This is a genomic window from Nocardiopsis sp. CNZ308 (genome assembly GCF_004217075.1).
Genome location: NZ_SHKJ01000001.1, coordinates 6200648 through 6257074 on the forward strand (window position 1 = coordinate 6200648; position 56427 = coordinate 6257074).

50 protein-coding genes and 1 pseudogene (2 of these 51 only partly in view) are annotated in these 56427 nt (G+C 73.6%); 28 read left to right on the forward strand and 23 right to left on the reverse strand.

Features of this window, described 5'->3' with window-relative positions:
- Positions 1–178: the beginning of an SIS domain-containing protein gene (locus EV372_RS26765; RefSeq protein ID WP_130398330.1), read on the reverse strand. 710 nt of this gene lie to the left of the window's left edge; only the first 178 of its 888 coding nucleotides appear in the window; the start codon lies at positions 176–178; its stop codon lies beyond the left edge, outside the window.
- Positions 179–457: 279 nt separating this feature from the next.
- Between EV372_RS26765 and EV372_RS26770 the strand changes: the two genes are divergently transcribed.
- Positions 458–1243, forward strand: a complete 786-nt coding sequence (locus EV372_RS26770; RefSeq protein ID WP_130399140.1) for a DeoR/GlpR family DNA-binding transcription regulator — start codon at positions 458–460, stop codon at positions 1241–1243.
- Positions 1244–1266: 23 nt separating this feature from the next.
- Here EV372_RS26770 and EV372_RS26775 read toward each other — a convergent pair whose 3' ends face one another.
- Entirely contained in the window at positions 1267–2850 is a 1584-nt protein-coding gene (locus EV372_RS26775) for a beta-N-acetylhexosaminidase (RefSeq protein WP_130398331.1), read from the reverse strand.
- 263 nt (positions 2851–3113) lie between these two features.
- Between EV372_RS26775 and EV372_RS26780 the strand changes: the two genes are divergently transcribed.
- Both EV372_RS26780 and EV372_RS26785 read left to right on the forward strand, forming a co-directional pair.
- Positions 3114–5099, forward strand: a complete 1986-nt coding sequence (locus EV372_RS26780; RefSeq protein ID WP_130398332.1) for an ABC transporter permease — start codon at positions 3114–3116, stop codon at positions 5097–5099.
- Between the two features lie 37 nt (positions 5100–5136).
- Entirely contained in the window at positions 5137–6387 is a 1251-nt protein-coding gene (locus tag EV372_RS26785; RefSeq protein WP_130398333.1) for a sugar ABC transporter substrate-binding protein, read from the forward strand.
- Between the two features lie 30 nt (positions 6388–6417).
- Here the strand turns inward: EV372_RS26785 and EV372_RS26790 are convergent, their stop codons facing one another.
- Positions 6418–7257 carry a helix-turn-helix transcriptional regulator gene (locus EV372_RS26790; protein ID WP_130398334.1) on the reverse strand — a complete coding sequence of 280 codons (840 nt, stop codon included), beginning with the start codon at positions 7255–7257 and terminating at the stop codon, positions 6418–6420.
- Positions 7258–7511: 254 nt separating this feature from the next.
- Here EV372_RS26790 and EV372_RS26795 point away from each other — a divergent pair.
- Positions 7512–8046: pseudogene (locus EV372_RS26795) on the forward strand (Rossmann-fold NAD(P)-binding domain-containing protein); the annotation flags it as partial.
- A gap of 150 nt (positions 8047–8196) precedes the next feature.
- On the opposite strand, the gene EV372_RS26800 reads toward EV372_RS26795, so the two are convergent.
- Complete coding sequence (locus EV372_RS26800; protein ID WP_130398335.1) at positions 8197–8862, reverse strand: hypothetical protein; 666 nt, start codon at positions 8860–8862, stop codon at positions 8197–8199.
- A gap of 680 nt (positions 8863–9542) precedes the next feature.
- On the opposite strand from EV372_RS26800, the gene EV372_RS26805 reads away from it, so the two are divergent.
- Positions 9543–11123: an MDR family MFS transporter gene (locus EV372_RS26805; protein WP_253797453.1), complete on the forward strand. Its 1581-nt coding sequence runs from the start codon at positions 9543–9545 to the stop codon at positions 11121–11123.
- 78 nt (positions 11124–11201) lie between these two features.
- Here EV372_RS26805 and EV372_RS26810 read toward each other — a convergent pair whose 3' ends face one another.
- Together EV372_RS26810 and EV372_RS26815 are read right to left on the reverse strand one after the other, a co-directional pair.
- Complete coding sequence (locus tag EV372_RS26810; protein ID WP_130398337.1) at positions 11202–12578, reverse strand: sodium/glutamate symporter; 1377 nt, start codon at positions 12576–12578, stop codon at positions 11202–11204.
- A 98-nt stretch (positions 12579–12676) separates the two neighbouring features.
- Positions 12677–13810 carry an NAD(P)/FAD-dependent oxidoreductase gene (locus EV372_RS26815; protein WP_130398338.1) on the reverse strand — a complete coding sequence of 378 codons (1134 nt, stop codon included), beginning with the start codon at positions 13808–13810 and terminating at the stop codon, positions 12677–12679.
- 72 nt (positions 13811–13882) lie between these two features.
- On the opposite strand from EV372_RS26815, the gene EV372_RS26820 reads away from it, so the two are divergent.
- Both EV372_RS26820 and EV372_RS26825 read left to right on the forward strand, forming a co-directional pair.
- Positions 13883–14815 (forward strand): MurR/RpiR family transcriptional regulator, encoded by a 933-nt coding sequence (locus EV372_RS26820; RefSeq protein ID WP_253793669.1) that lies wholly within the window; start codon positions 13883–13885, stop codon positions 14813–14815.
- A gap of 88 nt (positions 14816–14903) precedes the next feature.
- Positions 14904–15707, forward strand: a complete 804-nt coding sequence (locus tag EV372_RS26825; protein ID WP_130398339.1) for an SAM-dependent methyltransferase — start codon at positions 14904–14906, stop codon at positions 15705–15707.
- Positions 15708–16926: 1219 nt separating this feature from the next.
- Here EV372_RS26825 and EV372_RS26835 read toward each other — a convergent pair.
- From EV372_RS26835 to EV372_RS26850, 4 genes are all read right to left on the reverse strand, one after another.
- Complete coding sequence (locus EV372_RS26835; protein ID WP_130398341.1) at positions 16927–18435, reverse strand: rhamnulokinase; 1509 nt, start codon at positions 18433–18435, stop codon at positions 16927–16929.
- Positions 18432–20528, reverse strand: a complete 2097-nt coding sequence (locus EV372_RS26840) for a bifunctional aldolase/short-chain dehydrogenase (protein WP_130398342.1) — start codon at positions 20526–20528, stop codon at positions 18432–18434. Before EV372_RS26840 ends, EV372_RS26835 begins: the two co-directional genes overlap by 4 nt.
- Positions 20516–21694, reverse strand: a complete 1179-nt coding sequence (rhaI, locus tag EV372_RS26845; protein WP_130398343.1) for an L-rhamnose isomerase — start codon at positions 21692–21694, stop codon at positions 20516–20518. The genes EV372_RS26840 and rhaI overlap by 13 nt, the downstream gene beginning before the upstream one ends.
- A gap of 268 nt (positions 21695–21962) precedes the next feature.
- The gene (locus EV372_RS26850) at positions 21963–22559 is read right to left on the reverse strand and encodes a LysE/ArgO family amino acid transporter (RefSeq protein WP_130399142.1); all 597 of its coding nucleotides are present in this window, start codon (positions 22557–22559) and stop codon (positions 21963–21965) included.
- A gap of 96 nt (positions 22560–22655) precedes the next feature.
- On the opposite strand from EV372_RS26850, the gene EV372_RS26855 reads away from it, so the two are divergent.
- Together EV372_RS26855 and EV372_RS26860 are read left to right on the forward strand one after the other, a co-directional pair.
- Positions 22656–23552, forward strand: coding sequence for a LysR family transcriptional regulator ArgP (locus EV372_RS26855; RefSeq protein ID WP_130398344.1), 897 nt, complete (start codon positions 22656–22658; stop codon positions 23550–23552).
- Between the two features lie 226 nt (positions 23553–23778).
- Positions 23779–24645, forward strand: coding sequence for an LLM class F420-dependent oxidoreductase (locus tag EV372_RS26860; protein WP_130398345.1), 867 nt, complete (start codon positions 23779–23781; stop codon positions 24643–24645).
- Positions 24646–24777: 132 nt separating this feature from the next.
- Here EV372_RS26860 and EV372_RS26865 read toward each other — a convergent pair whose 3' ends face one another.
- The gene (locus EV372_RS26865) at positions 24778–25686 is read right to left on the reverse strand and encodes a serine hydrolase (protein ID WP_130398346.1); all 909 of its coding nucleotides are present in this window, start codon (positions 25684–25686) and stop codon (positions 24778–24780) included.
- On the reverse strand, positions 25683–26627 hold the full coding sequence (locus tag EV372_RS26870) for a LysR family transcriptional regulator (RefSeq protein WP_130398347.1): 945 nt from the start codon (positions 26625–26627) through the stop codon (positions 25683–25685). The genes EV372_RS26865 and EV372_RS26870 overlap by 4 nt, the downstream gene beginning before the upstream one ends.
- 209 nt (positions 26628–26836) lie before the next feature.
- Here EV372_RS26870 and bla (EV372_RS26875) point away from each other — a divergent pair, with 209 nt between their 5' ends.
- The 4 genes from bla (EV372_RS26875) (at position 26837) to EV372_RS26890 (ending at position 30645) form a co-directional block, all read left to right on the forward strand.
- Positions 26837–27754, forward strand: a complete 918-nt coding sequence (gene bla, locus EV372_RS26875) for a class A beta-lactamase (RefSeq protein WP_130398348.1) — start codon at positions 26837–26839, stop codon at positions 27752–27754.
- A 62-nt stretch (positions 27755–27816) separates the two neighbouring features.
- Entirely contained in the window at positions 27817–28770 is a 954-nt protein-coding gene (gene bla / locus EV372_RS26880) for a class A beta-lactamase (protein ID WP_130398349.1), read from the forward strand.
- Between the two features lie 349 nt (positions 28771–29119).
- Positions 29120–29470: a DUF3817 domain-containing protein gene (locus tag EV372_RS26885; protein WP_130398350.1), complete on the forward strand. Its 351-nt coding sequence runs from the start codon at positions 29120–29122 to the stop codon at positions 29468–29470.
- Between the two features lie 143 nt (positions 29471–29613).
- The gene (locus EV372_RS26890; protein ID WP_130398351.1) at positions 29614–30645 is read left to right on the forward strand and encodes a phosphatidylinositol-specific phospholipase C domain-containing protein; all 1032 of its coding nucleotides are present in this window, start codon (positions 29614–29616) and stop codon (positions 30643–30645) included.
- Between the two features lie 24 nt (positions 30646–30669).
- Here EV372_RS26890 and EV372_RS26895 read toward each other — a convergent pair whose 3' ends face one another.
- Positions 30670–31146, reverse strand: a complete 477-nt coding sequence (locus tag EV372_RS26895; RefSeq protein ID WP_130398352.1) for a hypothetical protein — start codon at positions 31144–31146, stop codon at positions 30670–30672.
- 443 nt (positions 31147–31589) lie between these two features.
- Between EV372_RS26895 and EV372_RS26900 the strand changes: the two genes are divergently transcribed.
- The 5 genes from EV372_RS26900 (at position 31590) to EV372_RS26920 (ending at position 35413) form a co-directional block, all read left to right on the forward strand.
- Complete coding sequence (locus tag EV372_RS26900; RefSeq protein WP_130398353.1) at positions 31590–32396, forward strand: peptidoglycan recognition protein family protein; 807 nt, start codon at positions 31590–31592, stop codon at positions 32394–32396.
- A 65-nt stretch (positions 32397–32461) separates the two neighbouring features.
- Entirely contained in the window at positions 32462–32908 is a 447-nt protein-coding gene (locus EV372_RS26905; protein ID WP_130398354.1) for a MarR family winged helix-turn-helix transcriptional regulator, read from the forward strand.
- Positions 32909–33031: 123 nt separating this feature from the next.
- Positions 33032–33541, forward strand: coding sequence for a hypothetical protein (locus EV372_RS26910; RefSeq protein WP_130398355.1), 510 nt, complete (start codon positions 33032–33034; stop codon positions 33539–33541).
- 157 nt (positions 33542–33698) lie between these two features.
- Positions 33699–34784 (forward strand): S-(hydroxymethyl)mycothiol dehydrogenase, encoded by a 1086-nt coding sequence (locus tag EV372_RS26915; protein ID WP_130398356.1) that lies wholly within the window; start codon positions 33699–33701, stop codon positions 34782–34784.
- Complete coding sequence (locus EV372_RS26920; RefSeq protein ID WP_130398357.1) at positions 34781–35413, forward strand: MBL fold metallo-hydrolase; 633 nt, start codon at positions 34781–34783, stop codon at positions 35411–35413. Before EV372_RS26915 ends, EV372_RS26920 begins: the two co-directional genes overlap by 4 nt.
- 78 nt (positions 35414–35491) lie before the next feature.
- Here EV372_RS26920 and EV372_RS26925 read toward each other — a convergent pair whose 3' ends face one another.
- Entirely contained in the window at positions 35492–36565 is a 1074-nt protein-coding gene (locus tag EV372_RS26925) for a hypothetical protein (RefSeq protein ID WP_130398358.1), read from the reverse strand.
- A gap of 582 nt (positions 36566–37147) precedes the next feature.
- On the opposite strand from EV372_RS26925, the gene EV372_RS26930 reads away from it, so the two are divergent.
- Together EV372_RS26930 and EV372_RS26935 are read left to right on the forward strand one after the other, a co-directional pair.
- Positions 37148–38521 carry a multidrug effflux MFS transporter gene (locus tag EV372_RS26930; RefSeq protein WP_130398359.1) on the forward strand — a complete coding sequence of 458 codons (1374 nt, stop codon included), beginning with the start codon at positions 37148–37150 and terminating at the stop codon, positions 38519–38521.
- Positions 38522–38796: 275 nt separating this feature from the next.
- Positions 38797–39006 carry a hypothetical protein gene (locus EV372_RS26935; protein WP_019610677.1) on the forward strand — a complete coding sequence of 70 codons (210 nt, stop codon included), beginning with the start codon at positions 38797–38799 and terminating at the stop codon, positions 39004–39006.
- 39 nt (positions 39007–39045) lie between these two features.
- On the opposite strand, the gene EV372_RS26940 is transcribed toward EV372_RS26935, so the two are convergent.
- The 4 genes from EV372_RS26940 to EV372_RS26955 all read right to left on the reverse strand — a co-directional run bounded on the left by EV372_RS26940 (position 39046) and on the right by EV372_RS26955 (position 43085).
- Positions 39046–39765 carry a DNA alkylation repair protein gene (locus tag EV372_RS26940; RefSeq protein ID WP_130398360.1) on the reverse strand — a complete coding sequence of 240 codons (720 nt, stop codon included), beginning with the start codon at positions 39763–39765 and terminating at the stop codon, positions 39046–39048.
- 94 nt (positions 39766–39859) lie between these two features.
- Complete coding sequence (locus EV372_RS26945; protein WP_130398361.1) at positions 39860–40717, reverse strand: SigB/SigF/SigG family RNA polymerase sigma factor; 858 nt, start codon at positions 40715–40717, stop codon at positions 39860–39862.
- 508 nt (positions 40718–41225) lie between these two features.
- Positions 41226–42152 (reverse strand): cation diffusion facilitator family transporter, encoded by a 927-nt coding sequence (locus EV372_RS26950; RefSeq protein ID WP_130398362.1) that lies wholly within the window; start codon positions 42150–42152, stop codon positions 41226–41228.
- Positions 42153–42341: 189 nt separating this feature from the next.
- Positions 42342–43085: a TetR/AcrR family transcriptional regulator gene (locus EV372_RS26955; protein ID WP_130398363.1), complete on the reverse strand. Its 744-nt coding sequence runs from the start codon at positions 43083–43085 to the stop codon at positions 42342–42344.
- A gap of 80 nt (positions 43086–43165) precedes the next feature.
- Between EV372_RS26955 and EV372_RS26960 the strand changes: the two genes are divergently transcribed.
- On the forward strand, positions 43166–45070 hold the full coding sequence (locus EV372_RS26960; protein ID WP_130398364.1) for a CPBP family glutamic-type intramembrane protease: 1905 nt from the start codon (positions 43166–43168) through the stop codon (positions 45068–45070).
- Between the two features lie 66 nt (positions 45071–45136).
- Here the strand turns inward: EV372_RS26960 and EV372_RS26965 are convergent, their stop codons facing one another.
- A complete protein-coding gene (locus tag EV372_RS26965) occupies positions 45137–46666 on the reverse strand; it encodes an acyl-CoA synthetase (protein ID WP_130398365.1) in 1530 nt (509 codons plus the stop codon).
- Positions 46667–46922: 256 nt separating this feature from the next.
- The gene (locus tag EV372_RS26970; protein WP_130398366.1) at positions 46923–47750 is read right to left on the reverse strand and encodes an alpha/beta fold hydrolase; all 828 of its coding nucleotides are present in this window, start codon (positions 47748–47750) and stop codon (positions 46923–46925) included.
- A gap of 290 nt (positions 47751–48040) precedes the next feature.
- Between EV372_RS26970 and EV372_RS26975 the strand changes: the two genes are divergently transcribed.
- The 5 genes from EV372_RS26975 to EV372_RS26995 all read left to right on the forward strand — a co-directional run bounded on the left by EV372_RS26975 (position 48041) and on the right by EV372_RS26995 (position 52560).
- Positions 48041–48961, forward strand: a complete 921-nt coding sequence (locus EV372_RS26975; RefSeq protein ID WP_197044327.1) for a ketopantoate reductase family protein — start codon at positions 48041–48043, stop codon at positions 48959–48961.
- 430 nt (positions 48962–49391) lie between these two features.
- Entirely contained in the window at positions 49392–49811 is a 420-nt protein-coding gene (locus EV372_RS26980) for a spore-associated protein A (protein WP_130398367.1), read from the forward strand.
- Positions 49812–49861: 50 nt separating this feature from the next.
- Positions 49862–50275, forward strand: a complete 414-nt coding sequence (locus EV372_RS26985; protein ID WP_130398368.1) for a spore-associated protein A — start codon at positions 49862–49864, stop codon at positions 50273–50275.
- A gap of 52 nt (positions 50276–50327) precedes the next feature.
- Entirely contained in the window at positions 50328–50744 is a 417-nt protein-coding gene (locus EV372_RS26990) for a spore-associated protein A (RefSeq protein ID WP_130399144.1), read from the forward strand.
- 283 nt (positions 50745–51027) lie between these two features.
- Positions 51028–52560 (forward strand): AfsR/SARP family transcriptional regulator, encoded by a 1533-nt coding sequence (locus tag EV372_RS26995; protein ID WP_130398369.1) that lies wholly within the window; start codon positions 51028–51030, stop codon positions 52558–52560.
- A gap of 64 nt (positions 52561–52624) precedes the next feature.
- Here the strand turns inward: EV372_RS26995 and EV372_RS27000 are convergent, their stop codons facing one another.
- Positions 52625–53482: an SDR family oxidoreductase gene (locus EV372_RS27000; RefSeq protein WP_130398370.1), complete on the reverse strand. Its 858-nt coding sequence runs from the start codon at positions 53480–53482 to the stop codon at positions 52625–52627.
- A 112-nt stretch (positions 53483–53594) separates the two neighbouring features.
- On the opposite strand from EV372_RS27000, the gene EV372_RS27005 reads away from it, so the two are divergent.
- Positions 53595–54029: a winged helix-turn-helix transcriptional regulator gene (locus EV372_RS27005; RefSeq protein WP_130398371.1), complete on the forward strand. Its 435-nt coding sequence runs from the start codon at positions 53595–53597 to the stop codon at positions 54027–54029.
- Positions 54030–54120: 91 nt separating this feature from the next.
- Here EV372_RS27005 and EV372_RS27010 read toward each other — a convergent pair whose 3' ends face one another.
- A complete protein-coding gene (locus EV372_RS27010) occupies positions 54121–54888 on the reverse strand; it encodes an SDR family oxidoreductase (protein ID WP_130398372.1) in 768 nt (255 codons plus the stop codon).
- 129 nt (positions 54889–55017) lie between these two features.
- Here EV372_RS27010 and EV372_RS27015 point away from each other — a divergent pair, with 129 nt between their 5' ends.
- Positions 55018–55854, forward strand: a complete 837-nt coding sequence (locus EV372_RS27015) for a helix-turn-helix transcriptional regulator (protein ID WP_130398373.1) — start codon at positions 55018–55020, stop codon at positions 55852–55854.
- A 131-nt stretch (positions 55855–55985) separates the two neighbouring features.
- On the opposite strand, the gene EV372_RS27020 is transcribed toward EV372_RS27015, so the two are convergent.
- Positions 55986–56427: the 3' end of an MDR family MFS transporter gene (locus EV372_RS27020; protein ID WP_130398374.1), read on the reverse strand. 1049 nt of this gene lie beyond the right edge of the window; the window shows 442 of its 1491 coding nt (coding positions 1050–1491); its start codon lies beyond the right edge, outside the window; it ends in the stop codon at positions 55986–55988.

Consider the following 56427-nt stretch of genomic DNA (forward strand, 5'->3'; position numbering starts at 1 on the left):
CGGCCCGCTCGCGCAGGGCGGCGTAGGACATCGCGACGAACCAGGACGTGCCGCAGCCGACGACGGCCGTGCGCTCCCCCGGGCGCGGCAGCGCGGGTTCCGCGGACGCCAGCGCGTCCGCGACGCGCCGCCAGCACTGCGGCTGGCTGGCGATCTCCGCGGTGACATGGGTGTTCAACTATGATCTCCCTTGCTGGCTGCGGGGCCCTTCGCGCCTGCCGCGGGAGCGGCCCGGCGCCCTCGTCCGGACGCCGGATCCCCGCCCCCGCCCGCGGCCCCGTTCGCGGTGTGCCCCGCCGTGCGCCCCGCTCCCGGGTCGGGTGGGAGTGCTCCGACGGCCCGTTCTCCGCGTGCGGTGCGCGACGACGCGCACGAAGCTTCGTTAGTCTGATTGATTTTGATCGATATAGTCGGTTATCAGTCAGATTGGATCAACAGTTTGTCCTTGGGGGACGTCATGGACCGCCACCAGCGTTTGACGGCTGTGCTCGAACTGCTCTCCGAGCGCGGGTCCCTCTCCGTGGACGAGGCGGTGGAGGAGCTGGGGGTCTCCCCGGCCACCGTCCGGCGCGACCTGGACCACCTGGAGCAGCAGCAGCTCCTGACCCGCACGCGCGGCGGCGCCCTCGCCTCCTCCGTCTCCTACGACCTGCCGCTGAGCTACAAGGCCGCCCGGCACGCCGAGGAGAAGGAGCGCATCGCCCAGGCGATCGCGGACCTGGTCCCCCCGGGGTCGGTCGTCGGCCTCAACGGCGGCACCACGACCACCCAGGTGGCGCGCGCCCTGGCCCTGCACGAGAGCTTCCGGGGCGACGACCCCGGGCGCGGCCTGACCGTGGTGACCAGCGCGCTCAACATCGCCACCGAACTCCTGGTGCGCCCCCACATCAAGGTGGTCGTCGTGGGCGGGGTCGTGCGCCCCCGCTCCTACGAGCTGGTGGGGCCGCTCGCCGAACGGGTCCTGGAGACGCTCTCGCTGAACGTGGCCGTGATCGGGGCCGACGCCGTGGGCGCCGACGTCGGCGCCATGGCCTTCGACGAGGACGAGGCCGCCGCCAACACGCTGCTCGCCCGGCGCGCCGAGCGGGTCATCGTGGCCGCGGACAGCCACAAGATCGGCCAGCGGGCCTTCGCCCGGATCCTGCCGGTCGCCGGGATCGACGTCCTGGTGACCGACAAGGACGCGGACCCCGACGTCGTGGACGGCTTCACCAGGGCCGGGGTCGAGGTCATCCAGGCCTGAACCGCGGCCCGGGCCGGAGGGCCTCACGGGTCGTTCCTTCCGTCCAGCGGCCGGTAGCCGACGCCGAGGGCGTCCAGGCGCTCCAGGTGCGCGCGCAGCCGGGCGAGGAAGTCGGCGCGGTCGTGGCCGCGCTCGTCCGGCTGGCGCCAGACGGCCTCGGCGAAGGCGCACAGGCGGGGGAAGAGCATGTACTCGGTGTGCTCCTCGGTGGCCACGTACTCGGTCCACATCTGGGCCTCGGCGCCGACGACGCGCCGGGCGGCCCGCGCGTCCAGCGCGGCGGGCACCGGTTCGAAGTCGAAGGCGGTGGACAGCGGCACGAAGCCGCCGCCGAAGGCGAGGGGCTCGGCCGCGGTGTCCTCGTCCTGGTAGTAGTCGAGGTACACGTGGCTGGTGGGCGCCATGACCGTCTCGTGGCCGAGCCGCGCCGCGGCCTCGCCCCTCTCCTGCTCGCGCCAGGCCATCACCGTCACGTCCGCGGGGAGCGCTCCCCCGTCCAGGACCTCGTCCCAGCCCACCAGCGTGCGGCCGTGTTCGGCCAGGAACGCGGCGACGTACCCGGTGAACCAGCCCTGGAGCGCCTCCTCGTCCGCGAGCCCCAGCCGGCGGATGTGCTCCTGCACGCGGGGGCTGTCTCGCCACTCGTCCTTGGGGACCTCGTCCCCGCCGCAGTGGACGTACCGGCCGGGGAAGACGTCCATCACGTGCGTCAGGACGTCGCGGCAGAACCGCAGCGCGGCCTCGTCCACGTTGAGCAGGCGGGTGCCCACCCCCCAGCGCTCGCGCACGATCGTCGGGGCGCCGGTGTTGCCGAGTTCGGGGTAGGCGGCGATGGCCGCCTGCATGTGGCCGGGCATGTCGATCTCCGGGACCACCTCGACGCACCGGTCTCGGGCGCGGGCCACGATCTCGCGCAGGTCGGCCTCGGTGTAGTAGCCGCCGTGCGGGGTCTGGTCGTAGACCGGATCGGGGCTCGTGCCGAGGTCGTTGCCGACCACCGTGCGCGCGCGCCACGCCCCGACCTCCGTCAGCCGGGGGTAGCCGGGCACCTCGATCCGCCAGCCCTGGTCGTCGGTCAGGTGCAGGTGCAGGACGTTGAGCTTGTGCAGGGCGAGCAGGTCGATCAGGCGCAGGACGAAGTCCTTGGGCAGGAAGTGCCGGGCCACGTCCAGCATGAGGCCGCGCCAGCGCAGCCGGGGGTGGTCCTCCACGCGCGCGCAGGGGATGCCCGCGCCCCGCGCGGACGCGCCCGCCCGCCACAGCCGGGCGGGCAGGAGCTGGCGCAGGGTCTGCGCGCCGTGGAAGGCCCCGACCGGGTCCGCGCCGACGATCTCGACGCCGTCGGTGTCCACGGTCAGCGTGTAGCCGTGTTCGCGGGCCTGTCGGGGATCGACGCGCACGGTGACGGGGGCCGGACCGCCGTCCGGGCCGCTCCCGGCCCCCGGTCCGGTCAGCGGGGCCAGGACCTCGCGTAACAGCGCGCCCGCCAGCGCGGCGTCCGGTTCGACGCGCAGGGAGAGGCCGCGGTCCAGCCGGAGGGCGCCCGGGCGCGGTTGCGTCCGCGTCGGCACCGGGATGATCGCGGGTCGGCTCGCGTCGTCGGGCATGCTCGTTCCCCCTTCTGGCCGCCTCCGCGGCGGCCGGGGCCGTCGCGACGGCCGCTCGCCTGCTCCGGCGGACGGACGGCGCCCCGTCGGTTCCGGGCTCGGGTCGGTCACACCCAACGATCATTACATGAGCACATGATGATTACTAGTGAACAGAAGGAGGACATAAAGCTTGACACCAATCAACCAGAACGTGACGATGGTCACTCATCGACTACCGGAGGGAGCGCTCACCATGGTTCTCGCGCACACCCGCAACGGACATGGCTGACACCGCGCGGCCCACGGGCGGGGTCGGCGCGGAGCGCGAACGCGCCCCGCTCCCTCCGCCCGGCCGTCGGGGCGGTCCCGACCGCCCCGACGGCCGCTTCGGGGACACCCCGCCCCGGCCCGCCCGCGACCTGTGGCGGCGCACGTCGGCGACGCGCTGGCTGCTGCCCGCCACCGCCCTCATCGGCCTGGTCATCGTCTTCCCCGCGCTCTACATGGTCTGGCTGTCCTTCCTGGCCGTGGACCGGATCGGGCAGATCCAGGGGTTCACGGGGCTGGACAACTACCGGCGGCTGCTGGGGGAGCCCGCGCTGCCCGGGGTGGTGGCCAACACGCTGGCGTGGCTGGTGGTCGTCCTCGGGGTGACGCTCCTGGTGTCGCTGGCCCTGGCCCAGTTCCTCACGAAGGAGTTCCGCGGGCGCCGGCTCGTACGGCTCTCCGTCGTCGTGCCCTGGGCGGCCTCGCTGGTGATGACCGCGACGGTCTGGCGGTTCCTGCTGGAGGGCGGCAACGGCCTGGTCAACCGCCTGCTGATGGACCTGTCGGTCCTCGACTCCCCGCACGAGTGGTACAAGGACCCCGCCACGGCCTTCGCCTCGATCATGGTCGTCGGCGTCGTGACGTCGGTCCCCTTCACGACCTACGTCCTGCTGGCCGGTCTCCAGACGATCCCGACCGAGGTGCACGAGGCGGCCAGGATCGACGGCGCCGGGGCCTGGAACCGGTGGCTGCACGTCACCCTGCCGCTGCTGCGCCCCTCGCTGCTGGTGGCGTTCGTGCTGAACATGCTGCACGTGTTCAACGCGTTCACGCTCATCTGGGTGATCACCGGCTCGATCGCCGGGAACCACGCCGACACCACGGTCACGTGGATGTACAAGATCGCCTTCAAGGAGCAGCTGGACCCGGGCGAGGCCGCCGCGCTCGCGGTGCTCAACGTGGCCTTCCTCGTCGGGCTGATCGCGTTCCTGGCCTGGCTGCTGCGGCCGGGCCGCCGCGACCGGGCGGGCCGCGCCCTGGTCTCGGCGGTGCCCGGCGGCGTCCGCTCGCTCACCGGCCGGGCCGCGCGCTCGTGGTCGTCCCTGCGCGGGCGCGCGGCGAGCGCGTGCGCTCCGCTCCTGCGCCCGGCGGCGGACGCGGGCGGCCGGGTGTGGCGCCGCGCCAGGAACGCCGTCCTGCCCCTGGTCGGGGCGCTGGTCGCCCTGTTCTTCCTCGCCCCCTACGCCGCGATGTTCCTCGGCTCGCTCAAGACCGACGCGGAGCTGTTCGCCGTCCCCGCGACCTACCTGCCCCGGGACTGGGCGTGGTCGAACTACGTCGAGGTGTGGAGCCGGATCCCGCTGGCGGAGTACTTCCGGGTCAGCCTCACCGTCGCCGGGGTCTCGACCCTGGTCGTGCTCGCCGTGGCCGCGCCCGCCGCGTACGCCGTCGCCCGCTCCGGCTTCCGCGGCAGGGGCGCCTTCCTCGGCCTGATCCTCATCACCCAGATGTTCCCGGCGGTGGCGCTCATCATCGGGCTGTACCGGGAGGCGCTCCTCCTCGGCGCGGTGAACTCCTACTGGTTCATCATCGCCGTCAACTCCGCCTTCAACATCGCCTTCGCGGTGTGGATCCTCAACACCCACTTCCGGGCGGTCCCGAGGGAGACCGAGGAGGCCGCCATGATGGACGGCCTCGGCCCCTTCCGGACCATGCTCAGGATCGTCGTCCCGCTGTCGGCGCCGGGGATCATCACGGTGGTCGTCTTCACCTTCATCCAGGTGTGGAACGAGTTCATCGTCGCGCTGACCCTGTTCAACGACCCCTCGCAGGGCAGGGTGCCGCTGACCGTGGGGGTCCAGCAGTTCATCGGCCTGTACGAGACGAACTACCAGTACCTCTTCGCCGCCGGGCTGATGGCCGTCGTCCCCACGGTGGTCCTCTTCGCCCTGATCGAGAAGTACCTGGTCAGCGGCCTGAGCACGGGCAGTGTTCGATAACGCCTCCCCGCCGGGAAGCGGAAGGGAAGGGCAGTCGATGAGGAAACAGGGACCGCGGGCCACCGCCTGCGCCGCCGCGCTGTCGGCGGCCGCGCTGCTCGCCACGGGATGCGGTGGGGGCGGGGGCGGGGACCCGCACACCATCGAGCTGGTCGTGGCGCAGTACACCGAGGGGACGCAGCCCTACTGGACCGACCTGATCGAGTCCTTCGAGGCCGACCACCCCGGCACGAGCGTCCGGCTGCGGGTGATCGGCTGGGACAACCTCCAGAACCAGGTCAACACGATGGTGCAGACCCGGCAGTTCCCCGACATCCTCAACACGAACCTCTTCGCCGACTACGCCGAGGCGGGCCTGCTGCACCCGGCGCGGGACGTGCTGCCCGAGGACAAGTTCACCGACTTCGTCCCGGTCCTGGCCCAGAACGCCTCGCTGGAGGGTGAGCAGTACGCCCTGCCGTTCGTCGCGACGGTGAACGCGATGTACTACAACCGGACCATCCTCGCCGAGGCCGGGCTCAGCGGGCCCCCGCGGACCTGGGACGAGTTCCTGGAGGCGGCGGAGCGGATCAAGGCGCTCCCCGGCGACCACGTCCCCTACGCGCTGGCGCTGGGCTTCGACGGCGGCGACTACGAGTTCGGCACGTGGGCGCGCTCCAACGGCGGCGGCTGGAAGCAGGACGGCGAGTGGACGGTCAACAGCGACCGCAACGTCACCACGCTGGAGTTCCTCCGGGACCTGGTGGTGGAGCACGACGCCACCCAGCCCAACCCCGGGCAGACCAACCGCCCCGACGGCACGTGGCCGCTCTTCGCCCAGGGCAGGGCCGCCATGGTGTACGCGCCGCTGGGCGGCAGCGCGTTCCTGGACCCGGTGCACGAGGCGGGCGTGGACTACGGCACGACGACCCACCCGACCAACGGCGGCGCCGAGCCCTCCGCCCACGGCATCCAGGACTACCTGGTGGCCTTCGACAACCCCGGCAACCAGGAGCTGGTCACCGAGTTCCTGGACTACTTCTACGAACCGGAGAACTACACCGCCTACCTGGAGGTCGAGGGGCTGCTGCCGACCACGGAGTCCGGCGTCGAGGAGTTCCGCGACGACCCCGACGTCGGGCGGTACGTCGAGCAGATCCACGAGGCCCGGCTGGACCCCACCTACGAACCGGTCTGGGCCCAGCTGCGCGGCACGATGGCCGGGGAGCTGGGCACGGCCGTGGCCCCGGACGGGGATCCGCGCGCCGTCCTCGACAGGGGCCAGGACATCGCCGCCTCCGGCCCGTGACGGGCGGGGGGAGGCGTGGCGGCGGGCCGCTCAGCCCAGCGCCTGGGCTCCGATGACCGACAGCAGGTGCAGCCTGTCGTGGCTCTCGCTGCCGGGGACGGCGGTGTAGACGAGCAGTGAGTGGGCCTGTCCGGGGTCGACCAGCCGCTGGCAGTTCAGCTCCAGGGGACCGACCTCGGGGTGCACGAAGTGCTTGACGTGGTGGGGGCGCACACCGATCTCGTGGTCCTCCCACACTCGCCGGAACTCCTCGCTCCGGTCGAGGAGCAGGTCGGCGAGGTAGGCGGCCCGCGAGTCGGGGCCGCGCAGGGTGACGAGCTCGCGCAGGCCCGAGGCGTACATGCGGGTGAGGAACGGGTGCTCCTCGGGCGCGTAGATGCGCCGGGAGCCGGGATCGGTGAACCACCGGTACCCCGCGCTGCGGTCGGGCCCGGTGTACCCGGTCGTGACTCCGGTGAGCGCGACGCCCATCGGGGACTGGCGCAGGGTCTCGCCCAGCTCGGTGACGATCTCCGCGGGCGTGTCGTCCAGGCGGTCGAGGACCCGCAGCAGGCCGGGGCTGACGTGGTCGCTGACCGTGCCGCGCGCGGGCGGGTTGTGTCCGGCCAGGCGGAACAGGTGGTCGCGCTCGTCCAGTGACAGGTGCAGCCCCTGGGCGATGGAGGAGAGCATCTGGCCCGACGGCCGCGGTCCGCGCTCCCGCTCCAGCCGGGAGTAGTAGTCGGTCGACATGTGGCACAGCGCGGCGACCTCCTCGCGCCGCAGGCCGCTGGTCCGGCGGCGCTGCCCGCGCGGCAGTCCGACGTCCTCGGGTTGCAGCGCCTCCCGGCGGGTGCGGAGGAACTCGGCCAGCCCGGTGCGATCGATCACGGCACTCCTTCTTCCCAGTGGTGCTGCTCCGTGTCTACCTTGCGCGCGCGGCGGTAACCACGGCCTCCCGATCCCCCCTTGACCGTCGAGGAGGTGGAAGGGGGCGAGGGGCGGCCCGCCGATCCTGGGATCGGGAGGCCGTGGTTGCCGACCCCGCCTTGGGCGGAGGATCGTTCCTGCGCACCGTGCACCAGGCACGGAGGGAACGGGGACCGCCCGAACGCGCGTCTGTGAGGACACGAGGGAGCAGAGCCATGCCGCGTCGACCCATCGGCATCACCGTGCCGGACCTGAGCGGGAGGCGCGCGCTCGTCACCGGCGCCAGCGACGGGATGGGCCTGGGGATGGCTATGAGGCTGGCCGCCGCGGGCGCCGAGGTGATCATGCCCGTCCGTAATCCGCGCAAGGGCGAGGCGGGGCGCCGTCAACTGGGACGACCTGAACTGGGAGCGTTCCTACGACGGCATGCGCGCCTACGGCCAGTCCAAGATCGCGTTCGGGCTCTTCGGCCTCGAACTGGAGCGGCGCAGCAGGGCTGGCGGATGGGGCATCACCAGCAACCCCTCCCACCCCGGGGTGGCGCCGACCAGCCTCCTGGCCGCCCGCCCCGAACTCGGCCGCGACCGGGACACCCCGGGCGTGCGGTTGATCCGCGCGTTCTCGGCCCGCGGCGTCCTGGCTGGCACCGTCGAGACCGCGAAGCTGCCCGCCCTCATGGCCGCGACCGACCCGGCCGCCAAGCCCGGCGCGCTCTACAGCCCGAGCGGCCCCGCCAACCTCGGCGGCCCGGGAACAGGGGCGGATCGCGCGGGTCCACGGCATCGGCCCGGACACGGCGCTCCTGTCGGGCCCCCGGTCCGGGCCCTCTGTACTACCGGTCCCTGAGCGCCGGTGAGCCCCTGATCCACGCCTGCGTCGACCAGGTCCTCGAAGCCCCCTTCACCGGGACGGCGCCGAGGACCTGACGGAGGCCCGGTCCGCCCGGCGCGCGGTGAGGGCGAGCCCGGCGATGAGCGCCACCTCGCCCAGGTTCCCCACCGCCAGCGGCGCCGCGGGCACGGCCGAGGCCGCGAACATGACCGCGGCGCCCAGCAGCATCCACCCGCTGCGCGCCCGCACCAGCAGCGCCACCCCGACCACGAGCAGCACGACGACGGTCGCCACGGCCGGAACCGGCAGGGCCGACTCCGCGGCCGAGTAGCGCAGCGCGTCGCCCTCGCGGCCGGGCACCAGGGTGAGCCCCACGAGTTCGGTCACGACGCCGTAGACGATGAGGGCGGCCGTCAGCAGCCAGAACCCGGCGCGCACCGCGCGCGGGCGGGCCCAGGCGAGCCCGGCGTCGCGGGCCGCCCCGGCGGCGAAGACGATGAGCAGCGGTGTGACCAGGGCGTGCACGACGAAGCGCGGCAGGTTCAGCGCGAGCAGGAGGTCCCCGGCGCCGATGGTGGAGCCCAGCGCCACGATCCCGTTGTCGTAGACGAGTCCGGCGGCCACGAGCGCCACCGGCCAGGTGTGCGGGGAGTGCCGGGAGAGCGCCGACCGGACCAGCCAGACGGTCAGGCACAGGTGGGCCAGCGCGAAGGCGGCGAAGAGGAGGGAGGTCATACGCGTCCTTCTAGCTCGTTTTTCGAGAAGGCAGTTTTTCGAGGGTTACCTCGGCAGTCTGCCCCATCGGAGGAGCGCCATGCGCGCGGACCGCGCCCCTCTTCGCCCCCTCCCCGGCCGCCGATGATCCGCCCGCGAGGCCGACACCCCGCGGGAACCGGACCGGAGGGCACGGCACGCGGGCGCGGCGGGACGCTGATCAGGAGCGACGGGGGCAGCAGGCCCGGGCGGGGCGCACCGCGGGGCGAGGGAGCGGACGCAGACGCGGCAGGGCCCGGATCGAACCGTGAACGGGACCACGGGGGCGCGGGTCGGGCGCCCCGACGGAGAACGCGGGACTGGCGCGGACCCGGCGGACGGCGCGGAGCGGACACGGGCCGAGGAGGGACGCCCGGCGGACGGCGGACGACCCGGGCATTCCCGGAAGCGGATGTCGGCTTTCCCACGTTTGGTCAGCTTCCGGATCGTGACCCCGGTGATATTCTACAGTGGGTGCAAAAATGCCTCTTCTGCACATTTTTGGCCACCCACGGCAACCGAGCAGTCCCGCGGCCTCCCGCGCCGCCCCGTCTTCCTTTCTCAGAGGTCCATCCGTGCGCACTTCCCGTCCCTTACCCGAGACCGGGCAACCCTCGATCCTGCGTTCCCTGAGCGGCCTGCTCATAGTGCTGGGCGTGACGATGCTCAGCAGCACGATCGTGTCGGTCGCCCTCCCCCAGATCGTCGGGGCGCTGGACGGCAGTCAGTCGCAGTACACGTGGGTGGTGACCGCGACCCTGCTGGCCTCCACCGCCTCCACTCCGGTCTGGGGCAAGCTGGCCGACATCTTCGACAAGAAGAAGCTGCTCCAGCTCTCGATCGGGCTGTTCATCGTCTCGTCGCTGCTGTGCGGGTTCGCGCAGACCACCGGCCAGCTCATCGCGTTCCGAGCCGTGCAGGGCCTGGGCATGGGCGCCTCACAGGTCCTGGTCCAGGTGATCATCGCCGCGATGGTCAGCCCCAAGCAGCGCGGCACCCTCAACGGCTACATCGGCGCGGTGATGGCCGTGGCCACCGTCGGCGGACCGCTGATCGGCGGGCTGCTAGCCGACCTGCCCGGCCTGGGATGGCGCTGGTGCTTCCTCATCGGCGTGCCGTTCATGCTGGTGGCCCTGGTGGCGCTGAGCCGCACGCTCAAGCTGGTGGACGTGCGCCGTCCCGGCACCAAGGTGGACTACGCGGGCGCCACGCTCATCGCCGCGGGCGTCAGCCTCCTGCTGCTGTGGGTGACCTTCGTGGGCAGCGACTTCGCCTGGATCTCCTGGCAGTCCGGGGCCATGGTCGCCGGAAGCCTGCTGCTGCTCGGCCTGGCCGTGTGGGTGGAGGCGCGCGTGTCGGAGCCGGTCGTGCCCCTGCACCTGGTCATGCGGCGCGAGACGGCCATCGCCATCCTGGCCAGCTCCGCGGTCGGCATGGCGATGTTCGGCGGCGCGGTCTTCCTGGGCCAGTACTTCCAGCTGGCGCGCGGCTACTCCCCCACCGAGGCCGGTCTGCTGACCGCCCCGCTCATGCTGGGGACGATGATCTCCTCGACCGTGTCCGGGCGCATGGTCTCGCGTTCGGGGCGGGTCAAGTCCTACGTGGTCACCGGCATGGTCACGCTGACCCTGGGCTTCCTGGTGCTGGCCACCATCGACGCGACCACGCCGCTGCTCATCGTGTGCGGGGGCATGGTGCTGATGGGGCTGGGGGTCGGCATGTCCATGCAGAACCTGGTCCTGGTGGTGCAGAACTCCGTCCCGCTGCGCGAGATCGGCGCGGCCAGCGGCACGGTCGCCTTCTTCCGCACCCTGGGCGGCACCATGGGCGTGTCCGTGCTGGGCGCCTTCCTGGCCAACCGCGTCTCCACGAACATCTCCGACGGCCTGTCCGAGGCCGGGGTGAGCCCCACCGCCGGAGGCGGGGACGCCGGCACCCTGAACCTGGACGCCATGCCGCCGTTCCTGCGCGAGATCGTCGAGGGCGCCTACGGCACGTCCACCGGAGACCTGTTCCTGCTCGCCACGGGCATCGCCCTGGTGGGCCTGGTACTGGCGCTCTTCCTGCCCCGGGTCCGGCTGCGGGACAGCCTGGACCTGCCCGATCCGGCCGCGGAGGCCGCTAAGACCGAGGGGGCCGAGGAGGCCGCGCGGGCCCCCGAGGCCGGTGCCCCGACGGAGCCGACGAGCACGGTCGGCACCGCGGGCGCGGCGCGGACCGGCCGCGAGCCGTCCGCCGACTGACCAACCCCGCACAGGAGAGGCCCTTCCCGGAATCGCCCCCGGGAAGGGCCTCTCGCGTTCGCACCCGGAACCGGCGGCTCAGCCCCCGGCCGCGGCGCCGACGCCCGCTCCGGGCCGCCGCCAGATCCCCAGCACCCGCGCGAGCACGTACACCGCCGCCGCGGCGAGGAGCGCTCCGACGCCCAGCGCCCAGGGCCCGTAGTTCACCGCGATCAGCGGCAGCAGCGCCGTCAGCATCCCGCCTCCGGCGATCGGGCTGAAGAAGGGCGCGCGCAGCGCGTAGGCCCGCGCGGCGTCGGTCCTGAGCTCCGGGTCGGCCGTGCGCAGCAGCATCAGGCCGACCGAGGCCACCGCCGTCAGCGTTCCGAAGTTGACGATGGCGTGCTCGAACCAGGAGTCGCGGAACATCCGCGGACCCGCCCAGTAGAAGAAGCCCACCGTGACCAACGCGGCGACCGCGACCAGCACCAGCAGCGGCACGATGTTGCCGAGCACGACGGGCACCGCGATGGACGCGACGGCCGAGACCACCAGCAGGTCGAGCGCGACCCCCTGGATGGCGCGCAGGCTGCCGGGGTCCACCGCCTCTCCCAGACGGGTGCGCGCGATGACCGCCTGCACGACGCCGCCGCCGATCATCGCCAGCGGGAACAGCGGCATACCGGGGACCACGAGTCCGAGGAAGTACTGGAGCACCCAGCCGATCAGCACCGCCGCGGCGATCAGCGCCCCGTGGAAGGCCAGTCCGTCGACGAGGTCCTTGTTGAGGGTCACGCGCCCCATCGGGGCCCGCGCCTCCTCGGGCAGGACCTCGGCCGCCTCCTCGCCGCGGTCCGCGCTGAGGTGGCGCAGGTGGCCGCGGCGGGCGCCGATGTTGATGAGCACCATGCCCACCACGATCCCGAACACCAGCCCGGCGGTGGCCGCGGCCAGCGCGAGCGCGCCGCCGTCGGTCCAGCCCAGTTCGGCGTAGACCGGCCCCATTCCCGCTGCGGTGCCGTGCCCGCCCGGCCAGCCGACCTCGATGACGGTGCCGAACATCGCGTTCACGTCCCAGAGGGGCATGAGCAGCGCGGCGCACACCAGCACGGGGACGCCGATCATCAGGAAGTCGCCCATGTACCCGAACAGGATCTGCGGCGCGATGAGGTGGTAGCTCCTGCGCGGGTCGGGGATGCGCACGCCGATGAGCATCGGGGCGAAGACCACGGTGATCAGCACCCCGGGCAGCGCGGCCCAGGTGCCGATCATGCTCTCGGGGAACAGCCCCGCGCCGTAGGGCCCCAGCGCGGCCCCCAGGACGCCGCCGATGAGCGCGGCCGGGACGAACAGGCGGCGCAGCGGGGCGATCAGCAGCCGCAGCACGACCCCGGCGAGCACGAGCAGGCCGAGGACGGTGACGGCGAACAGCAGGGTGGTGACGGCGTCGCCGCCGACTTCGTCTGTGGGGAACACGCTGCTCCTTCGTGCGCGCGGATCGGGGGTGGGGTCGGCGGCCGCGTGGGCGGACCGGACCGGGGGGGTCGCGCGCGGTCCCCGGTCCCGCGCCTGGGCTAGAACCTCGCGAACGAGAAGGGGGCGAGGTTGTCGGGGCGCGCGCCGGTGCGCGCCCAGAACGCGAGCGACTCGGCCACTGCCGGTGCGATGGCGAAGCCGTGCCCGGTCCAGCCGGTGCCGACCAGCGCGTTGGCGGTCCCGGGGATCCGGTCGATGACGGGGATCTCGTCGGCGCTGCACGACTCCGGCCGGGAGGCGTCGGCCAGGTCGAGTTCGGCGTCGGCGAGGTCGGCGTAGACCTCCGCGGCGGCCCGCATGTTGCCGCGCACGTTCTCCTCCACGGTCAGGCCCCGGCCGTTCTCGGCGTCCCAGCGGCCGCGCCACCCGCCGCTCACCATGACGGCGCCGTCGGGCAGCGGTTTCAGCGACAGCGAGCGGTGGTCGTGGCCGACGAGGTGGGTCATGGGCGGGGTGGAGCGGGGGGTCAGCCGCAGCGCCTGCGGCAGGATCCGCCACACCGGCAGCTCCACGTCGAACTGCGTGCGCAGCAGGTCGGCGGCCCCGGCGTTGTTGAGCACCAGCAGCGCCTCCCCCACCTCGTGGCGCTCCCCGCGCGCGGTGCGCACGGCGGTGACGCGGTCCCCGGAGCGCTCCACGGCGGTGACCGGGCTGTGCTCGGCGATCACGGCGCCGCGCTCGCGCGCCGCGTCGGCGAACGCCCTGGTCGTGGCGGTGTGGTCGGCGGTGCCGTCGAGCGGGCAGTACAGCGCCGCCCGCACGGACTCCGAGACGCCGGGTTCCCGTGCCAGGACGCCGTCGCGGTCGAGCACCTCCGTGGGCACGCCCAGGCGCCGCTGCACCGCCGCGTGGGTGTGCGCGGCGACCAGCCCGCCCCTGGTTCCGGTGGTCTCCTGCTCGATGAGGAACATCCCACCCGTGCGCTGGTAGCCCGTGTCCGCGCCCAGGCGCTGGTCGAGCGTGGGCCAGATACGGTAGGCGGCCCGCATCAGCGGCAGTTCGCGCAGGTCGCGCCGGTTGGCGCGCACGCCCCGGCGGCCGAAGCCGCCCGAGGCCCCCGAGGCCACCTCGCGGGCCTCCAGGAGCAGGACGTCCGCCCCGGCCTCGGCGAGCTGCCACGCGGTGGCGCAGCCGTGCACTCCGCCCCCGATAATCACAAACTGGTAGGTCATCGGCCACTCCCTCACTGTGTGGTCGGTCTCACGGGAGCGTAGTTTTAACTACATGGTTAGGTCAATGACGAAATGAAAACTTCATCAGAGGAGGGTGGCGGGTTCCGTGAGCGGGTGGGCGCCCGGCTCGACTCGCTCTCCCCCCGCGAACGCGCGGTCACCGACTTCCTGCTCGACCGCCCCTCGGAGGCCGTGACCGCGTCGGCCGCCGAACTGGCCGCCCGCACCGGCACCAGCGACGCCACCGTCGTGCGCACGGCCCGGTCGCTGGGCTACGGCGGCCTGCGCGAACTCAAGCGCGCGGTCATGGACATGCTGACCACCCGGCGCGACCCCGCCCTGGTCCTGGACCAGCGGCTGGAGCGCCTCAGCGGCACGCGCGTGTTCGACCAGGTCCTCTCCGACAGCGTCGACCTGTTGCGAGGACTGCCCGAGGTCCTCGACGCCGGGGCCTTCGACACCGCGGTCCGCCTGGTCGAGGCGGCCGGGCGCACCGTCGCCTACGGCATCGGACCGGCCTCGGCGACCGCCCGCTACTTCGCGGTCGAACTGGGGCGGATGGGCCGCCGGTGCACCGTCCTGGAGGCGACCGGGTTCCGGCTCGCCGACGACCTGCTGGGCATCGGCGGCGACGACGCCGTGGTGGTCTTCGCGCCGCTGCGGCTCTTCCGGGAGATCGACGCCCTCCTGGACCACGCGGCCGAGGTCGGGGCGCCCGTCGTCGTGGTCACCGAGGCCGTGGGCGAGGCCGTCCGCGAACGGGTCGAGGCGGTCCTGACCACCCCGCCCTCCACCTCGGGCGCCGCGAGCGAGAACCTCGCGAGCTGGCTGGTGGCCCACGCCCTCACCATGGAGCTGGCCGCCCGCGACCGCACCGGATCGGTCGCGGCCCACCAGCGCCTCAACCGCCTGCGCCGCGCCGTGGCCGGTGCCGAGATCGACACCGACGTCACCGACCGCGGCGGCACCGCGGAGGGGCCGGGTGGAGCACAACGCCCTTCATGACGGGATTTTTCGGGTTGCGGGCGGGTCATGGGACGCATGAGACTGCGCGTACCGCTTGTTGCGGCCCGCCCCCACCCGAGAGGCCACCATGACGGACATCCCCATCGACACCGGCGTCGCGCACACCGCGCGGGTGCGGGACTACTGGCTCGGCGGCAGGGACAACTACCCGGTGGACCGCGAGATGGGCGACGCCGTCGGCGGGCTGGCGCCCCAGGTCGTCGAGGCCGTCCGGGGGGACCGGCTCTTCCTGCGCCGCGCGGTCGGCCACCTGGCCCGGGAGGAGGGCGTCCGCCAGTTCCTCGACCTCGGCGCCGGACTGCCCGCCGGCGGCAACATCCACGAGGTGGCGCGGGCGCACGCCCCGGACGCGCGCGTGGTCTACGTGGACGACGACCCCATGGTCCTGGCGCACGCGCGCGCCCTGCTGGTGGGCACCGACCAGAAGCGGACCCGGTACGTGGGGGCGGACCTGCGCGACACCGACCGGGTGCTGGAGAGCGCTGGCGCGACCCTCGACCTGGACCGCCCGGTCGCGCTGTCCCTGCTGGGGACGATGGGCCACTTCGGCGACCTGGAGGAGGCCCTGGACCTCGTGCGCGCCTACACGGACGCGCTGGCACCGGGCAGTTTCCTGGCCGTGTGCGACGGCGTCCTCGCCCACGTGGAGGCCGTCACCGACGAGCGCGCGCTGGAGGCGCTCCGGCGCTGGCGGGAGAGCGTCGCGCGGCCCTACCACACGCGCACGGTGGAGGACTTCACCCGCTTCTTCGACGGGTTGGCGCTGGTCGATCCCGGGGTCGTCTGCGTCACCCGGTGGCGGCCCGAGCCGGTCGAGGTCGGAAGGGCGCGCGACATCCCCGAGTACTGCGGCCTGGCCCGCAAGGCCTGAGGCGCGGCCCCGCGCGGGCGCTGTCAGGGGGAGGGGACGCGGACGCCCGTTCCGGCGGGTTCGGGCGGCCGGGTGTCCGGGGGCGCCGGGCGGGGCGTCCTCCCCGCAAGCGCCGCGGGGTCCGGCCAGCGGTACCGGCGACCGCCAGCGGCGTCCACGGGGCCTCAGCGTCGCTCCGTTCGGCGCGTACGCCTCCACCGCGTCCATGTGCCCCTCTCCGCCGCTGTCTGCCCCGCCTAGGTGCTGTCTCCCCGGCCGCATGCCCGTTTCGCCCTGGAACGAACACGTTCGCGGGCGATGGTGCCACTGCTTTGTCCCGGCACCTGTGCGCACACCGTACTGTCCGTAACCGGTCACGGACCTGACGAGTGCCGGGGAAGGCGGTACCGGTTCCCGTGCGGGTCCCGGATCGCGGAGGAACCGCAGGAACGGGCCCCGGCTGCTCCCGGGCCGGTGAGCGCGGTCCGGACGGCGGCCCCGAAAGCGTCGTAGGCCGCACCTAGAGTCGTCCTGGACCGCACGGCACACGACGCACTGTCTTCCCTGGGGTTTCAGCGGTGATCACACGGGCACCTTGCAGAGACATCGGGTCGTCGGTGCGGAGGGCGCAGCGGCCGGAGTGAACGATCAACGGCCACGGCCGTCCGGGGAAAAGGGGAGCGGGGGAACATGACGCTGGCGATTTTCGTAGCGGTTGCGGTCACGGTAGCGGTGGTCGTGGACACCCTGGTCCCGATGGGGTCCAGAAGCGGACTGGGGGTCCGCAGGGGCGCGGCGCGTAGGGTACTCACGACCCTGCGGCGGAGCCCCCGGCCCTCCCCCGAGCCCGTGCGGGCCGTGAACGTGACGGAGACCGTGGCGGAGGCCCCCGCCAGCCGGGTGCCGGAGCCCAGGCGGGAGACCGGACCGGCCGGGCGGGGCATCACCGTCACGCCGGCTCGCGGGCGCCGCGCCTGGAACGACAGCCCCGCGCGAACCGGCCGACCGCGCCGCGCCGCCGCGAAGGCCTCCCTCACCTGACAGCCGACCGGACGGGGTCGGTGCTCGCACGCGAGCACCGACCCCGTCCTCGTGCATGGGCTCCCCCGGCTCTGGCCGCACAGCCCGGCGCCCGGTCTCCCACCCGGCGGTCCCGGGAAGCACGGGGGCGCCGAGCCGGACACGCCGAGGGGCCGCCGGAACCCCGGCGGCCCCTCGGACCTCGGCGGCAGGCCCGGCCTCAGCCGTGGAGCAGGCGCTCGGCGGCCTCCCACGGGGCCCGCGGCCCGCTCGGGCGGTACCGGCCGACCTCGGTGGAATCGGCCACGATCCGGCGCAGGTCGGCCAGGCCGCCCTCCACCGCCCCGACCGCGCGGGCCTGCACCAGCAGGTTGCCGATCGCCGCCCCCTCGGCGGGTCCGGCGACCACCTCCAGCCCGACCGCGTCCGCGGTGAGCTGGCACAGCAGCGCGTTGCGCGAGCCCCCGCCGACGACGTGGACCACCTCCACGTCCGTCCCGCTCAGCTCGGCGGCCTGGCGCACCGCCCGGCGGTAGGCCAGCGCCAGGGAGTCCACCACGCACCGCGCCACCTCGGCCTCGCCCTCCGGCGGGCGCTGCCCGGTCTCGGCGGCGAACGCGGCGATCCGCGCGGGCATGTCCCCCGGCGGCAGGAACCGGGGGTCGTCCACGTCCACCACGCACGAGAGCGCGGGCACGCGGGCGGTCCGCGCCAGCAGGTCGGCCAGGTCCACCTCCCGCCCCCGCTCCCGCCAGGTGCGCAGCGACTCCTGGAGCAGCCACAGTCCGGCGACGTTGCGCAGGTAGCGCACCGTGCCGTCCACGCCCAGCTCGTTGGTGAAGTTGGCCGCACGGCTGGCCTCGGTGCGCACCGGGGCGTCCAGCTCCACGCCCACCAGCGACCACGTCCCCGAGGAGACGTAGGCGAAGCGGCGCGTGGCCGCGGGCACGGCCACCACGGCGGAGGCGGTGTCGTGCGAGCCCACCGCCACCAGCGGCGCGTCCGCCGCCGCGCCGAGGCCCGCACCGGCTCCCGGGTCGCCCCGGAGGGCGCCGACGACGGTTCCGGGTTCGACCAGACCGGGCAGCAGGTCCCGCGCCGCGACGCCGAAGCCCGTCTCCAGCAGGTCCAGGCAGGCGTCGGCCCAGCGGCGTTCGCGCACGTCGACCAGGCCGGTGGTGGAGGCGTTGGTCAGCTCCGCGACCCGCTCGCCCGTCAGCCAGTACCCGAGCAGATCGGGTACGAGCAGCAGATCGCGGGCCGCGGCCAGCTGGGCGCCACCGGAGGCGGCGGCGAGCTGGAACACCGTGTTGAACGGCTGCACCTGCAACCCGTTGACCGCGTACATCCGCTCGGCGGGCAGGTGCGCGAACACCCGCTCGGGTGCCCCGTCGGTGCGCGCGTCGCGGTAGTGCACGGGGTTGCCGAGCAGGGCGCCGTCGGCGTCCAGCAGTCCGTAGTCCACCGCCCAGGAGTCCACGCCGACCGAGGCCAGGCCGTGGGATCCGGCGGCCCGGCGCAGCCCCTCGACCACGCCCGCGTACAGGGACAGCACGTCCCAGTGCAGGCTGGCGCGGCCTCCCGCGGGCACGGTGACCGGCCCGTTGGGGAAGCGGGCGACCTCCTCGGCGCGCAGCCGCCCGTCCCCGAACCGCCCGGCGATGACCCGTCCGCTGGAGGCGCCCAGGTCGACGGCGGCGTGGACGGCGCCCCCTCCGGCGGCGCTCATCGCAGGAAGGCCGCGGCGACGCCGCTGTCCACGGGGATGTGCAGGCCGGTGGTGTGCGACAGCTCCCCCGCGGTCAGCGCGAACACCGCGTTGGCCACGTGCTCGGGCAGCACCTCGCGGCCCAGGATGGTGCGCTGGGCGTAGAACGCGCCCAGGTCCTCCTCCCTGACCCCGTACACCTTGGCCCGCTGGGCGCCCCAGCCCCCGGCGAAGATGCCCGAGCCGCGCACCACCCCGTCGGGGTTGACGCCGTTGACCCGGATGCCCTCGCCGCCCAGTTCGGCGGCCAGCAGCCGCACCTGGTGGGCCTGGTCGGCCTTGACCGCGGAGTAGGCGACGTTGTTGGGACCGGCGAACACGGCGTTCTTGGAGGCGATGTAGACGATGTCGCCGCCCATGCCCTGGGCGGTCATCGTCCGGGCCGCCTCGCGCGAGACCAGGAAGGACCCCTTGGCCATGACGTCGTGCTGCAGGTCCCAGTCGCGCTCGGTGGTCTCCAGCAGCGGTTTGGAGATGGACAGTCCGGCGTTGTTGACCACCAGGTCCACGCCGCCGAAGGCCAGGGCCGCCTCGGCGAAGGCGCGGGCGACCGCGTCCGCGTCGCTGACGTCGCAGGCCACGCCCACCGCCGTGTCGGCGCCGCCCAGTTCGGCCGCGGCGGCGGCCGCCTTGTCGGCGTCCAGGTCGGCCACGACCACGCAGGCGCCCTCGCGCGCCAGGCGGGCGGCGATGGCCCTGCCGATACCGCTGGCCGCGCCCGTGACCAGGGCGACCCGGGTGGCGAGCGGCTTGGGCTCGGGCAGGCGGGCGAGTTTGGCCTCCTCCAGCGCCCAGTACTCGATGCGGAACTTCTCCGACTCCTCGATGGGCCGGTAGGTGGAGACGGACTCGGCGCCGCGCATCACGTTGATCGCGTTGACGTAGAACTCGCCCGCCACGCGCGCGGTCTTGGCGTCCTTGCCGAAGGAGAACATGCCCACGCCGGGGACCAGCACGATCGCCGGGTCGGCGCCGCGCATGGCGGGGCTGTCGGCGTCGGCGTGGCGCTCGTAGTAGGCGCGGTACTCGGCCCGGTACTCCCCGTGCAGTTCGCGCAGGCGTTCCACGGCCCGCTCCAGCGGGGCGTCGGAGGGCAGGTCGAGCACCAGGGGGCGGACCTTGGTGCGCAGGAAGTGGTCGGGGCAGGAGGTGCCCAGCGCGGCCAGGCGGGGGTGCTCGGCCCCGGCCAGGAAGTCCAGGACCACGTCGCTGTCGGTGAAGCGGCCCACCTGGGGGTGGTCGGTGGAGGCCAGCCCGCGGATGACCGGGGCCAGGGCGGCGGCGCGCTGGCGGCGCTCGGCCTCGGGCAGGGCGCCGTAGCCGTCCAGGACGGGGCCGAAGGGCTCGGGGCGGCCGTTGTCGGCCAGGAACCTCTCGGCGGTGCGGATGATCTCCAGGGAGTTGGCCTGGCACTGCTCGCTGGTCTCGGCCCAGGCGGTGATGCCGTGGCCGCCCAGGATCGCGCCGATGGCATCGGGGTTCTCCTCGGCGACGCGGGCGATGTCCAGGCCGAGCTGGAACCCGGGACGGCGCCAGGGCACCCACACCACGCGGTCGCCGAAGCACTCGCGGGTCAGGCGCTCGCCGTCCGCGGCGGTGGCCAGGGCGATGCCGGAGTCGGGGTGCAGGTGGTCCACGTGCGCGGCGCGCAGCAGGCCGTGCATGGCGGTGTCGATGGAGGGCGCGGCGCCGCCCCTGCCGAACAGGCAGTGGTCGAAGGCGGCGACCATCTCGTCCTCGCGGTCCTCGCCGGGGTAGACGTCCACGAGGGCGCGCAGGCGGTCCAGGCGCAGCACCGCCAGGCCGTCCTCGGTGAGGGTGCCCAGGTCGCCGCCGGAGCCCTTGACCCACAGCAGGTCGACGTCCTGTCCGGTGACGGGGTCGGTGCGGGTGCCCGCGGCGGAGGTGTTGCCCCCGGCGAAGTTGGTGTTGCGCGGGTCGGCGCCGAGGGTGTTGCTGCGGGCGAGGAGCTGTTCGACGACGTCGGACACGGGGTCTCCCTGTTCGGTGCTGCTGTGCTCTGGCGTGGACGGCGGCCGGTTCACGCGCCCCACCCGGCCTGGGCGCCGCCCCTGCGCTCCTCGGCGACGCGCTCGGCGTAGCCGGAGCGGGCGTGCGCGGCCATGGGGTCGGGGTTCAGGCCCTGCTCCCGGCGCAGGTCGGCGAGCAGGGGCCGCACGTCGGTGTTGTAGGCGTCCATCAGGGCGGCGTTGGCGGCCAGGACGTCGCCCTCGCGCTGGGCGGCGGCGAGCGCGTCGGCGTCCACGAGCAGGGCCTTGGCGGTGGCCTCCTGCACGTTCATGACCGAGCGGATCTGACCGGCGATCTTGGGCTCGATGTTGTGGCACTGGTCGAGCATGAACGCGACCCCGGTGTCGGCGGCCAGGCCGCCGCCGCGCACGACCTCGTACATGATGCGGAAGAGCTGGAAGGGGTCGGCCGCGCCGACCATGAGGTCGTCGTCGGCGTAGAAGCGCGAGTTGAAGTCGAAGGCGCCGAGCTTCCCGGCGCGCAGCAGGAACGCGACGATGAACTCGATGTTGGTGTGCGCGGCGTGGTGGCCGGTGTCCACGCAGACCACGGCCTTCTCCCCCAGCTCCAGGCAGTGGGCGTAGGCGGTGCCCCAGTCGGGGACGTCGGTGGCGTAGAAGGCGGGCTCGAAGAGCTTGTACTCCAGCAGCAGGCGCTGGTCGGGGCCGAGCCGGTCGTAGACCTCGGACAGGGCCTCGGCGAGGCGGTCCTGGCGGGCGCGCAGGTCGTCCTGGCCGGGGTAGTTGGTGCCGTCGGCGAACCACAGCTTGAGGTCGCGCGAGCCGGTGGCGTCCATGACGTCCACGCACTCCAGCAGGTGGTCGATCGCCTTGCGGCGCACGCCCGGGTCGGGGTTGGTGACGCTGCCGAGCCGGTAGTCGTCGTCCTGGAAGACGTTGGCGTTGATGGTGCCGACGCCGATGCCCAGGTCGCGCGCGTGGGCGGCGAGCGCGGCGTAGTCGTCGACCCGGTCCCAGGGGATGTGCAGGGCGACCGTGGGGGCGACCCCGGTGAGGCGGTGGACCTCGGCGGAGTCGGCGACCTTCTCCCAGGGGTCGCGGGGGACGCCGGGCTGCGCGAACACCTTGAACCGGGTACCGGAGTTCCCGAAGGCCCAGGAGGGGAGTTCGATGTGCTGGCGCCGCAGGACGGCCAGGGCGTCCGCGCCGCGTTCGGGGAGTGCTGCCACGGTGGGGCTCCGTTCGGGGAGGGCGCGCCCGCCGGTCCGACCGGCGAGAAGGCCCATTGAATCGTTTCACTCAGGTTGGGCTGAAACTACCGCCAGCTCTTCTCGTGTGTCAAGGTTCACCCGATCTCTCGCCTGATCAGGCAACCCTTCCCTACTTGAAACGTTTTATGACCGGGGCGCACACGGCCCCCAGAGGAAGGCCCTCGCCACGCCGTGCGCCGTCCCGGACTCCGCCGGGGTGCGGTCGGCCCGGCGAAGGGGCGGCGGCTCAGGCGCCCAGGGCCATGCGCACGCCCAGGGTGAGCATGACGGCGGCGATGAGCGCGTCCAGGACCCGCCAGGCGCCCGGGCGGGCGAAGACCGGGCGCAGCAGGCGGGCACCGAAGCCCAGCCCGAAGAACCACACGAGGCTGCCCGTGACCGCGCCCGCCGTCCACCACCAGCGCGCGTCGCCGTCCTGCTGGTTGGCCAGGGAGCCCAGGAACACCACCGTGTCCAGGTACACGTGCGGGTTGAGCCAGGTGAGCACCAGCGCCGTGGTCACCGCGGCCCCGCGTCCGACGGAGGAACCGCCTCCGACCACGAGGGAGCCGGGGCGCAGGGCGCGGCGCGCGGCGGACAGGCCGTAGACGACCAGGAAGCCCGCGCCCAGCAGGCGGACCACGGTGACGGCGAGGGGCGCGGCCTCGACGACGGCGCCGACGCCGAGGACCCCGGCCGTGATGAGCACGGCGTCGGACAGGGCGCAGACCAGCACCACCGGCAGGACGGTGCCGGTGCGGCCCTCGATGCCGATCCGCAGGACGTGGGCGTTCTGGGCGCCGATGGCCACGATGAGCGCCAGCCCGGTACCGAGGCCGAGCATGGCGGGGAGAAGTGTCTCGTTCACCCCGAAACGCTAGGTCGGACACCCATGTGCAGTAAAGCTAAACTTTCTTAGGATACATGAGAGAGGCTTAACATGCCGTTCCAGTTCGACCACCTGCGCACCCTGACGACCCTGGTGGACGAGGGCACCTTCGACGCCGCCGCACGGCGGCTGCACGTGACCGCCTCGGCGGTGTCCCAGCGGGTCCGGGGGATGGAGCAGACCGCGGGCCGTGTGCTGGTCCAGCGCACGAACCCCGTGCGGACCACCGCCGCCGGGGACGTGGTGCTGCGCTACGCCCGCCAGGTGCTGCTGCTGGACGAGGACGCCGCCGCGGAGCTGCGGCTGGGCGAGCGCGAACGGGGCCGGGTGTCGGTGCCGCTGGCCGTCAACGCCGACAGCCTGGCCACCTGGTTCCTGGAGGCGCTGGCGGACCCGCCCGCCGACCTGGGCGCGGTGTTCGAGATCCACCGCGAGGACGAGGAGCACACCACCTCCCTGCTGCGTTCGGGGGCGGTGATGGCCGCCGTGACCTCCACCCCCGAGGCGGTCCAGGGGTGCACCGTGGCGGGGCTGGGCGCGATGCGCTACCACGCGGTGTGCAGTCCGGGTTTCGACCGGGAGCACCTCGGCGGCCGGGCGGACCCGGAGCTGCTCGCCCGGGCGCCGGTGGTCGACTTCGACCGCCGCGACGACCTCCAGGACCGGTTCCTGCGCGAGTCCCCCGGCGGTGGGCCCTCCGGCCCCCGGCACTACGTCCCGGCCTCGGAGGACTTCGCCCGGGCCGTCCTGCTCGGGTTCGGGTGGGGCATGGTGCCCGAACCGCAGTGCTCGGAGCACATCGCCTCGGGGCGGCTCGTGGCCCTGGCCCCGGACCGCCCCGTGGACGTGCGCCTGTACTGGCAGCGGTGGAACCTGCGCTCCCCGGTCCTGGACCGGGTCTCGGAGGCCGTGCGCGCGGGCGCGGCCGAGCGTCTGCGCCCGCTGTGACCGGGGGCTTCGCACCGCGCGGGCGCCGCGGTCCGTCCCGGCGGCCGGGTCTTCGGCCCCGCACCGGGCGGGCGTCACGGGGCGAACGGGGCACGACGGCCCGAAGGACTCCCCTCCCCCCGCCCGGGGAACGCTCGATCGGGGTGGAAGGTGGGTAGGTCCCCCGTGTCCGTCCGGCGGGCCGCCGGGGGCGGCACGCCGACACCACCGTCAAGGAGGGCCCGACATGAGCCTGAACGCCACCGCCGTCGACCTGGGGACCTACGGAGTGTGGGTGACGAGGCCCGACCTGACCGCCGAAGCGGCCGCCGAGATCGAACGACTGGGTTACGGAACCGTCTGGGTCGGCGGCTCCCCCGGCGCGGATCTGGAGGAGGTGTCCACGGCGCTGGCCGCGACGTCGCGGATCGCGGTCGCGACGGGCATCGTCAACATCTGGACCGCGGACGCGCGGGCGCTGGCCGACTCCTTCCGCCGGATCGAGTCCGAGCACCCCGGCCGGTTCCTGCTCGGCATCGGCGCGGGCCACCGCGAGGCCAACGGCCCCGAGGCGGTCAGGCCCTTCGGCGCGGTGGTGGACTACCTGGACGTCCTCGACCGCGGCGGCGTGCCCGCGGACCGGCGCGTGGTCGCCGCCCTGGGGCCGCGGATGCTCGGCCTGTCCGCCGAGCGCTCCGCCGGAGCCCACCCGTACCTGGTCAACCCCGAGTTCACCCGCGGCGCGCGCGAGGCGCTGGGCGAGGGCCCTCTGCTGGCTCCCGAGCACAAGGTGGCCCTGGGCGGGGACCGCGAGCGGACCCGGCGCACCGGCAGGAAGGGGCTCAGCGTCTACGTCGACAACCGGCTGACCAACTACCTCGCCAACTTCCGGCGCCTGGGCTTCTCCGACGAGGACTTCGCCGACGGCGGCAGCGACGCGCTGGTGGACGCCATGGTCGCGCAGGGCGCGCCGGAGTCGGCGGCGGCGGAGCTGCGCGCGCACCTGGAGGCGGGCGCGGACCACGTCGCGGTGCAGCCGCTGGCCGAGGACGACGGCATCCTGCCGGTGCTGGCCCGGCTCGCCCCGGCCCTCGGGCTCACCGCCCGGGGCTGAGGCCCGCCCCCATGGTCGGGCCGCACGAGTCGCCGGTGTGACCTGGGGGCCCTGGCCCGCTTCTCAGCGGGGTTCGGGCGCCGGCTTCGGCCACGGGCGCGGGTTCGCGGCGAAGGAGTGCGCCTTCGCCGGTCAGCGGACGCCCGCCCGCAGGTGGTCGCGCAGTTCCCTCGCCACGCGCGCCATGAGCGCCTCGGCCCCCGGCTGGTGGTAGGCGGGCACGCGCGACTCGGTCAGCACCGCCACGGCGAAGGCCTGGCCGTCGGCGTGCTCGACCACACCGATCTCGTGGCGCAGGTTGAGCAGGGTGCCGGTCTTGGACGACCACCGGGAGAGGTCGGAGGTGAAGTCGGGGGCCAGCCGGTGGCGCAGCAGGTTGTCGCCCATCAGCTCCCGCACCCGTGCGGCCACGTCCGGGTGGATCGTCCGGGGCCGCCACAGCGCCTCCAGCAGGTCGGCGAAGGCCCGGGCCGCCCCGGAGCTGGCCCGGGTGACGTCGAGCTGCTCGATGCGGTGCCCCCGTCCGGCGGTGCCCTCGCCGATGGCCAGCGAGTGCGCCAGGTGCGCGCCCTCGGGGCCGAGCCGGTCGGCGGGGGTGTCGCTGAGGCCGCGCATCGTGTGCCGGACGGTGATGCCGCGCAGCCCGGCCGCGCGCAGCGACGCGGCGACCCGCTCGGGAGGGGTGATCTCGAACAGGGCGTCGGTGGCGGCGTTGTCGCTCAGGCACATGCTGAGGTAGAGCAGGTCCTCGACGCTGACGCGGGCCGGGTGGCGGAACCGGCTCATCCCGGTGGGCCCCGGGGTGGTGATCCGGCCCGGCTGCACGAGGACCTGCTCGGCGCCGTCGATCTCCCCGGCGCGGATCCGTTCGAGCGTGGCGACGGCGAGCGGGACCTTGACGAGCGAGGCCGTCGAGAACTCCAGGTCGGGTTCGATGCCCAGTTCCTCGCCCGTGCGCAGGTCACGTACGAGGAAGGAGCCCCGCAGTCCCCCCTCGTCGAGTTCGCGGCGCAGGTCGCGGACCAGGGCGGTGGCGCTCACGCGGACTCCTGCCCGGGGTCGGGGCGCCCGAGCGGTTGGCGCCCGGACCGCTCGCCTCGGCCCTCCTCCGCCGGGGCGCCCAGGCACCGGGCGATCGCCCGCCCCAGGAGGGCGCGCAGCCGCTCCGCCTCGTCCCCGGTCTCGGCGGCCACCTCGTAGCCGCGGGCGAGGCGGACCTCGCCCGCGGGGCGCCAGTACAGCCCCAGTTCCTCGGCCTGGCGGGGCGAGCAGAGCAGGAGGTCCTCCGAACCCAGGACCTCGGCGGCGGCGGAGGCCAGGGAGGCGGCGAGGACCACCTGGCCGGGCCGCAGGCCCACGGCGTCGCGCAGGCGGTTGAGGGGGTCGCGCACGTGGGGGACGTCGTCCTCGGGCTGGAGCCAGACGCGGCGGCCGCGCGAGGACGAGCGGTCGCGGGGCAGGCGCAGGGTCTCCAGGTAGACGGCCCCGGCGCGCGGCTCCCCGGCGCCCGCCAGCCCCAGCGGGACCTTCCACGCGGCCTCGCCGGGCGGCACCCCCGCCAGGGCGGCGCGCACCTCGCGGGCGCCCAGCAGCTCGGTCCGCGCCGAGGGCGCGGCGGAGCGGAAGTCCAGGTGGATGCCCTCCTCGCGGGCCTCGGCGCCCAGGAGGGCGAGGTCGCGCGTGGCGCAGGTGTCGGGCACGGCCAGGCGCAGCGGGCGCAGCGCCGCCCTCTCGGCGTCGTGCTCCATCTCCTCGGCCAGCCGGACCAGGCGCCTGGCCGAGGGCAGCATGTCGCGGCCGAACTGGGTGAGGGTGGCCCTGCGGGTGGAGCGGTCGAACAGGCGGGCGCCCAGGTGCCTCTCCAGGGCGGCGATGCGCCTGCTGGCGACCGGCTGGGGGATGCGCGCGGCGGCGGCTCCGAGGGTGAAGCTGCCCCTCTCGCTCACGTTCACGAACGCCTTGCAGGCGCCGACGAGGTCCATGGCCCTCATGGTATGCCGTTCTGGCATGGAAATGGTCGTTTCTGTCTTGGACAGCATCATTGCCAGCGGTCAGACTGCTGGTCGAGGCCGCCCGGCAGGGCGGCGCGTGCGGGTTCCCGCACGGCTGACCGGGGGTCTTTCCGTGTCCGGGCCGCCTTCGGCCCCGGACGAAGACTCGCGCACACCCAGGACAGGAAGAGCAGGCACACATGGTGTTCTCATCCCACCGGCGCACCGGACTCGCGGCCCTGGCCGCGGTCGTCCTCGTCCCCGCCACCGGCTGCGCGGCTGCCAACGGCGCCGCGGCACCCAGCGCGGAGCAGTCGGCCTCTCCGGCGGCCTCCGGCGGACCCGCCCGGGAGTTCGAGCGGTTGGAGGAGGAGTTCGACGCGCGGCTGGGCGTCTACGCGGTGGACACCGGCAGCGGCGAGGAGGTCGCGCACCGCCCCGACGAGCGGTTCGCCTACGCCTCGACGCACAAGGCCCTGACCGCGGCACTGGTGCTCCAGCAGAACACGCCCGAGGAGATGGAGGAGGTCGTCACCTTCACCGAGGAGGACCTGGTCGACTACTCGCCGATTACCGAGCAGCACGTGGACACGGGCATGACGCTGATGGAGGTGGCCGACGCCGCCGTCCGCTACAGCGACAACACCGCCGCCAACCTGCTCTTCGAGGAGCTGGGCGGGCCGGACGCGTTCGAGGACGAACTGGAGGCGATCGGCGACGACGTCACCGACCCGGAGCGGATCGAGACCGAGCTGAACGACTGGACGCCCGGGGACACCAGCGACACGAGCACGCCGCGCGCCATGGCCGGGAACCTGCGCGAGTTCGCCCTCGGCGACGCCCTGCCCGAGGACCGGCGCGAGGTGCTCAACGACCTGCTCGTCAACAACACCACCGGCGACGCGCTGATCCGCGCCGGGGTGCCCGAGGACTGGCGGGTCGGCGACAAGACGGGCGCCGCCAGCCACGGCACGCGCAACGACATCGCCGTCATCTGGCCGCCGGAGGGCGACCCCATCGTCCTCGCCGTCATGTCCAGCCGCGAGGCGGAGGACGCCGAGTACGACGACGCCCTGGTCGCCCGGGCCGCCGAGGTCGTCGCGGAGGAGCTGGCCTGACGCCGCTCCGTGCCGACCGGGCACGGAGACCGGACGTCCCCAGGACAGAAGGAGCAGGGAAGATGTTGCTTTCACCCCTACGGCGCACCGGACTCGCGGCCCTGGCCGCGGTCACCCTCGTTCCCGCCGCCGCCTGCGGGGCGGACGGTTCCGGCCCGGCCCCGGGGGCGGAGCCCTCGGCCGGGCCCTCCGCCGAGGGCTCGGCCGGGCGGTCGGCCCCGGCCGACCTCTCCGCCGGGTTCGCCGACGAGTTCGCGGACCTGGAGGAGGAGTTCGACGCGCGGCTGGGCGTCTACGCGGTGGACACCGGCAGCGGCGAGGAGGTCGCGCACCGGCCCGACGAGCGGTTCGCCTACTGCTCCACCCACAAGGCCTTCAGCGCGGCGCTGGTGCTCCAGCGGAACACGCCCGAGGAGATGGAGGAGGTCATCACCTACGACGCCGACGACGTGTTCGGCCACTCACCGGTCACCGAACAGCACGTCGACACCGGGTTGCCCCTGGTGGAGGTGGCCGACGCCGCCGTCCGCTACAGCGACAACACCGCCGCCAACCTGCTCTTCGACGAACTCGGCGGACCCGACGGGTTCGAGGAGGCGATGGAGGAGATGGGCGACGACGTGATCGAGGCCGACCGCGTCGAGCCCGGCCTGAGCCGGTGGGCGCCCGGGGACACCCGGGACACGAGCACGCCGCGCGCCATGGCCGGGAGCCTGCGCGAGTTCGTCCTCGGCGACGCGCTCCCCGAGGACCGGCGCGAGGTGCTCACGCGGATGCTCGTCGACAACCTGACCGGGGACGAGCTGATCCGCGCCGGGGTGCCCGAGGGCTGGGAGGTCGGCGACAAGACGGGGAGCGGGAACTACGGCACGCGCAACGACATCGCCGTCCTGTGGCCCCCGGAGGGCGACCCCATCGTCCTCGCCGTCATGTCCAGCCGCGAGGCGGAGGACGCCGAGTACGACAACGCCCTGATCGCCGGGGCCGCCGAGGTCGTGGTGGAGGCCCTGGGCTGACGGCGCCGGGCTGGAGGCCGACCCGGCTGAGGCGACTCGGCCGGGAGAGCCCGGCCGAAGGGGCCGGGTCGGGGCCGCGCGGCCGGTCGCACGACCGCGCGGGGCCACGGAGGGCCCGGGGGCGCGTGCCCCCGGGTCCTCCGTCTCCTCCGGTCCGTGCCCCGGCCGCCACGGGCCGGGCCGGAGGGGCCCGCCACCGGTGCGCGCGGGACGCCCGAACGTGTGCTCTCGCACCGCCCGCCCCGGATCCGGCCACTCGAAAACGTGTCCTAGCCTGGGAGCGGTCCGGGCCCGGCGGGCGCCGGGAACCTCCCCTCCTGTCCAGAACCGAGCGAGTCCGAGGAACAGCGTGAGCATCAGTCCCCGTGTCACAGCGATCGTCTTCCGCGTGGTGGCGATCATCGAGGCCCTGACCTGGATCGGCCTCCTGGGCGGCATGTACGTCAAGTACCTGGGCAGCGGCAGCGAGGCGGGCGTGCACCTCTTCGGCCCCCTGCACGGGGGCGCCTTCGTGCTCTACGCGGTGGTCACCCTGGCCGCCGCCCTGCACCTGCGCTGGAACCTGTGGGCGACGCTGGTGGCCCTGGCCGCCTCCGTGCCTCCCCTGGGCACCCTGGTCGCGGACTGGTGGCTGCACCGCACCGGGCGCCTGGCCCCCCGCGCCGAGGAGCGGGACCGCGCGCCCGAGCCCGTGGCCTGACCCCCCGGACTCCGCGGGGCCCGACGGGTCTTCACCCTCCGTTGGGCCCCGCGCCACCTTCCGGAGCATGACCCTTTGCGCACGAGCGGTGACCTGTGGTTGGTTGACCACCAGTCAGTGACCCCCAGCGCCGAAGGACCCCCATGCCCTCCGCCCGCACCGCCGCGCTGACCTGCGCCGCGCTCGCCCTCGCCCTGACCTGCTCCCCCTCCCCCGCCTCCGCCGCCGAGGGGACCCTCTCCCGGACCACCTCCGTGGGCGTGCACAACGCCTACGAGACGGCCACCTTCCCCCATCTCGCCGACGCCCTCGACTCCGGTGCCGGACTCCTGGAACTGGACGTGTGGACCGACGAGTGGTTCGGCACCTGGCGGGTCAACCACGAACTGGTCGGCCAGCGCAACAACTGCGCCGGGGCCACCAGCCCCGACGAACTGCGCCGGGGCGGCGACGGCGACCTCGCCGACTGCCTGCGCGACGTGCGCACCTGGCACGAGGCCAACCCCGGCCACCCGCCGCTGCTGCTCAAGGTCGAGATGAAGAAGGGCTACCACGCCGAGGCAGGCCTGGGCCCCGCCGAGTTCGACGCGCTCGCCGACCAGGTCCTCGGCGACGCCCTGTTCCGCCCGGACGACCTGCTGGCGGGCGCGCACGCCACCCTGGACGAGGCGGTGCGCGCCGACGCGTGGCCGTCGCGCGACGCCCTGGCCGGGAGGGTCGTCGTCTACCTGACCCCGGGCACCTTCGAGCGGGGCAACCCCTTCGACGACCTGTGGACCGACGAGGAGCAGGCGTCGCGCCTGCGCGACCTGGCCGCCGAGGGCCGCCTGGACGAGGCGGCCACCTTCCCGGCCGTGCTCGGCGCCGGGGGCGGCGACCCGCGCGAGCGCTACGCCGAGGACCTGCGGCCGTGGTTCGTGGTCTTCGACGGCAGCGCCCCGACCTACACCGGGGGCATCGACACCTCCTGGTACGGCGAGAACGGCTACCTCCTGGTGATGACCGACGCCCACGCGGTGTCCCCCGCGATCGACGCGCGCACCCCCTCCCCGGAGGAGGCCGCCGCCCGCGTGCGCGCACTCGCGGAGGCCGGGGCCACCACGGTGACCAGCGACTGGGCGGGCCTGCCCGAGGTGCTGTCCATGGTCGTCCCGCACGGCCCGGGCACCGGCTGACGCCGGGGCCCTCCGCCGCAGCGCCTACTCGGCTCGCGCCCCGCGCGAGAAGTAGGCGTTGGACGCGGGCAGGAACAGCAGCACGAGGGCGGCCAGGCCCAGCAGTCCCGGAACGGCTTCGCCGAGGAGGTCGTAGGCCGACATCCCGGCCGGCGGCCACGCGGTGGCGTCCATGTTGACGGTGGCCAGGTCCAGGAGCACGACGAGGACAGCGGCGGCGGCGAGCAGGAGGCGCGCCCAGTTGCGGCCCCGGCGCACCAGGACGGCGAGGAGGACGCCCACCGCCGCGAACAGCAGCGTGGCGGCGCCGGACACGGCGGCCTGGCGCAGGCCTCCCTCCTCGCCCTCGGCCGCGCGCATACTGTCCAGCCCGGTGGGGGCGACGACGAACACGTTCAGCACCCACAGCACCAGGTCGACGGCGATCAGGGCGAGCAGGAGCAGGAAGGCCGCCTCCACCGTCCCGGGGCGCCCGGTCCTCTCGGTGGTCGTACTCGTCATGGGTCCTCTTCTTCTTCCGCTGGTTCTCGGGGTGGGGGGAGAAGGAGCCCGGGGGCACGGGTCGCCTGAGTAGTCAGGAACTGTACAGCAAACGCCCGGAGCCGGACACCGACGCAGTTAAGGGCGTCGGCGGCCCTCCGGGGGACACCGCCTGGCGCCCGACGAGGGCCGGGCCCGGGCACCGCGGTTCGGAAAAGACCTGTCGAGGACAACGGAAAAGACGCGCAAAGAGGCGGGGATGGAACAGGGGAAAACGCGCATTCCCGCTCTATCGTTTCTCCGCCGTCTTGTACACCAACGACCTACTTCTACCCATGGGGTCAAAGGGTGGCGTTCTGGCCGGTCACGGCAGTGAAAATTCACCGCGTCACCCTTTGTGCACCGTGGGTGGTCCGTGTTCCCTTATGGACTGGCAAGTCATGACACGAGCCGAAGGATCACCCATGACCAGAACCCACCGGTCAGGTCCGGACAGACGCACCGTCCTGCGCGGGGCCGTGTTGGCCTCCGGCGCCGCCGTTCTCGGCGGGGCCTTCACCGCGGGCGGCGCGAGCGCCTCCGCGGGGGTGGCCGAACCGCCTCTGCACACCCGGGCCGACTGGGGAGCGCGCTCGCCCGCGGGCCGGGTCCAGATCCTGGCCACCGCGCCCAGCTACATCGTGGTCCACCACACCGCGACGGCCAACAGCACCGACTACTCGCTCAGCCACGCCTACGCCCTGTCCAGGGCGATCCAGAACTACCACATGGACTCCAACGGCTGGCTGGACACCGGCCAGCAGCTCACCATCAGCCGCGGCGGCCACGTCATGGAGGGCCGCGACCGCAGCTTCGCCGCCATCCGCGAGGGCAGCCACGTCGTGGGCGCGCACGTGGCCAACAACAACAGCACCTGTATCGGCATCGAGAACGAGGGCCTCTACACGAGCGTGAGCCCGACCGGGGCCCTGACCGACGCGCTGGTGGCCACCCTGGCGTGGCTGTGCGGGGCCTACCGGCTCGATCCGCACAGCGCGATCCTGGGCCACCGCGACTTCAACGCCACCGCCTGCCCCGGCGACGTGCTGTACGCGCTGCTCCCGGAGCTGCGCGACGCGGTCGCCGACGCCATGCTGGCGCCGGTCCCGGGAACGGTCGCCCGCCGCGCGCCCGCCGGGAACGGCCCGACCTACCCGACCGTGCCCGAGGACGAGCCGGACCGCCTGTTCTACCACGGTCCCGCCCGGGGCCCCGACGACTTCACCCGCTGACCCGCCCGCCGGGGCGGTGCCGCGCGGGGCGGACCCGCCCCGCGCGGTGGGGGAGACTGGGGAGTGTGAGCACCGAGAACAGCCGCCCCGGGCCGCCCGTGACCAGTCCCTCGATCATCCTGCTGACCCTGGCGCGCGGCATCGAGACCGAACTGAACGCCGCGCTCGCGCCCCTGGACCTCACCGTCGCCCGGCTCGGGCTGCTCGGCCACATCTCCGGGGTTCCGGGCGCCTCGTTCAGCGACCTGGCGCGGATGTCGGGGATCACGGTCCAGAGCGTGCACGGCTCGGTGAAGTCGCTGGTCGCCGCGGGCCTGGTGCGCGACCACACGTCCCGGGCCGGGGCCGCCTCGGCGATCGAGATCACCGACGAGGGCGCCCGCCTGCTCGACGCTGCCAAGCAGGCGGTGGCCGCGGTGGACACCGCGATGTTCGGGCCGGACGCCGACCCCGTGCGGCGGCGGGTGGGCGAGGCCGCGCGGGAGGCCTTCGGCGCCCCGGGCGGCTCCTGAGGGCGGCCGTCGGCCGCCTCTCCCGCCTCCCAGACCAACTCCGGGGTCGTGGACCGCCCCCTCCTTCAGGGTGCCTGAAGCCAGGGATATGCTTCAGGCACCCTGAAGGAGGAAGGACATCTCATGGAACACCTGCTGCTCTCGGTCCACGTGCTCGCCGCCATCGTGTTCGTCGGCGGATCGACCGTCGCGGCCAGCCTCTTCCCGCGGTTCGCCCCCGTCGCCGTGCCCGCCACCGTCGGCGCCGCCGACGCGGGGACCGCGGGCACTCCCCCGGGCGCCCGCTCCCCCGACGGGCGCGACCCGGGTGAGCGCAACGCCGCCGTGGCCGCCCTGCTGCACCGCACCACCCGCGGCTACGCCGTAGCCGGAGTCGTCGTCCCCGCCGTCGGGATCGCCCTGGCCCTGCTCCAGGGCCGGATGGGCGAGATCTGGGTCATCGTCTCGATGCTGCTCACGGCTCTCGCGGGCCTGATGCTGGCCGCGCTGATCTACCCCCGCCAGCGCGAGGCGCTCCGCGAGCCCGGCGACCCCCGCGCGCTGCGCACGCTGTCGATGATCACCGGGGTCTACAACCTGGTGTGGGCGTCCGTCGTCGTGCTCATGATCGTCCGTCCGGGCTCGGGGGCGTGACCGGCGCCCCCTGGCCACACCCCCGGGGAACCGGTGGGAGGGCGTCCGGCGCAGGAGGAGGCCCCCGGACCGGGATAGGTGTGACGCGGGTGGGGAATGGTGCCGGAAGCGGCGCGCACCCGCGCCGCCTCCGGCCACGTGTGGGGGGTAAGCGAAGATGTCTCAGCGGGTACAAGGGGTGGTCTGCCGGTCCAAGGGGGCACCGGTGGAGACCACCACGGTCGTCGTGCCCGATCCGGGCCCCGGCGAGGCCGTGGTCAGGGTGCAGGCGTGCGGGGTGTGCCACACCGACCTGCACTACCGCGAGGGCGGCGTCAACGACGAGTTCCCCTTCCTTCTCGGGCACGAGGCCGCGGGCATGGTGGAGTCCGTGGGCGAGGGCGTGACCACCGTCGCACCGGGTGACCACGTGATCCTGAACTGGCGCGCGGTGTGCGGGGACTGCCGCGCCTGCCGCCGGGGACGGCACCAGTACTGCTTCGACACGCACAACGCCGAGCAGCGGATGACGCTGGAGGACGGCACCGAACTCTCCCCCGCCCTGGGCATCGGCGCGTTCGCGGAGAAGACCCTGGTCGCCGCGGGGCAGTGCACCAAGGTGGACCCGCAGGCCTCGCCCGCCGCGGCCGGTCTGCTGGGCTGCGGGGTCATGGCCGGGATCGGTGCCGCCATCAACACCGGCGGCGTGGGCATCGGGGACTCGGTGGCCGTCATCGGCTGCGGCGGCGTGGGCAGCGCGGCCGTCGCGGGCGCGCGGCTGGCCGGGGCCGGACGGATCATCGCCGTGGACCTGGAGGACCGCAAGCTCGAATGGGCGCGCGGGTTCGGCGCCACCCACACCGTCAACGCCTCCTTCACCGACCCGGTCGAGACCATCCGCGACCTGACCGGCGGTTTCGGCGCCGACGTGGTGATCGACGCCGTGGGCACCCCCAGGACCTACGAGCAGGCCTTCTACGCGCGCGACCTGGCGGGCACGGTCGTGCTGGTGGGCGTGCCCACCCCGGAGATGCGCCTGGACCTGCCGCTGCTGGACGTGTTCGGCCGCGGCGGGGCGCTGAAGTCCTCCTGGTACGGCGACTGCCTGCCCTCGCGCGACTTCCCCGTGCTCATCGACCTCTACCTCCAGGGACGCCTGGACCTGGACGGCTTCGTCACCGAGGAGATCGGACTCGGCGAGGTCGAGGAGGCCTTCGCCCGGATGGAACGCGGCGACGTCCTGCGCTCGGTGGTGGTCCTGTGAGCGGCGCGCGCGTGGAACACCTGACCACCTCGGGGGTCTTCGCCCTGGACGGCGGGGAGTGGGAGGTCGAGAACAACGTCTGGATCGTGGGCGACCGCGACCAGGCGCTGGTCATCGACGCCGCGCACGACGCGGGCGCGATCCTGGGCGCGGTGGGCGACCGCGAACTCGTGGCGGTGGTGTGCACGCACGCGCACAACGACCACGTCAACGCGGCCCCGGCGCTGGCCGAGGCCACGGGTGCGCCCATCCTGCTGCACCCGGCCGACCGGGTGCTGTGGGACATGACCCACCCGGACCGCGCACCCGACGCGGAACTGTCCCAGGGACAGGACATCACCATCGCCGGGACCGGGCTGACCGTCCTGCACACCCCGGGCCACGCCCCGGGCGCGGTGTGCCTGTACGCGCCCGACCTGGGCGTGCTGTTCAGCGGCGACACCCTGTTCCAGGGCGGCCCGGGGGCGACGGGACGGTCCTACTCGGACTTCCCGACGATCGTGGAGTCCATCCGCGACCGGCTGTTCAGCCTGCCGGAGGACACGGTGGTCAACACCGGGCACGGCCCGTCCACGACGATCGGCGCCGAGGCGCCCCACCTCCAGGAGTGGATCGACCGGGGACACTGAGGGCCGCGGTGCGCGGCCCGCCATCCGGCGCGCCCCCGGTGTTCGGGGCGGCGGCCGGGGGCGCGCCGCCCGCCCCGCTCAGACGGGGCGGGCGGCGGTGAGGCGGGCCCCGTACTCCATGGCGGCGAGCACCGCCGGCACGAACCGCCCGGAGAGCCGCTCCAGCCGGTCCGGGGCCAGGACGACGCGCAGCGCGCCCGGCGCGAAGGTGGCCAGCGCGCGCCCGACCAGGGGGTCGTCCCGGCGGGCGCGCAGGCCCGCCACCGTGCCCGGCCAGTGCCTCTCCTGGACCGCGCCGAAGGCGGCGGCGGTGGTCCAGAGCGCGAACAGCGGCCCGGAAGCGGTGCCCAGGTGCTCGGCGCAGTCCCGGCTCAGCTCCCCCGGCGCCGCGCCCCACCCCTCCAGGACCCGCGGTGTGGGCCGGTGGGCCTCGGGCACGTCGTCGCCGGTGTCGATGACCACGGCCTCCCCGGTGTTCCAGCGCAGGAACGGCAGCAGCGGGGGCAGGTCCAGGACCGGCCCCGCGAAGCGGGCGCCCTCCGCCGCGAAGCAGGCCGAGTGCCGGAGCCCGTGTCCGTCGTTGCCCTTGATGCTGGGCAGGTCCTCGTGCTCGACCAGGTTGGGCGCCGCGACCAGGGCGGGGGTGCCGCGCTCCCGCAGGAACCGCAGGGCGGCGCGGTCGTCGGATCGGCCCTCGGCGCCGCGCAGGTAGCGGCCCATGTCCAGGGCCAGCTCGCGCGGCAGGAGCAGGGCGGGGGTCGGCATGTAGGGGTTGATCACCGGGACCGCTCCGGCGCCGGTGAACACCGCCCACCGGGCCAGGTAGGCGGTGCGCGAACCCCATTCCACGAAAAGGGAGAGCGCGGCCTCGGAGTGCCTTTTCACCGCGTCGCGCACGGAGTCGGCGAAATCCGCGCACACGCGGACGTCGTCCTGGAGGACGAGGTGGTGTGTGGAGTCGAAGCGTTCAGCGCTGGAGAAGGCTACCTGGGAGGCGCGCAGGGAACTGGGCGGACCGTCGGGCTCGGGATCCACGGCCAGGCAGGCGTCCGCGATCCCGAGGGAGTCCAGGACGCGGCGCGCGGCGGCGATCCGGCGGGGGTGGGTCATGACGGACGCGGACAGCACGACGGGAGAAAGGGGGTTCGACATATTCCGAGAATAACCGGAAAACGGCCGAACACAAGGCCGGGATAAAGTATTTCCCTTTCCCCATAAACCCTTACCCGGCCAGGCTAGCACACGCTTCAGGGGAATTCCCATACCTCTGCCCGCGGTGTGCGGCCCCCGGAGGACGGACCCCCGGCCCCGCAAGCCTGTGAGCTCCTGGGGCGCGCCTTCCAAACCCGCTCCTTTCTTCACAGAACAATCTGCCGAAAGGCATTTTTCGCTCAGCGGAACTACCACCGGGTAACCATGGCGAATCGAGCGCAACGGGGCCGGGAGGACGGGCAGGACCCGAGGACCCGACGACCCCTCATCCCGCATGGGCGTCGTCACAGCGGACCGAATCCCTTTACCAGCAGGGCATTCCACCACCGTAATTCGGATCACTCGACGTGTTGGGTAAAGCGGGGATTGCCTGCTCCTAGCCTTGTGTTGGAGGCGGAAGTGATCCCGGGACCCTCTGGTCCTCTCATGGGACTTCTGTCGGCGCCCCGCCCGAAGGCGGTTCACGGCGCCCCCGCGTACCGCGCACCGCTTGTCGATACCTTTCCCCGCGTTGGAGCCTCGGTGACCCTTGCTTCCGCACGTCCGAATCGTCGTGCCCAGATCACCACGGACGTCCAGGTCGTCCCGGACGCCCAGAACGTCCCGTCCGCCCACAACCCCCCGCACCACCACGACGTGCCGCAGCAGGCCGGTCCGGCCCGCCAGGAGACCACGACCGCCACGGCCCGGACGCGCCGCCGCACGCTGCTGCTCGTCCTGGTCCTCGGCGTGCTGTCCGCGATCGGCCCGCTCGCCACCGACCTGTACCTGCCCGCGCTGCCCCAGATCGCCGCCGATCTGGGCACCAGCGAGGCCAGCGTCAAGCTCACCCTGACCTCGGTGATGGCCGGTCTGGCCCTGGGCCAGCTCGTCATCGGCCCGCTCAGCGACCGGTGGGGGCGCCGCGCGCCGCTGCTGGTCGGCATCGGCGTGTTCACCGCCACCACCCTCGCCATCACGACGGTGGGCAGCGTGGAGATGTTCAGCCTGCTGCGCTTCGGCCAGGGGCTGTCGGCCGCGGCCGGACTGGTCATCTCGCGCGCGATCGTGCGGGACGTGTTCGACGGCGACGCCGCCGCCACCTTCTTCTCGCGGCTGGTGCTGCTCTCCGGCCTGGCCCCCATGCTCGGCCCGATCCTGGGCGGCCAGCTGCTCTTCTTCGGACCCTGGCAACTGCTCTTCGCCGTGCTCGGCGCCGCCGGGCTGGCGACCTTCGCACTGGTGCTGTTCGGCCTGCCCGAGAGCCTGCCGCCCGAGCAGCGCGAGCGGGTCAGCCCGCGTGCGCAGCTGCGCGTGTTCGGCCGCCTGCTGCGCGACATCCGCTTCACCGCTCCCACGCTCACGCTCGCGCTGAGCTTCGGGATGAGCTTCACCTACATCTCGACGTTCTCGTTCGTGGCCCACTCGCGCTTCGGGGCCAGCGCCCAGGAGTTCAGCCTGGTGTTCGCGGTGACCACGCTCGGCATGATCATCGGCAACCAGCTGAACGCCTACCTCATCCGCCGGGTGGAGGTCCACCGCCGCCTGTTCCTGGGCCTGGCCGGGTCGATCGCCTCGGTGGCCGCGCTGGCGCTGCTGGGGTCCTCGGGCGGCGCGAGCCTGGTGACGGTGACCGCCGCGCTGTTCGTGATGATGGTGTTCACCGGACTGGTGTCGCCGAACGCCACCGCGCTGGCCCTGGACGGACAGCCGCCGAAGATCGCCGGAAGCGGCTCCGCCCTGCTGGGCACGCTCCAGTTCGGTATCGGCTCCGGCCTGGCCTCGACCGCCGGGATGACCGGCCCGGTGACCCTGTCCAGCATGACCGCGGTCATGCTCGCCACGGCCGTGGCCGCCGCGGTGGTGTTCACCGCCTTCGCGGTGCGTACGCGGCGCACCGCGCTGGCGACCGCCTGAGCGTTAGTGCGCACGGCTGGTGTGATCGGCCCGTTCGGGTCGGGCCGGCCCTCGCCACCGGCGTCGTGGACGTGGTGGCGGAGGGGCGCCGCCGAGCGGACTCGGAGCCGGACCCGCTGGGCCGTGCGGCCCCGGGCCGGGGGAAAGCGCGCGTTCCGTGCGGGGAACGGGTGCGCGCGGAAGCGGGAGGCGGGACCGGGTGAAACGTCGCGTCTCGCGGGTATAGGTCTGCGGCGAAGACAACCGATCTACCCCCCATCCCCTGGAGGCAGAGCGTGCGAGTACGCATCGTTCTTTCGACCCTCGTCGTCCTGTGGCTGCTCGTCGGGCTGATCGCCGCGTTCCAGCGCGGCCTGTTCAGCAACGACGAGACCTCGTGCTCGACGCTGGGCCACACCGTCGGAACCATCTTCGTCGGGCCGTTGAACTACATGGGGGTCAATCCGACCATCGAGTGCCCGCCCCTGCCCGAACCCTCCGAGTAGCGGATCCGGCGCCGCGTCCCCGCGGGGGCGCGGCGCCGCTCAGAGCCCACGGTAGTGGGCGCGCTGGCCGGGGTCGAGCTTCTCGATCGCGGCGCGCAGCAGGGGGCGCGGGGCCCGCGCGGCGTGGGCGTCGAGGAAGGCCAGCAGCCGGTCGCGGTCCTTGTCACCGGCGGCGCGGAGCATCCACCCCACCGCCTTCTGCACCAGTTCGTGGTCGTCGCCCAGGAGGATCTCGGACAGGGCGAAGGCGTCGTCGAGGTCGTCGTGGGCGATGAAGTGCGCCGTCGCCACGATGGCGGTGCGCCGCCGCCACGGGTCGTCCGAGCGCGCCAGGGTGTACAGGACCCCGCGGGGGCGGTCCCGCAGGTGGCGGCCCAGGACGTGGTGCGCGGCCAGGTCCACCAGGTCCCAGTTGTTGACGCGGTCGTGGCGGCGCAGGTACAGGTCGGCGAGCGCGGCGACCTGTTCGGGCGTGCCGCGCCGGTGGCGGGCCTTCTTCTCCATGATGCTCATCGCCCCGGCCCGGGCCTCGTGCACGGGGCTGTCCATCAGCTCCTCGACCTGGTCCAGGGGCATGTCCACGAACTCCTTGGCCAGGGCGAACACCGTGCCCATGCGCACTCCGACGAAGTAGTCGTCCTCGGGCTGGTGTCCGGCCTCGAAGCGGAAGTAGCGCTGGTACTTGCGGAGTTCCTCGTCGCTGCGGTGCTCGTCGAGGCGCGTCAGGAAGGCGCGGGCGGTCAGCGGTGCGGTGGCCATGGCGGCATGGTAGACGTCCCCGGTGACAGCGGGCGTGAACGGCGCCGCCGGGAGGACGGCCCCCGTCGGCGTCCTCCCGGCGGCGCGGTCCGCCTCATCCCCGAGCGCGCCCGTCCTGTCCCATCTCCTCGCGCAGCTGCCCCAGGACGCCGTTGAGGAGCCGGGAGACGTGCATCTGCGAGTAGCCGAGGCAGTCGGCGATCTCGGACTGGGTGTGGTCGCCGAAGAAGCGCAGCATGAGGATCTCGCGCTCGCGCTCGGGCAGGCGGGCCAGGGCGGGCTTGAGCGACTCGCGCTGGACCACCAGTTCCAGGCCCTCGTCCTCGCTGCCCAGGTGGTCCTCCAGCCGGGTGCCCTCCTGGCCCTCGGAGTCGGAGGTGTCCGGGGCGTCCAGGGACAGCGACCGGTAGGACTCCGAGACCTGGATGAGCTCGCCGACCTCGGCCTCGGGCAGCCCCATCTCCTCGGAGAGTTCGTGGACCGTGGGCGTGCGCGCGTGGGCCTGCTGGAAGTCGTTGAGCGCCTGGCGCAGCTTGATCCGGTTCTCCTGGTGGCGCCGGGACACGCGCACGGCCCAGGTGTGGTCGCGGAAGTGCCGCTTGATCTCACCGGTGACCGTGGGCATCAGGTAGGAGATGAACGGCTTGCCGCGGTCGGGGTTGAAGCCGTGGATGGCCTTGACCAGCCCGAGCATGGCGGTCTGTTGCAGGTCGTCCAGCGGTTCGCCGCGGCCGTTGTAGCGGCGGGCGAGCTTGTTGACCAGCGGCTGGTAGAGGACCACGACCCGTTCGCACAGGTCGTCGGCCCGCGGATCGTCCCTGTCCAGGCCGTGGAGCTCGGCGAGCATGTCCTCGGCGGTGGGGTCCTCGTCCCAGACCGGTCTGCGCGGTCCGGGGACGGCTGGTGTGTGGTCGAAGGTCTCGTGCGTCGCGTGGGGAACGTTGATGGACAAGAGGAAGCCCCCGGTGTCGTGTCCTGTTCGGTGCCTGATGTCTGCCTGGAGGACAGTGAGCGGGCGGCACGCCCGCGCTGTCTATCGAGGTAGGAGGCCGGGATCCGGCGGGGGATGATCGCGATGTGAGGAGTACGTTCCCTAAGAAAGGGGACCAAAAGCCGCCGGGAGGAAATTTTTCGCCATACGCTATAAACCGGTCGCCCACCCGTCCGAGAGGACCGGAAAGGCACGGGAAAGGCGTCCGTGCCCCGCGGGGCTCCCCACGCCCCCGCCGGGCAGGGCGCCCCGTTTTCCCTGTCCATCCGTGCCGCACGCATCGGCGTCGACTCCGCGCCCCCGCGCGCCGGCCGCCCATTCCCGGGTAATGTTCATTTTACTCGAACACGGGTTCGCTTTCTTTTTCCGGCGAAGACGAACACCGCCCGAAAAGCCGGCGCGCGGGGCGGGCCGCCCCGTAAGGGGCTCCCCCGGTTCCCGGGCCCGGCCCGCGCGGTCGCCGGGCGCCTCAGTCCGCGGGCCGCGGGCGCAGCAGGTCGGGTTCGATGTAGATGATCGTGGCGATGGGCACCGCCTCGCGGATCCGCCGCTCCGCCTCGTCGATGGCGGCGGTGACGCGGAGGGCGTCGTCCTCGGCGTCCACGGCCACCTTGGCGGCGACCAGCAGCTCCTCGGGGCCCAGGTGCATCGTGCGCATGTGGATGACGGCGTCGATGTCCGCACAGCCCAGGATGGCCCCGCGGATGAGGCGGATGTGCTCCTCGCTGGCCGACTCACCGATGAGCAGGCTCTTCATCTCCACCGCCAGGACCACCGCGAACACCACCAGCAGCAGCCCGATGGCCCCCGAGCCGAGCCCGTCCCAGACGCCGTTGCCGGTGATCAGGGTGAGGCTGACCCCGACCAGGGCGAAGGCCAGGCCGATGAGGGCTCCGGTGTCCTCCAGCAGGATCACCGGCAGCTCCGGGGCCTTGGTGCGGCGGATGAAGCCGAACCACCCCACCCGGGCGCGCGCCGTCCTGGTCTGGCGCAGCGCCGTGCGCAGCGCCGTCGACTCCAGGACGGCGGCCACCAGCAGGACCACGACGGGGACCCACTGCCAGGAGGTGATCGGGTGCGGGTCGCGGATCTTCTCCCAGGCCTCGTACAGGGCGAACAGCCCGCCGAGGGTGAACAGCACGATCGCCACCAGGAAGGCGTAGACGTAGCGCTCGTGGCCGAAGCCGAAGGGGTGCTCCCGCGTGGCCGTGCGCCTGGCCCGCCGCCCGCCGACCAGCAGCAGGAGCTGGTTGCCGGAGTCGGCCACCGAGTGCACCGACTCGGCGAGCATGGCCGACGAGGCGGTCAGGAGATAGGCGACGAACTTGGTCGCGGCGATCCCGAGATTGGCCGCCAACGCCATGACCACGGCCTTCGTGCTGTCCTCGCCACTCACCGCGTCGCCTCCTCGTCAGCCGCGGACCGCACGGCCCGGGGACACGGGGCGGGCGGTCGGCGCGGCCGCACCGGCCGGGATCGCCCGAGGTGGTCGGGGCCGCGCCCCGGACCGTCCCAGGTTCCGGGGAGCCCGGTGCCCGCGCAAGCACCCCCGCCGCCGTGTCGGGCCGCGGGGCCGGTCGGAGTGTCAGGAGCGCTCGGCGGCGCGGGAGCGCACGCGCAGCTCGATCCCGTCCAGGAGCCAGTCCAGCCCCTGGGAGAAGGCCTCCTCCGGGGTCGGTCCCGCGGTGGTCACGCGTTCGACGGCCGGGTAGCGCCCCGTCGCACCCGCCCGGTCGGCCAGGAAGGCCTCCTGGACCGTGTCCCATGTGCGACCGTCGGGGGTGGTCCAGGCCCCGGCCCGGTCGGCCTGGACCACCAGGGCGACGTGCCCGCGGACGTAGCCGTTCACGGCCTCCACGACGGTGAACACCTCGTGGTCGCTCAGCCCGGTGCCGTCGAAGACCCGCACAGCGGAGTCGACCCAGGCGAAGGTGTGCGGGCCGACCGGCTGCCCGGCGGCCGTGAGTTCGACGAGCCAGGGGTGCTCGCGGTAGGAGCGCAGGTCCTCGTGGGCCCACGCCCGGACCTTCTCCCGCCAGGTGCCGGCGCGGGTGTGCGGCGGGACCGCCTGGCCGACCATCGTGTCCACCATCAGGGCGATCAGGGCCGACTTGTCGGGGACGTAGGTGTAGAGCGTGGCCGTGCCCACGCCGAGCCGGGAGGCGACTCCGCGCATGGACAGCGCGTCCACGCCCCCCTCCTCCACCACCAGCATGGCGGCCTCGACGACGCGCTCCACCGTGAGGTTGTGCCGGGGGCCGCGCCGGGGCCGCCGAGGGCCGTCCCACAGCAGTTCGAGCGTGGCCGTGGGGTCGTGGACGTAGGCCACTCTTGCCTCCTCGCGAAAACTCCGTACACTGTTCGACAAAGACCGAACACCGTACGGAGTTTACCCCCCGGAAGGCGGCCATGCCGGACGAGCCCCGCTCCACGCCCCCCTCCGACACCGCGCCCCGCGCCCCCGGGGCCGCACGCCGCCGGGCGGGCCCCGTGACCCTGGCCGTCCTGGTCTGCGCCGCAGCCACCCTGGTCGGTGCGCTCGCCGCGACCGCCTCGGTGTCGGCTCCGGGCTCGGCCGGGGACCCCGGCTCCCTCACCGCCCTGGCCGTACGGGCCGCGCTGTGCACGGCGCTGGTGCCGCCGCTGCTGTGGGCGGCCCGCCGCTTCCTGGACCGGGCGCCGGCCCCCGTGTTCGGCCTCGCGCCCCGGGGATGGCCCGTGCCGCTGGCCGCCGCCCTCACCGTCCTCCTCACCTCGGCCGTGCTCCTGGGCGCGGCGTGGGCCCTGGGCGCGGCCACCCTGGACACCGGCGCGGTCGGGGGCGCCGCCTCGGCCCTGGCCGTGGCCCTGCCCCTGCTCCTGGCGGCCCAGATCCTGCCCGAGGAACTGGTCTTCCGCGGCTACGCGCAGCACCACCTGGGGCTGCGGTTCTCCCCGTGGGCGGCTCTCCTCGGCCAGGCCGCCCTGTACACGCTCTTCGCCGCCGCGGTCACCGGCTCGACGGCGCTCTCCGGCGAGGTGTTCCTCCTGGGCCTGTTCCTCGGGGCCCTGAGAACGACCGCCGGGGAGGTGTGGACGCCGCTGGCCGCGCGCACGGCGCTGACCGCCGTCGGCGTGCTCGCCGACGACCTCGGTCCGCTCCTGTCCTCCGCCGCGGGTCCGTGGCAGGCGGTGCTCTCCCTCGGCCCGGGCGTGGCCGCCTTCTGGGTCGTGTACACGTTGCGCGGGCGCACCAGCGGCCGGGCGGGCGACCCGTCACCCGACTCGGGCGGGCCGCGCCGCTCCCTGGCGCAGAAGGGGATCCTGTACGACGTCGGCTCCAGCTACCTGCCCGGCCAGCACTCCCGGTCGCGGTGGCGCCCGGAGGTGGTGGACCGGGAGATGCGGGTGATCCGAGAGGACCTGCACTGCACGGCGGTCACCGTCTTCGGCGAGGACGTCGTGCGGTTGGAGGAGGCCGCGCGCCTGGCGCTGGACCGGGGGTTGTACGTGTGGATCCAGCCCCGCCTGGTCGACGCCGCGCCGGGCGAGCTGACGGCCAACCTGGGCCGGGCGGCGGAGGCCGCCGAACGGCTGCGCCGCGACCACCCCGGACAGGTGGGCCTCAACGTGGGCTGCGAGATCAGCCTGTTCGCCGCCGGGGTGCTGCCCGGACGCGACCTGGACCGGCGCACGCGCGCGCTGGGGCTGCTCTTCCCCCTGCTGCCGTGGTTCGACCGCAGGCTCAACCGGCTGCTGCGCGAGCTGGCGGACACCGCGCGCGCGAGGTTCCACGGGCCGCTCACGTACGGCTCCGGGACCTGGGAGACCGTGGACTGGACGCCGTTCGACGTGGTCGGCGCGGACTACTACCTGGACGAACTCACCCGCCGCTCCTACCGGCGGGGGCTGCGTCGGCTGCGCGCCCACGGCAAACCGGTGGTCGTCACCGAGTTCGGCTGCTGCTCCTACGAGGGCGCCCGGGACAGGGGCGGCTCGGGCTCGGACATCCTGGACTGGAGCGACCTGGGGGACCGCAGGGTCAGGGGCGGGTACGTGCGCGACGAGCGGGTGCAGGCCGACCTCATCAGTGACCTGCTGGACGTGTTCGAGACCGAGGAGGTGCACGGGGCGTTCGTGTGCATGTTCATCGAGGGCGACTGCCGCTACTCCCCCGACCCCACCCGCGACCAGGACATGGCCAGTTTCGGGATCGTGCGCCCGCCGCCGCTGGAGTCGGGGCTGTCCCCCGACGACGGCCACTGGGAGCCCAAGCTGGCCTTCCACACCCTGGCCGCCCGCTACGCCGAGGAGGCGCCCGACCGCATGGGCTGAGCCGCAGCCGCCCACCGGGCGCTCCGGCCGCGCGCACGGCGGCGCGCGGCCCCGGCGCGGTGCCGGTCAGGCGATGCGGTCGCGCAGCTCGCGCTTGAGGATCTTGCCGGAGGCGTTGCGCGGCAGCTCGTCCACCACCCGTACCTCCTTGGGGGCCTTGAACGCCGCCAGGCGGGCGCGCACGTGCTTCACCAGGTCGTCGGGCAGGGTGTCGGGGTCGGCCTCCCCGGTGGGCACCACGAACGCGGTCACCGCCTCGATCCACCTCTCGTCGGGCGCGCCGACCACCGCGGCCTCGGCCACCCCGGGGTGGGTGTACAGGGCGTCCTCCACCTCGCGGGAGGCCACCAGCACGCCGCCCGTGTTGATGACGTCCTTGATCCGGTCCACCACCTCGATGTAGCCCTCGGCGTCGGCGCGCACCAGGTCGCCGGAGTGGAACCAGCCGTCCCGGAAGGCCTCCGCGGTCTCCTCGGGCTTGTCCCAGTAGCCCTGGCACAGCTGCGGCGACCGGTACACCACCTCGCCCAGCTCCCCGGGGGCGACGTCGCGGCCGCTGTCGTCCACCACCCTGAGTTCCACGAACAGGGCGGCTCGGCCCGCGGAGGCGGGGCGCGCGTCGTGCTCCTCCGGGCGCAGCACGGTGGCCAGCGGGCCGATCTCGCTCTGCCCAAAACAGTTGTAGAAGCCCAGTCCGGGCAGGGTGGAGCGCAGCCTCTCCAGCACCGGGCCGGGCATGACGGAGGCCCCGTAGTAGGCCTTGCGCAGGCTCGTCAGGTCGCGCCGGGCGAAGTCGGGGTGGCCCGCCATCGCCACCCACAGCGTGGGCGCGGCGAAGAAGGCCCGGTGTCCGGCCGTCTCGATCCGCTCCAGCAGGTCGGCGGGGTCGGGCGCCTCCACCAGGGTGTTGCGCGCCCCGACCGCCAGCCACGGCATGAGGAAGACGTGCATCTGCGCGCTGTGGTAGAGCGGCATGGCGTGCAGGGGCTCGTCGTCGGCGGACAGGTCCAGGCCCACCACGCAGGACAGGTACTCGTGGACGAGCGCCCGGTGGGTCATCATCGCGCCCTTGGGGCGGGAGGTGGTGCCGGAGGTGTACAGCAGCTGCACCAGGTCGGTGTCGCGGACCCCGGCGTCCAGTTCGGGCACCGGCCCCTCCAGGCTGTCGGCGAGCAGAGAACCGGGGCCCTCGCGCAGCTCCAGCACCTGTTCCACGCCGGTCCCGTCGCGCAGCGCGTCCACGGCCGGGCGCAGGGCGGGGTCGGTCAGGACGATGGTGCTGCCCGACTGCTCCAGCAGGTAGGCCAGCTCCTCCCCCTGGAGGGCGAAGTTGACCGGCACGTGGACCAGCCCCGCCCGGGCGCAGGCCAGGAACCCGATGAGGTAGGCGTCGGAGTTCCTGCCGTAGGCCGCGACCCGGTCGCCCAGGACGGCGCCGAGGCCGAGCAGGCGTGCGGCGGCGCGGGTGACCGCGGCGTCCAGGTCGGCGTAGGTCCAGGAGCGCCCGCCGAAGACCAGCGCGGTACGCCCGGGGGTGCGCGCCGCGCTGCGCCGGAGGATGCCGTCCACGGTGCTGGATGTCGTCGAACCGGTCATGTCCCGCCTCTCGCCCGTCGGTACGGCCCCTGGGGCCGTCGGCAGGACCCATCCTGTGGCGCACGGGCCGCACTGGCAACACCCGGCGGAAGAGCCGGGCCCTCGGAGGGCGCCCGCACCCCCTCGCGGTCCGGCAGCGCGTTCCCCTCTTGCCCTGTCCGGAGACCGCGTTCTCCCGCTCCGCACGGCCGCGTCCGACATCCGCCACGGCGGGCGGGCCCCGCCGCGCCCGCGCGATCCCGCCCGCCGGAGCGGGTCAGCTCTTGAGGAACTCCAGCAGGTCCTGGTTGAACCTCTCCTTGTCTCCCGGTACGAGGGCGATGCCGTGGGAGCCGCCCTCGTAGACCTTCAGGGTGGCGTCCGGGATGATCCGCGCCGACTTGCGGCCGGTGGCGTCGATGGGCACGACCTGGTCGTCGTCGCCGTGCACCACCAGGGTCGGGACGTCGAAACGGCGCAGGTCCTCGGTGAAGTCGGTGTAGCCGAAGGCGTCCACGCAGCGCACACCGGCCTCGACGGCCTGGTGCATGGCCATGAACCAGAAGGCGTCCTTGTTGCCCTGGGTGACCTTGTTGCCGGGGCGGTTGGCGCCGAAGAAGCCCTCCGCGGTCTCCCTCCAGAACTGCGAGCGCTCCCTGAGGATGCCGTCCTTGATCCCGGTGAGGACCTCCTCGGGCACTCCCTCGGGGTTGGTGTCGGACCTGACCATGATCGGCGGGACCGCGGACAGCAGGACGGCCTGGCGCACGCGCCGGGTACCGTGGCGCCCGATGTAGCGGGCGAGCTCGCCGCCGCCCATGGAGTGGGCCACCAGCGTGACGTCCTGGAGGTCCAGGTGGTTCATGAGGTCGTTGAGGTCGTCGGCGAAGGTGTCGAAGTCGTAGCCGCTCCAGGGCTGGCCGGATCGGCCGTGGCCGCGGCGGTCGTGGGCGAGGCCGCGGAAGCCGTTGTCGGCCACCCACTTCACCTGGTCCTCCCACGCGTCGGCGTTGAGCGGCCAGCCGTGGATGAACACGACCGGTCGGCCGCTCCCCCAGTCCTTGTAGAAGATCTCGACGCCGTCGCGGGTGGTCACGTAAGCCATGGGAACCGTTTCCTCCTCCTCGTGCGGACGGGGTGTCACCCCGGGGCGCACCGTGCTCGCACCCTGGGCGGGGCGCACGGGCCACGACCCGATTGCCCTTACCTCCGAGCTGCGAAAACCGGGATTCCACAAACATGGAGCAGGCTTTACGAGAGTGCCGCGGTGCCGGGGACTCGACCCTCCCGCCGCGGGGGGGACGGGGCGGTGCGCGCACGCGGCCGCGCCCTTGCCAGGCGAGATCCCATGGCCCTACGTTGTCCGTTGTCGTGCAACCACCGGGCGGGAGCATCATGAGGATTCTTGTCGTGGGAGCCGGAGCGGTCGGCGGCTACTTCGGAGCGCACCTGGTCCGGGCGGGCCGGGACGTGGACTTCCTCGTCCGCCCCGCACGCGCCGCGCTCCTTCGCGAACACGGTCTGCGCGTGCGCGACGTGCGAGGACGCGTGGAGGCGGCGCCGGTCCGCGCGGTCACCGCCGACCAGGTGGGCCCCGACTACGACCTGGTGATCGTGGCCGTCAAGTCGTACGGGTTCGACGACGCCCTCAAGGACCTGTCCCCCGCCGTGGGCCCGCGGACCGCGGTGCTGCCCTTCCTCAACGGCATGCGCCACATCGACGCCCTGGTCGAGCGCTTCGGCGCCGACCGGGTCTACGGCGGCGTGGCCATGGTGATGACGCGCCTGGGCGAACAGGGGGAGATCGTCCAGGTCGGCACCATGGGCCAGCTGCTCTACGGGCCGCTGGGCGAGCACCCCGTCGTCGCACCGCAGGACGTGCACGCCGCACTGGACACCGGGGACCACACCGCCACCTCCGCCGCCGACATCCGCCAGGAACTGTGGGACAAGTGGGTGTTCCTGGCGACCCTGGGAGCGTGCACCTGTCTGATGCGCGGCCCCATCGGCCGCGTCAACAGCGCGCCCGGCGGCCAGGAGTTCACCGCGGCGGTGTTCGCCGAGGCCATCGCCGTGGCCACCGCCTCCGGCCACCCGCCGGGCGAGGCGGCCCGGGAGAGGGCCGACGCGATCATCGCCAACACCACGTCCTCGACCACGACCTCCATGTACTGGGACCTGACCCACGGCAACCCGGTGGAGGCCGACCACATCATCGGCGACCTGGTCTCCCGGGGCCGGGAGCTCGGCGTGCCCACACCGCTGTTCTCACTGGCGTACACGCACCTGAGCGTCTACGAGCGGGAGCGCGCCTAGCCCCTGGCGGTGCGGCTTCCCCGCGGCCGGACCCCCGGGAGAGCCCTCCCCCGGCTACGGCGTCAGCCGCGCCGTGGTCGCCTGCGACCTGGACGGCGACGGCACCGACGAGCTGGCGGTCAGCACGGCCGGCCGTCGCGTGGACCTCCCGCGCCTCGCCGGGGGCGGCATCGAGGAGGACGGCACGGACCCGCTGGTCCGCCGGGGGCCGGAACCCGGTCCCGCGGGCGCCGGGGAACCGCGGGAGCGGGTGGCCTCCCTGGCCCTCCCGAGGCGACAGCGCCGCGTTCCAGGGGGTTCCCGGGCCCGGAGCCAGTGCACGCAAGCCGACGCGAAGCGGAACCGAAGCCGGATCGAAGCGGCCCGTGCCACAGTCCTTCCCGGCGTCCGCACGGAGCGGACGCCGGTACACAGGACGGAAAGCTCCCCCATGTTCAAGAAGTTCCGGGCCGTCGCCCTGCTCACGGCGGCGCTGGCCACCGGCTCGCTGGCACTGGCCTCACCCGCGTCGGCGGCGGCTCCCCTGGCGGAGTACAACGGTGTCTGCGGCAGCGGCTACGGCGTGGTCAACTACGCCAACATCGGCTCCAAGGGCACGGTCTTCCTCACCTACAACAACTCCAACGGCTACAACTGCGCGGTGACGGTCCGGGCCAACCCGGGCGCGGCCGTGGAGATGACGGTCGGCCTCAAGCGCACCAGCGACCCCGCCAGCGCGGCCGAGGTGGACAGCGGCCAGTACACGACCTACGCCGGTCCGGTCTACCGCAGCGCGGCCGGTTCGTGCGTGGACTGGTTCGGCAACATCAGCGGCACCAACGTGAACCGCAACGGGACCAACTGCGGCTGACCCCCCGCGCGCCGCGACGGGCGGCGCGCCGACGCACGACTGGGAGCACCATGCGCAACCTCCTGAAGAAGGCCGCCACCCTCGCCGCGGCCGGCGGGATCGCCGCGGCGGGTCTGGCGGCCACCGCCGTTCCCGCCTCCGCCGCCTCCTACAACGGGGCGTGCGGGTCCGGATACGGGGTCGTCAACAAGGTCGAGTTCCCCGACAACCGCGGAACCACCTTCCTGACCTACAACAACTCCAACGGCTACAACTGCGTGGTCACAGTACGCACGAACCCGGGCGGGGCCGCGCCGATGGAGGCGTTCATCCGGGTCAACGGCACCTCGTCCTGGAAGCGGGACAGCGGCGACTACACGACCTACGCCGGTCCCGTCTACCTGTCGGCGGCGGGCCGGTGCGTCGACTGGGGCGGCACGATCGGCACGATCACGGAGACCGTCTTCCGCACCAACTGCGGCTGACCCCGCCCCGCTCCCTTCTTCCACACACCCCCGAACCATGATCGGACATGACATGAAGAAGCTCGCGCAGAGGGCCGCGGCCGTCGTCGCGGCCGCCGGTATCGGTCTGGGCGGTCTGCTCGTCAGCGCCTCGCCCGCCGCCGCGGCCACCTACGGCGGCGAGTGCGGCTCCGGGTACGGCGTCGTCAACCAGGACAGCATCGGCTCCAAGGGCACGGTCTTCCTGACCTACAACAGCTCCAACGGCTACAACTGCGTCGTGGCCAAGCGCAACAGTCCCGGCTCGGCCGTGCTCATCGAGGCAGGACTGTCGATCAGTCCGGCCGGAAACCACTGGGACGTCTTCGACGGCGGCTACTACACCACCTACGCCGGTCCGATCTACCTGAACGCCGCCGGCAGGTGCGTGGACTGGATGGGGCGCATCACCGGCACTGAGGGCGGCAAGCGCGGCACCAACTGCGGCTGACCGGACCGTTCACGGGCGGCCCCGGCCGGTTCTCGCCGGGGCCGCCCGGCCATGCCCTCCTTCACATCGTTTGTGGCCATTAGCGACACAAGTCCTGCAACGACCGAAACCCAAAGCCCCAGGCCACCTCAGAGCCGCCCCGGACACTCTCCGCGCTCCCCCTCACGCGGGTGGACGGTGCGCCGCCGAGTGCCGTATGCTCCGCGACGTTGCGCAGCGGAGCGTTCATCGTGCGTCAGGGAGTTCATGAGTGGAGACCGATCTGTCAGGGATTCGGTATCGCATGCTCGGTTCTGTCGAAGTTCACTCCGAAGGACGTCCGGTCAGCACGGGAGGGCCCAAAAGGCGTACGGTCCTGGCCGCACTCCTCCTGCGACCCGGCACCGTGGTCTCCGACAACCGGCTCATCGACCTGGTCTGGGGCGAACACCCTCCGCGCAGCGCACGGTCCCAACTCCAGGCGCACGTGCACGGACTCCGCAAGGTCCTGGGCGCGGACACGATCGTCCGGAGCACCTGCGGCTACCGGACGACCGTGGCGGCCGAGGCCACGGACAGCGGCGTGTTCGAGCGGCTGCTGGTGCGCGCGCACTCCGAGCGCGCCGCCCACCGCCCCTCCGACGCGGTCCGGACCCTGCGCACCGCGCTGTCGCTGTGGACGGGCCCGGCGCTGGGCGGCGTCACACCGGCGCTCGCCGCCCACGCGCGCCCGGCTCTGGAGGAGAGGCGGCTGCACGCCCTGGTGGAGCTGCACGGCGCCGAGATCGACCTCGGCCGCGGAGCCGCCGCCGTCCCCGAACTGCTCTCGCTGTGCGCGGAGCACCCGACCCACGAACGCTTCGCGGGGCTGCTGATGTCGGCCCTGCACGCCTGCGGACGCACCGGGGAGGCGCTGGAGGTCTACGCGACGCTGCGCGAGAGGCTGGCCGACGAGCTGGGCACCGGCCCCGGCGCCCGGCTCCGGCAGCTGCACCTGGACCTGCTCACGGCCGAGCCGGACGGCGGGAGCACGCGCGGCGGCGCGCCCGTCGTCCACCGGGTCCGCCCCGCCGAACTGCCCTACGGCGTCGGTGAGTTCGTCGGCCGCTCGGCGGAGCTGTCCGTGCTCGACCAGGCGCTGGACGACGACCGGGGGGCCGACCGCTGGCCCGCGGTGTTCCTGCTCACCGGGGTCTCCGGCGTCGGCAAGACCGCGCTGGCCCTGCACTGGAGCCACGCCGTCCGGGAACGCTTCCACGACGGCCAGCTCTACGTGGACCTGCGCGGTTCCGCCTCCGGAGAGGAGCCCATCCGGGCCGAGGACGCGCTGCGCCAGCTGCTGCGCGGCCTGGGCGCGGACCCCGGCGGCCTGCCGGCCGGCGCCGACGAGCTCGCCAAGCTCTTCCGGTCGGTGACGGCCGACCAGCGTCTGCTGTTCCTGTTCGACGACGCCGCCTCGGTCGAGCAGCTCGCTCCCCTGCTGCCCACCGGCCGGGGCAGCGTCGTGCTCATCACCAGTCGGCACCCGTTGACGGGGCTGGTCGCGCTGTTCGGCGCCCGACCTTTGCCGCTCGACGTGCTGTCGGAGGAGTCCTCGGTCGAGTTGTTCCTGTCCGTGGCCGGGATGTGGGCCCGGGCCGCGGAGCTGGCGCTGGTCACCCGGATCGCCGACCGCTGCGGGCGGCTGCCGCTGACTCTGAGGCTGGCCGCGGCCGCCCTCGCCGCCGGGACCTCCGCGGTCGACCTGCCCTGGCCCGAGGTCGTGGCCGACCCCGTTCCGCGGCCGTCCGCCGGGCCGCCGCTGACCCTGGCCCCCTCGGACACGGACTCCGGCTGAGAGGCGGCGGCTCCGGCGGCTCGCTGGGCCCGTCCTCCCCGCGGCGGGGAGGACGGGGAGCGGGTCAGAGCAGAGCGCGCAGGGTCTCGCCGACCGGGGTGGTCGGTCGGCCGATGAGGCGGGACAGCTCTCCGGTGGTGGCGGACAGTTCGCCGTCGCGCGTGTTGGTGTCCAGCGCGGCCACGAAGCGCGCGGTGCCCTCGTCCAGTCCGGCTCCGGTCAGGGCCGCCACGTGCTCCTCGGTGGTCAGGTCGCGGTAGACGACCTCGCGGCCGAGCAGTCCGCCCAGGGTCGCGGCGAGGTCGTCGTAGGTCCACGCGGTGTCGCCGGAGAGCTCGTACACGGCGCCCGCGTGCGCCGCCGGGTCGCGCAGCACGGCGGAGGCGGCCTCGGCCAGGTCCCGGCGCGAGGCGCTGGCGGTGCGGCCCCGGCCCGCGCTGCCGACGAAGGCGCCGGTGGCGCGGGCCTGGTCCAGCTGCTGCGCGAAGTTCTCGTTGTACCAGCCGTTGCGCAGGATCGTGTACGCCAGCCCGGAGGCGGTGACGAGCTCCTCGGTGGCCTTGTGCTCGGGAGCCAGGACCAGCGTGGTGTCGGTGGCCCTGGGCGCGCTGGTGTAGACGATGTGCCCGACCCCGGCCTCCACGGCGGCCCCGATCACGGCGCCGTGCTGGCGCACCCGCTCACCGATCGCGGTGCCCGAGACCAGCAGGAGGGTGTCGGCTCCCTTGAGGGCCTCCCCCAGCGAGGCGGGCTCGTCGTAGTCCGCGTGGACGGTGTGCACGCCCCGTCCGGCGAGGTCGGCCAGCCGGGCGGTGTCGCGCGCGGTGGCGGTGATCCGCTCCGCCGGAACGCCCCGGTCGAGGAGGTCCTCGACGACGAGGCGGCCGAGGTGGCCGGTGGCACCGGTGATGACGACGGACATGGGTGCTTCCCTTCGTTGCGGCCGGGCGTTCCGGCCGTCCAGGCGTCCCAACCCTCCCGCTCACCGGCACATTCCAAAAGTCGGGTACCCACCTTTTGGTAAGTTGGCTTCCATGAGCGTGCCGTCCGGTTCCCCGCCCCCTCCGCGCGGGCAGGTCCTGTCCGCCGACTGCCCCTCCCGGCGGCTGCTGGCCGGTATCACCAGCAAGTGGGGGGTCCTCGTCCTGGTCTCCCTGTCGCACGGGCCGCTGCGCTGGAGCGAGCTGCTGCGCGCGATCGGCGGGATCAGCGAGAAGATGCTCGCCCAGACCCTGCGCGCCTTCGAGGCCGACGGCCTGGTGCTGCGCGAGGCCAGGCCGGTGGTGCCGCCTCACGTGGAGTACCGCCTCACCGGGGACGGCCGCGAGGTCACCGACCTGCTGCTGCCGATGGTGGAGTGGGTGCAGGACCACGTCGGTGACGGGCGGGCCCCGTCCGCCGGACGGGACGGGGACGACGGACGCGGCCCCGCCCGGGCCGAGGACCCCGCGAGACCGCGTCCGCGCTAGCGCCCCGCTCGTGTCCGGCCCCGTCCCGTCCGCGGTAGCGCCCGTCCCCGGCGGGGTCCCGCTGGAGCGCTCGTCCGCCCCGGGCCCCGGTTCAGCGCTGGGCGGCGGGTCGGACGATGATCTCGTTGACGTCCACGTCCGCGGGCTGGTCGAGGGCGAACGCGATCGCCCGGGCGATCGCGTCGGCGGGCAGCGCGTTCCGGCGGTAGGTGCGCATCGCCTCCCGCGCTCCCGGGTCGGTGATGTGGTCCGCCAGCTCGCTCTCGACCACGCCCGGGGAGACCGTGGTCACCCTGATGCCCGGGTCGAGTTCGAGCCGCAGCCCCTCGGTGATGGCCCACGCGGCGAACTTGGTCCCCGAGTACACCGCCGAGGTGGGCACGACCTCGTGCGCGCCGATCGAGGCGACGGTCACGAAGTGCCCCGAGCCCTGGCGCTGGAAGTGCGGAAGCGCCGCGGCCACACCGTGCAGCAGCCCCTTGACGTTGACGTCGACCATCCGGTGCCACTCCTGCACCAGCAGCGCGTCCATCCGGGACAGCGGCATGACCCCGGCGTTGTTGACGAGGGCGTCCACGCGCCCCCGCTCGCGCACGGTGGCGTCGAGCACCTCCCGCACGCTGTCGGGGTCGGTGACGTCGAGGCCGCGGTGCTCGGCGCTGCCTCCGGAGTCGCGGATCTGCTGGACGAGTGAGCGCAGGCGCTCCTCACGCCTGGCCCCGAGCACCACGTGGTGCCCCTCGGCGGCCAGGCGCAGCGCCGCGGCCTCGCCGATCCCGCTGCTGGCCCCCGTCACCACGATCACCTTGCGGGCCGCCTCCCGCGTCTGGTCGCTCATGCTCCTCGCCTGGTCGTTCATGGCCGTCCTCTCCCTGGGTTGACCGGACGCGTCCCAGTCTGGGCGGGTCACCGCGGGCCGGGAAGACCGCGCCGTTCCCGGGTGGAGCGCACCCAGGAACACCGGGCCGCCAAGCCCTACCCTGGTCGCATGGACTCCCCTTCGCTCGGCGACTACCTCCGGAGCGCACGCGCGCGGCTCACACCGCGCGCGGTGGGCCTGCCCGTCCACGGACACCGCCGCGTCGCCGGACTGCGGCGCGAGGAGGTGGCGCTGCTGGCCGGAATGAGCGCCGACTACTACACACGGCTGGAACAGGGCCGCGAGACCCACCCCTCACCACAGATCCTGGACGCGCTCGGACAGGCCCTGCACCTGGACGGCGACGGCCGGCTGCACCTGTACCGGCTCGCCGGACTGGTTCCGAGGCCGGAGGCGCCCGCCCCCGCCGAGCGCGCCGACCCCTCTCTGCTCGGCCTCATGGACGCCTGGCACGACACCCCGGCGCTGGTCCTGGGCCGCGCCTACGACGTGCTGGCCTGCAACCCCCTGGCCGAACAGCTCTTCCGGGGCTTCCCCTTCTCGCGGAACCTGGTGAGGACGGTGTTCCTGGACCCCGCCTCCCGCGCGTTCTACCCCGACTGGCAGGCCGTCGCCGCGAACACGGTGGACGGCCTGCGCCTGGCCGAGGGCGCCTGGCCCGACCATCCCCGCGTCCGCGAGGTCGTCGGGGAGATGCAGGAGCAGAGCCCCGACTTCGCCCGGCTGTGGCGGCGCAACGGCGTGCGGGGCAAGAGGCTGGAGACCAAGCGCTTCGCCCACCCGGAGGTGGGCCCGCTGGAGCTGAGCCTGCACGCCTTCGACGTGCGGTCGGCACCGGGCCAGGAGCTGGTGGTCTACCACGCCGAGCCGGGTTCGGCCAGCGCGCAGGCGCTGTCCCTGCTGGGCACGCTGGCGGCCGAGGCGGCGCGGCCCCGGAGGCCGTAGCCGGGAGGGGCGGCCGTCCGTTCACGCGGAAGGCGTGGAACCGGCGAGGGGCGCCGGGGAGCCGGTCCGCGAAGACCGGTTCCCCGACGCCCCTTCTTGCGTGTCCGCGGCCCTCGCGGACCCCGCGACCCCTAGTGGGCCGGGGTGGGGGCGCCGCCCTCCGGGGCGGCGGCCTGCGAGCGCCGCACGAGGAAGGTCAGCGCGAAGGCCACGACGGAGACCACCGCGCCGACCAGGAAGGCCGCGTGGACGCCGCCCGCCTGGGCGTTGACCTCGGTGAGCCCGTCGGTGAGCAGGCCCGCCGACGTGGCGGACATGATAGCGATGAAGATCGCCGTACCGGCGGCGCCCGCGACCTGCTGCACGGTGCCGACCACGGCGCTGCCGTGCGAGTACAGCTCGGGCCGCAGCGACCCCAGCGCGCCGGTGAGCAGCGGGGTGAACATGAAGCCGAGGCCGATGCTGAGCGTCACGTGGGCGGCGATGACGAAGCCGACCGGCGTCTGGGCGTCGAGCAGGGTCATGCCCCACAGCACCAGGGACACCAGCGCCGAGCCCGGGATGACCAGGGGG

What these genes read in the sequence shown, in the direction of transcription:
- EV372_RS26805 (WP_253797453.1), top strand. Translation starts at nt 9,543, where the DNA reads ATGCTCAGCAGCACGATCGTGTCGGTCGCCCTCCCCCAGATCGTCGGG.
- EV372_RS27015 (WP_130398373.1), top strand. Translation starts at nt 55,018, where the DNA reads ATGGACTCCCCTTCGCTCGGCGACTACCTCCGGAGCGCACGCGCGCGG.
- EV372_RS26910 (WP_130398355.1), top strand. Translation starts at nt 33,032, where the DNA reads ATGGAACACCTGCTGCTCTCGGTCCACGTGCTCGCCGCCATCGTGTTC.
- EV372_RS26870 (WP_130398347.1), bottom strand. Translation starts at nt 26,627, where the DNA reads ATGGACCTCGTCGGCGCCTGCAAGGCGTTCGTGAACGTGAGCGAGAGG.
- EV372_RS26820 (WP_253793669.1), top strand. Translation starts at nt 13,883, where the DNA reads ATGAAAACTTCATCAGAGGAGGGTGGCGGGTTCCGTGAGCGGGTGGGC.
- EV372_RS26785 (WP_130398333.1), top strand. Translation starts at nt 5,137, where the DNA reads ATGAGGAAACAGGGACCGCGGGCCACCGCCTGCGCCGCCGCGCTGTCG.
- EV372_RS26900 (WP_130398353.1), top strand. Translation starts at nt 31,590, where the DNA reads ATGACCAGAACCCACCGGTCAGGTCCGGACAGACGCACCGTCCTGCGC.
- EV372_RS26970 (WP_130398366.1), bottom strand. Translation starts at nt 47,750, where the DNA reads ATGGCTTACGTGACCACCCGCGACGGCGTCGAGATCTTCTACAAGGAC.
- EV372_RS26975 (WP_197044327.1), top strand. Translation starts at nt 48,041, where the DNA reads ATGAGGATTCTTGTCGTGGGAGCCGGAGCGGTCGGCGGCTACTTCGGA.
- bla (WP_130398349.1), top strand. Translation starts at nt 27,817, where the DNA reads ATGTTGCTTTCACCCCTACGGCGCACCGGACTCGCGGCCCTGGCCGCG.
- EV372_RS26940 (WP_130398360.1), bottom strand. Translation starts at nt 39,765, where the DNA reads ATGGCCACCGCACCGCTGACCGCCCGCGCCTTCCTGACGCGCCTCGAC.
- EV372_RS26850 (WP_130399142.1), bottom strand. Translation starts at nt 22,559, where the DNA reads ATGCTCGGCCTCGGTACCGGGCTGGCGCTCATCGTGGCCATCGGCGCC.
- EV372_RS26990 (WP_130399144.1), top strand. Translation starts at nt 50,328, where the DNA reads ATGAAGAAGCTCGCGCAGAGGGCCGCGGCCGTCGTCGCGGCCGCCGGT.
- EV372_RS26980 (WP_130398367.1), top strand. Translation starts at nt 49,392, where the DNA reads ATGTTCAAGAAGTTCCGGGCCGTCGCCCTGCTCACGGCGGCGCTGGCC.
- EV372_RS27005 (WP_130398371.1), top strand. Translation starts at nt 53,595, where the DNA reads ATGAGCGTGCCGTCCGGTTCCCCGCCCCCTCCGCGCGGGCAGGTCCTG.
- EV372_RS26985 (WP_130398368.1), top strand. Translation starts at nt 49,862, where the DNA reads ATGCGCAACCTCCTGAAGAAGGCCGCCACCCTCGCCGCGGCCGGCGGG.
- EV372_RS26815 (WP_130398338.1), bottom strand. Translation starts at nt 13,810, where the DNA reads ATGACCTACCAGTTTGTGATTATCGGGGGCGGAGTGCACGGCTGCGCC.
- EV372_RS26860 (WP_130398345.1), top strand. Translation starts at nt 23,779, where the DNA reads ATGAGCCTGAACGCCACCGCCGTCGACCTGGGGACCTACGGAGTGTGG.
- EV372_RS26890 (WP_130398351.1), top strand. Translation starts at nt 29,614, where the DNA reads ATGCCCTCCGCCCGCACCGCCGCGCTGACCTGCGCCGCGCTCGCCCTC.
- EV372_RS26995 (WP_130398369.1), top strand. Translation starts at nt 51,028, where the DNA reads ATGCTCGGTTCTGTCGAAGTTCACTCCGAAGGACGTCCGGTCAGCACG.
- EV372_RS26775 (WP_130398331.1), bottom strand. Translation starts at nt 2,850, where the DNA reads ATGCCCGACGACGCGAGCCGACCCGCGATCATCCCGGTGCCGACGCGG.
- EV372_RS26915 (WP_130398356.1), top strand. Translation starts at nt 33,699, where the DNA reads ATGTCTCAGCGGGTACAAGGGGTGGTCTGCCGGTCCAAGGGGGCACCG.
- EV372_RS26965 (WP_130398365.1), bottom strand. Translation starts at nt 46,666, where the DNA reads ATGACCGGTTCGACGACATCCAGCACCGTGGACGGCATCCTCCGGCGC.
- EV372_RS26835 (WP_130398341.1), bottom strand. Translation starts at nt 18,435, where the DNA reads ATGAGCGCCGCCGGAGGGGGCGCCGTCCACGCCGCCGTCGACCTGGGC.
- EV372_RS26780 (WP_130398332.1), top strand. Translation starts at nt 3,114, where the DNA reads ATGGCTGACACCGCGCGGCCCACGGGCGGGGTCGGCGCGGAGCGCGAA.
- bla (WP_130398348.1), top strand. Translation starts at nt 26,837, where the DNA reads ATGGTGTTCTCATCCCACCGGCGCACCGGACTCGCGGCCCTGGCCGCG.
- EV372_RS26895 (WP_130398352.1), bottom strand. Translation starts at nt 31,146, where the DNA reads ATGACGAGTACGACCACCGAGAGGACCGGGCGCCCCGGGACGGTGGAG.
- EV372_RS26960 (WP_130398364.1), top strand. Translation starts at nt 43,166, where the DNA reads ATGCCGGACGAGCCCCGCTCCACGCCCCCCTCCGACACCGCGCCCCGC.
- EV372_RS26855 (WP_130398344.1), top strand. Translation starts at nt 22,656, where the DNA reads ATGCCGTTCCAGTTCGACCACCTGCGCACCCTGACGACCCTGGTGGAC.
- EV372_RS26770 (WP_130399140.1), top strand. Translation starts at nt 458, where the DNA reads ATGGACCGCCACCAGCGTTTGACGGCTGTGCTCGAACTGCTCTCCGAG.
- EV372_RS27010 (WP_130398372.1), bottom strand. Translation starts at nt 54,888, where the DNA reads ATGAACGACCAGGCGAGGAGCATGAGCGACCAGACGCGGGAGGCGGCC.
- EV372_RS27000 (WP_130398370.1), bottom strand. Translation starts at nt 53,482, where the DNA reads ATGTCCGTCGTCATCACCGGTGCCACCGGCCACCTCGGCCGCCTCGTC.
- EV372_RS26925 (WP_130398358.1), bottom strand. Translation starts at nt 36,565, where the DNA reads ATGTCGAACCCCCTTTCTCCCGTCGTGCTGTCCGCGTCCGTCATGACC.
- EV372_RS26800 (WP_130398335.1), bottom strand. Translation starts at nt 8,862, where the DNA reads ATGACCTCCCTCCTCTTCGCCGCCTTCGCGCTGGCCCACCTGTGCCTG.
- EV372_RS26825 (WP_130398339.1), top strand. Translation starts at nt 14,904, where the DNA reads ATGACGGACATCCCCATCGACACCGGCGTCGCGCACACCGCGCGGGTG.